Annotated in this window: 55 protein-coding genes (2 of these 55 cut by a window edge); 40 read left to right on the top strand and 15 right to left on the bottom strand. The window is 65.8% G+C overall.

All coding sequences use genetic code 11. The features are described 5' to 3' along the window. From HU230_RS01465 to HU230_RS01405, 13 genes are all read left to right on the top strand, one after another. On the top strand, positions 1-1,312 hold the end of the coding sequence (locus tag HU230_RS01465; protein ID WP_176533285.1) for a flotillin family protein. 1,574 nt of this gene lie to the left of the window's left edge; 1,312 of the gene's 2,886 nt are visible here — the last part of the coding sequence; its start codon lies beyond the left edge, outside the window; its stop codon occupies positions 1,310-1,312. 9 nt (positions 1,313-1,321) lie between these two features. After that, complete coding sequence (locus HU230_RS01460; protein ID WP_092124412.1) at positions 1,322-1,759, top strand: SRPBCC family protein; 438 nt, start codon at positions 1,322-1,324, stop codon at positions 1,757-1,759. A gap of 217 nt (positions 1,760-1,976) precedes the next feature. Then, positions 1,977-2,420 carry an SRPBCC family protein gene (locus HU230_RS01455; RefSeq protein ID WP_176533286.1) on the top strand — a complete coding sequence of 148 codons (444 nt, stop codon included), beginning with the start codon at positions 1,977-1,979 and terminating at the stop codon, positions 2,418-2,420. Positions 2,421-2,435: 15 nt separating this feature from the next. After that, positions 2,436-3,254 (top strand): FAD binding domain-containing protein, encoded by an 819-nt coding sequence (locus HU230_RS01450; RefSeq protein WP_176533287.1) that lies wholly within the window; start codon positions 2,436-2,438, stop codon positions 3,252-3,254. Between the two features lie 6 nt (positions 3,255-3,260). Further along, the gene (locus HU230_RS01445; protein WP_176533288.1) at positions 3,261-3,740 is read left to right on the top strand and encodes a (2Fe-2S)-binding protein; all 480 of its coding nucleotides are present in this window, start codon (positions 3,261-3,263) and stop codon (positions 3,738-3,740) included. A 12-nt stretch (positions 3,741-3,752) separates the two neighbouring features. Next, positions 3,753-5,342 carry a xanthine dehydrogenase family protein molybdopterin-binding subunit gene (locus HU230_RS01440; protein ID WP_176533289.1) on the top strand — a complete coding sequence of 530 codons (1,590 nt, stop codon included), beginning with the start codon at positions 3,753-3,755 and terminating at the stop codon, positions 5,340-5,342. A 2-nt stretch (positions 5,343-5,344) separates the two neighbouring features. Then, complete coding sequence (locus tag HU230_RS01435) at positions 5,345-6,367, top strand: xanthine dehydrogenase family protein molybdopterin-binding subunit (RefSeq protein ID WP_028333322.1); 1,023 nt, start codon at positions 5,345-5,347, stop codon at positions 6,365-6,367. A 9-nt stretch (positions 6,368-6,376) separates the two neighbouring features. Then, positions 6,377-7,258, top strand: coding sequence for an AAA family ATPase (locus HU230_RS01430; RefSeq protein WP_176533290.1), 882 nt, complete (start codon positions 6,377-6,379; stop codon positions 7,256-7,258). Further along, positions 7,255-8,373 (top strand): vWA domain-containing protein, encoded by a 1,119-nt coding sequence (locus tag HU230_RS01425; RefSeq protein ID WP_176533291.1) that lies wholly within the window; start codon positions 7,255-7,257, stop codon positions 8,371-8,373. The genes HU230_RS01430 and HU230_RS01425 overlap by 4 nt, the downstream gene beginning before the upstream one ends. Then, a complete protein-coding gene (locus HU230_RS01420) occupies positions 8,370-9,260 on the top strand; it encodes an amidohydrolase family protein (RefSeq protein WP_176533292.1) in 891 nt (296 codons plus the stop codon). The genes HU230_RS01425 and HU230_RS01420 overlap by 4 nt, the downstream gene beginning before the upstream one ends. A 49-nt stretch (positions 9,261-9,309) precedes the next feature. Next, a complete protein-coding gene (locus HU230_RS01415; protein ID WP_173641088.1) occupies positions 9,310-10,158 on the top strand; it encodes an MBL fold metallo-hydrolase in 849 nt (282 codons plus the stop codon). 17 nt (positions 10,159-10,175) lie between these two features. After that, positions 10,176-11,747, top strand: coding sequence for an isochorismatase family protein (locus HU230_RS01410; RefSeq protein WP_176533293.1), 1,572 nt, complete (start codon positions 10,176-10,178; stop codon positions 11,745-11,747). A gap of 9 nt (positions 11,748-11,756) precedes the next feature. Beyond that, the gene (locus HU230_RS01405; RefSeq protein ID WP_176533294.1) at positions 11,757-12,383 is read left to right on the top strand and encodes an FMN-dependent NADH-azoreductase; all 627 of its coding nucleotides are present in this window, start codon (positions 11,757-11,759) and stop codon (positions 12,381-12,383) included. Between the two features lie 212 nt (positions 12,384-12,595). On the opposite strand, the gene HU230_RS01400 is transcribed toward HU230_RS01405, so the two are convergent. From HU230_RS01400 to HU230_RS01390, 3 genes are all read right to left on the bottom strand, one after another. Beyond that, positions 12,596-13,963, bottom strand: a complete 1,368-nt coding sequence (locus tag HU230_RS01400) for a sensor histidine kinase (protein ID WP_176533295.1) — start codon at positions 13,961-13,963, stop codon at positions 12,596-12,598. Then, a complete protein-coding gene (locus HU230_RS01395) occupies positions 13,950-14,642 on the bottom strand; it encodes a response regulator transcription factor (RefSeq protein WP_176533296.1) in 693 nt (230 codons plus the stop codon). The genes HU230_RS01400 and HU230_RS01395 overlap by 14 nt, the downstream gene beginning before the upstream one ends. A 146-nt stretch (positions 14,643-14,788) precedes the next feature. Then, complete coding sequence (locus HU230_RS01390; protein ID WP_176533297.1) at positions 14,789-15,310, bottom strand: hypothetical protein; 522 nt, start codon at positions 15,308-15,310, stop codon at positions 14,789-14,791. Between the two features lie 434 nt (positions 15,311-15,744). Between HU230_RS01390 and HU230_RS01385 the strand changes: the two genes are divergently transcribed. Next, positions 15,745-17,208 carry a catalase gene (locus HU230_RS01385; RefSeq protein WP_176533298.1) on the top strand — a complete coding sequence of 488 codons (1,464 nt, stop codon included), beginning with the start codon at positions 15,745-15,747 and terminating at the stop codon, positions 17,206-17,208. A 238-nt stretch (positions 17,209-17,446) separates the two neighbouring features. Here HU230_RS01385 and HU230_RS01380 read toward each other — a convergent pair whose 3' ends face one another. From HU230_RS01380 to HU230_RS01365, 4 genes are all read right to left on the bottom strand, one after another. Next, a complete protein-coding gene (locus tag HU230_RS01380) occupies positions 17,447-19,786 on the bottom strand; it encodes a Tex family protein (RefSeq protein WP_176533299.1) in 2,340 nt (779 codons plus the stop codon). Between the two features lie 119 nt (positions 19,787-19,905). Continuing rightward, positions 19,906-20,760 carry an amidohydrolase family protein gene (locus HU230_RS01375; protein WP_176533300.1) on the bottom strand — a complete coding sequence of 285 codons (855 nt, stop codon included), beginning with the start codon at positions 20,758-20,760 and terminating at the stop codon, positions 19,906-19,908. Then, positions 20,757-21,806, bottom strand: coding sequence for an aldo/keto reductase (locus HU230_RS01370; protein ID WP_224942857.1), 1,050 nt, complete (start codon positions 21,804-21,806; stop codon positions 20,757-20,759). The genes HU230_RS01375 and HU230_RS01370 overlap by 4 nt, the downstream gene beginning before the upstream one ends. Before the next feature lie 133 nt (positions 21,807-21,939). After that, positions 21,940-22,257 (bottom strand): monooxygenase, encoded by a 318-nt coding sequence (locus HU230_RS01365; RefSeq protein ID WP_176533301.1) that lies wholly within the window; start codon positions 22,255-22,257, stop codon positions 21,940-21,942. An 81-nt stretch (positions 22,258-22,338) separates the two neighbouring features. Here HU230_RS01365 and HU230_RS01360 point away from each other — a divergent pair, with 81 nt between their 5' ends. Further along, on the top strand, positions 22,339-22,917 hold the full coding sequence (locus tag HU230_RS01360) for a TetR/AcrR family transcriptional regulator (RefSeq protein ID WP_176533302.1): 579 nt from the start codon (positions 22,339-22,341) through the stop codon (positions 22,915-22,917). A 9-nt stretch (positions 22,918-22,926) separates the two neighbouring features. Here the strand turns inward: HU230_RS01360 and HU230_RS01355 are convergent, their stop codons facing one another. The 6 genes from HU230_RS01355 to HU230_RS01330 all read right to left on the bottom strand — a co-directional run bounded on the left by HU230_RS01355 (position 22,927) and on the right by HU230_RS01330 (position 28,558). Continuing rightward, positions 22,927-23,766: a class I SAM-dependent methyltransferase gene (locus HU230_RS01355; RefSeq protein ID WP_176533303.1), complete on the bottom strand. Its 840-nt coding sequence runs from the start codon at positions 23,764-23,766 to the stop codon at positions 22,927-22,929. A gap of 27 nt (positions 23,767-23,793) precedes the next feature. After that, positions 23,794-24,678, bottom strand: coding sequence for an alpha/beta fold hydrolase (locus HU230_RS01350; RefSeq protein ID WP_176533304.1), 885 nt, complete (start codon positions 24,676-24,678; stop codon positions 23,794-23,796). A gap of 84 nt (positions 24,679-24,762) precedes the next feature. Continuing rightward, the gene (locus tag HU230_RS01345) at positions 24,763-25,053 is read right to left on the bottom strand and encodes a hypothetical protein (protein ID WP_176533305.1); all 291 of its coding nucleotides are present in this window, start codon (positions 25,051-25,053) and stop codon (positions 24,763-24,765) included. Next, a complete protein-coding gene (locus HU230_RS01340; protein WP_176533306.1) occupies positions 24,984-25,805 on the bottom strand; it encodes a hypothetical protein in 822 nt (273 codons plus the stop codon). The genes HU230_RS01345 and HU230_RS01340 overlap by 70 nt, the downstream gene beginning before the upstream one ends. Positions 25,806-26,031: 226 nt before the next feature. Next, positions 26,032-27,153, bottom strand: coding sequence for a branched-chain amino acid ABC transporter substrate-binding protein (locus HU230_RS01335; RefSeq protein WP_176533307.1), 1,122 nt, complete (start codon positions 27,151-27,153; stop codon positions 26,032-26,034). Between the two features lie 424 nt (positions 27,154-27,577). Next, complete coding sequence (locus HU230_RS01330; RefSeq protein ID WP_176533308.1) at positions 27,578-28,558, bottom strand: AraC family transcriptional regulator; 981 nt, start codon at positions 28,556-28,558, stop codon at positions 27,578-27,580. Positions 28,559-28,928: 370 nt separating this feature from the next. Between HU230_RS01330 and paaG the strand changes: the two genes are divergently transcribed. Both paaG and paaZ read left to right on the top strand, forming a co-directional pair. After that, on the top strand, positions 28,929-29,720 hold the full coding sequence (gene paaG / locus HU230_RS01325; protein WP_176533309.1) for a 2-(1,2-epoxy-1,2-dihydrophenyl)acetyl-CoA isomerase PaaG: 792 nt from the start codon (positions 28,929-28,931) through the stop codon (positions 29,718-29,720). A 115-nt stretch (positions 29,721-29,835) separates the two neighbouring features. Further along, a complete protein-coding gene (gene paaZ, locus HU230_RS01320; RefSeq protein WP_176533310.1) occupies positions 29,836-31,863 on the top strand; it encodes a phenylacetic acid degradation bifunctional protein PaaZ in 2,028 nt (675 codons plus the stop codon). Between the two features lie 8 nt (positions 31,864-31,871). Here paaZ and HU230_RS01315 read toward each other — a convergent pair whose 3' ends face one another. Next, the gene (locus tag HU230_RS01315) at positions 31,872-32,525 is read right to left on the bottom strand and encodes a TetR/AcrR family transcriptional regulator (protein ID WP_176533311.1); all 654 of its coding nucleotides are present in this window, start codon (positions 32,523-32,525) and stop codon (positions 31,872-31,874) included. A 175-nt stretch (positions 32,526-32,700) separates the two neighbouring features. Continuing rightward, the gene (locus HU230_RS01310; protein WP_176533312.1) at positions 32,701-33,621 is read right to left on the bottom strand and encodes a LysR substrate-binding domain-containing protein; all 921 of its coding nucleotides are present in this window, start codon (positions 33,619-33,621) and stop codon (positions 32,701-32,703) included. 100 nt (positions 33,622-33,721) lie between these two features. Between HU230_RS01310 and HU230_RS01305 the strand changes: the two genes are divergently transcribed. From HU230_RS01305 to HU230_RS01195, 23 genes are all read left to right on the top strand, one after another. Beyond that, positions 33,722-34,495, top strand: coding sequence for an ABC transporter ATP-binding protein (locus HU230_RS01305; RefSeq protein ID WP_176533313.1), 774 nt, complete (start codon positions 33,722-33,724; stop codon positions 34,493-34,495). Next, complete coding sequence (locus HU230_RS01300; protein WP_224942855.1) at positions 34,492-34,944, top strand: ABC transporter ATP-binding protein; 453 nt, start codon at positions 34,492-34,494, stop codon at positions 34,942-34,944. Before HU230_RS01305 ends, HU230_RS01300 begins: the two co-directional genes overlap by 4 nt. Next, positions 34,944-35,213 (top strand): ATP-binding cassette domain-containing protein, encoded by a 270-nt coding sequence (locus HU230_RS01295; protein WP_234633848.1) that lies wholly within the window; start codon positions 34,944-34,946, stop codon positions 35,211-35,213. Before HU230_RS01300 ends, HU230_RS01295 begins: the two co-directional genes overlap by 1 nt. Before the next feature lies 1 nt (position 35,214). Continuing rightward, entirely contained in the window at positions 35,215-36,129 is a 915-nt protein-coding gene (locus tag HU230_RS01290; RefSeq protein WP_176533314.1) for a branched-chain amino acid ABC transporter permease, read from the top strand. Between the two features lie 3 nt (positions 36,130-36,132). After that, positions 36,133-37,206, top strand: a complete 1,074-nt coding sequence (locus HU230_RS01285; protein ID WP_176533315.1) for a branched-chain amino acid ABC transporter permease — start codon at positions 36,133-36,135, stop codon at positions 37,204-37,206. A gap of 30 nt (positions 37,207-37,236) precedes the next feature. Next, entirely contained in the window at positions 37,237-38,424 is a 1,188-nt protein-coding gene (locus HU230_RS01280; protein ID WP_176533316.1) for an ABC transporter substrate-binding protein, read from the top strand. 89 nt (positions 38,425-38,513) lie between these two features. Next, positions 38,514-39,242 (top strand): LamB/YcsF family protein, encoded by a 729-nt coding sequence (locus tag HU230_RS01275; protein ID WP_092124377.1) that lies wholly within the window; start codon positions 38,514-38,516, stop codon positions 39,240-39,242. 38 nt (positions 39,243-39,280) lie between these two features. Then, complete coding sequence (locus HU230_RS01270; RefSeq protein ID WP_021082329.1) at positions 39,281-39,523, top strand: acetyl-CoA carboxylase; 243 nt, start codon at positions 39,281-39,283, stop codon at positions 39,521-39,523. Positions 39,524-39,537: 14 nt separating this feature from the next. Next, on the top strand, positions 39,538-40,938 hold the full coding sequence (locus HU230_RS01265; protein WP_176533317.1) for an acetyl-CoA carboxylase biotin carboxylase subunit: 1,401 nt from the start codon (positions 39,538-39,540) through the stop codon (positions 40,936-40,938). A 43-nt stretch (positions 40,939-40,981) separates the two neighbouring features. Beyond that, positions 40,982-41,857, top strand: coding sequence for a 5-oxoprolinase subunit B family protein (locus tag HU230_RS01260; RefSeq protein WP_092124374.1), 876 nt, complete (start codon positions 40,982-40,984; stop codon positions 41,855-41,857). Next, entirely contained in the window at positions 41,847-42,824 is a 978-nt protein-coding gene (locus HU230_RS01255; RefSeq protein ID WP_176533318.1) for a 5-oxoprolinase subunit C family protein, read from the top strand. Before HU230_RS01260 ends, HU230_RS01255 begins: the two co-directional genes overlap by 11 nt. A 211-nt stretch (positions 42,825-43,035) precedes the next feature. Further along, positions 43,036-44,001, top strand: coding sequence for a LysR family transcriptional regulator (locus HU230_RS01250; protein ID WP_176533319.1), 966 nt, complete (start codon positions 43,036-43,038; stop codon positions 43,999-44,001). Between the two features lie 106 nt (positions 44,002-44,107). Beyond that, positions 44,108-45,067, top strand: coding sequence for an AraC-like ligand-binding domain-containing protein (locus HU230_RS01245; RefSeq protein ID WP_176533320.1), 960 nt, complete (start codon positions 44,108-44,110; stop codon positions 45,065-45,067). A 193-nt stretch (positions 45,068-45,260) separates the two neighbouring features. Beyond that, positions 45,261-47,285: a hydantoinase/oxoprolinase family protein gene (locus HU230_RS01240; RefSeq protein ID WP_176533321.1), complete on the top strand. Its 2,025-nt coding sequence runs from the start codon at positions 45,261-45,263 to the stop codon at positions 47,283-47,285. A gap of 3 nt (positions 47,286-47,288) precedes the next feature. Beyond that, positions 47,289-49,250: a hydantoinase B/oxoprolinase family protein gene (locus HU230_RS01235; protein ID WP_176533322.1), complete on the top strand. Its 1,962-nt coding sequence runs from the start codon at positions 47,289-47,291 to the stop codon at positions 49,248-49,250. A 115-nt stretch (positions 49,251-49,365) separates the two neighbouring features. Then, on the top strand, positions 49,366-50,472 hold the full coding sequence (gene torT, locus HU230_RS01230) for a TMAO reductase system periplasmic protein TorT (RefSeq protein ID WP_176533323.1): 1,107 nt from the start codon (positions 49,366-49,368) through the stop codon (positions 50,470-50,472). 80 nt (positions 50,473-50,552) lie between these two features. Then, a complete protein-coding gene (locus HU230_RS01225; protein ID WP_176533324.1) occupies positions 50,553-52,091 on the top strand; it encodes a sugar ABC transporter ATP-binding protein in 1,539 nt (512 codons plus the stop codon). After that, positions 52,088-53,104 (top strand): ABC transporter permease, encoded by a 1,017-nt coding sequence (locus HU230_RS01220; protein ID WP_176533325.1) that lies wholly within the window; start codon positions 52,088-52,090, stop codon positions 53,102-53,104. Before HU230_RS01225 ends, HU230_RS01220 begins: the two co-directional genes overlap by 4 nt. Beyond that, positions 53,097-54,110, top strand: a complete 1,014-nt coding sequence (locus HU230_RS01215) for an ABC transporter permease (protein WP_176533326.1) — start codon at positions 53,097-53,099, stop codon at positions 54,108-54,110. Before HU230_RS01220 ends, HU230_RS01215 begins: the two co-directional genes overlap by 8 nt. Further along, positions 54,107-55,000, top strand: coding sequence for an FAD binding domain-containing protein (locus HU230_RS01210; protein WP_176533327.1), 894 nt, complete (start codon positions 54,107-54,109; stop codon positions 54,998-55,000). The genes HU230_RS01215 and HU230_RS01210 overlap by 4 nt, the downstream gene beginning before the upstream one ends. Before the next feature lie 15 nt (positions 55,001-55,015). Continuing rightward, the gene (locus HU230_RS01205) at positions 55,016-55,474 is read left to right on the top strand and encodes a (2Fe-2S)-binding protein (protein WP_176533328.1); all 459 of its coding nucleotides are present in this window, start codon (positions 55,016-55,018) and stop codon (positions 55,472-55,474) included. Positions 55,475-55,489: 15 nt separating this feature from the next. Further along, positions 55,490-55,687 (top strand): hypothetical protein, encoded by a 198-nt coding sequence (locus tag HU230_RS01200; protein WP_224942847.1) that lies wholly within the window; start codon positions 55,490-55,492, stop codon positions 55,685-55,687. Continuing rightward, positions 55,684-57,671, top strand: the 5' portion of a protein-coding gene (locus HU230_RS01195; protein ID WP_224942845.1) for a xanthine dehydrogenase family protein molybdopterin-binding subunit. Its footprint extends 184 nt past the window's final position; the window shows 1,988 of its 2,172 coding nt (coding positions 1-1,988); the start codon lies at positions 55,684-55,686; its stop codon lies beyond the right edge, outside the window. Before HU230_RS01200 ends, HU230_RS01195 begins: the two co-directional genes overlap by 4 nt.

The following is a 57,671-nucleotide window of genomic DNA, read 5'->3' as shown; positions in this document are numbered from 1 at the left end:
CGAGATCGCGCGCACCCGTGCGATTGAGGAAGCCGACATCGCCTCGCGCGAATCGATCGAGGCGGCGCGCATTTCGCAGGAAAAGTCGGTCGCCGCGCAGCGCATCCGTGCCGAGCGCGAGACCCGCGCGCTCGAGATCGAACGCACCGGAGCCATCGAGGCCGCCGAGCTGAAGCGCCGCGACGCGGTCGAGCGGCAGCGGATCGATGTCGAGCTGGCGCTGGAAAGCGAGCGGATCACCTCCTCCAGGACCCGCGAGGTGCTCAACATCGACCAGAAGCGAGCGATCGAGCTCGCCGACGAGGAGCGCGTGATCGCGCTCGCCGCCAAGCGTTCGGAGCGGATCGATGCCGACCGGCAGGTCAAGCAGGCCGAGATCACGGCCCTCAAGGAGGTCGAGACCACCGATGTGACTCGCGAGCAGGCGCTGGAGGCGGCGCGCATCGAACGGCGCCGTTCGATCGAGCAGCTCGAGGTCGCCCGCAATCAATCGCTGCAGGAGGCCGAGATCGCGGCGCGTGAAGAAGTGGAGCGCGCCCGCATCGCCTCCGACCGCGGCCTCGACGAGGCCCGGATCGGCCGCGAACGCGAGCTGCGCAAGCTCGAGGTAAACAGGGAGAAGGACGTCGAAACCGCCTTGATGGAGAAGGCGATCGCGCTGCACCAGAAGTCGCTGGAGGAATCCGCGGCGCGCGCTGCCGCCGAGGACGCAAGGGTCCATGCCACCGAGGCGGCCGAGCGCGTCGTTACCGCGCGCGAGAGCGAGATCGCCAAGCGGCGTAAGACCGTCGAGGTGCTGCTCGCCGAGAAGCAGGCCGAGGAAACCAGGATCGCGGCCGGGGCCGAACGGGTCCGTGCTACGGTCGAGGCCGAGGCCCAGCGCCTGCTCAACGAGGCCGAGAACGTGCTGACCGACCAGGCGCGCTACTCGCTGTTCCGCCGCAAGCTGCTCGACCGGATCGAGGGCATCGTGCGCGAGAGCGTCAAGCCGATGGAGAAGATCGAGGGCATCCGCATCCTCCAGGTCGACGGGCTCAACGGCAATGGCGGCGGTTCCGGCCGCAGCGCCACCGACGAGGTGATCGATTCGGCGCTGCGCTACCGCGTGCAGGCGCCGCTGATCGACTCGATCCTGTCGGATATCGGCGTCGAGGGCGGCAGCCTCGCGAAGATGCCCGGCCTGATCCGCGAGGCCCGGGACATGCAGGGCATCAAGGACTCCGCACGCAAGAGCGGCGCCGACGCCAAGCCGGCAGCGCCCGAGGGCGGCGGCGAGCCGCGCCCCGAACGCACGCCGCGCAAGAAGGACTGAGCTCGCAACATGGCACGGGTTTACGTCTCTACTGTCGTCAACGCCCGCAACGACCGGGTCTGGGCGCGCGTCCGTGATTTCAACGGGCTGCCGAACTGGCACCCTGCGATCGCCGAAAGCCGGATCGAGGGCGGCGAACCCTCGGACAAGATCGGCTGCGTCAGGGATTTCCGCCTGCGCAACGGCGATCGCATCCGCGAGAAGCTGCTCGGCCTGTCCGACTACGACATGTTCTGCACCTACTCGATCCTGGAATCGCCGATGGGCGTCGAGAACTATGTCGCGACGCTGCGGCTGACACCGGTCACCGATGGCGACCAGACGTTCATGGAGTGGACCGCCGAGTTCGACTGCGCGCCGGAGCGCGAGGCCGAGCTTGTCAACAATATCGGCGGCGGTGTGTTTCAGGGCGGGTTCGACGCACTGAAGCGGGCGTTTGGGGGGTAGCGAAAATGCGTAGGTCAACTTTTTCCACGCAGACGGTCCACCTCTCCCCCTGCGGGAGAGGTCGGATCGCATCGCGAGATGCGATCCGGGTGAGGGGTGGCAGTCTCTCGAGGGACCTGAGCCCCCTCACCCGCGCCTCCGGCGCGACCTCTCCCCGTTGGGGAGAGGTGATACGCGCGGCCGCATCGATGCAAACGCGAGATATTGGAAGCTGACCGTGCCGCACATCGTCAAGAGCACAATCCTGGATGCGCCGACCGACACCGTCTGGGCCGTGCTGCGCGATTTCAACGGCCATGACCGCTGGCACCCCGCGGTCGCGACCAGCGGGATCGAGCGGGCACAGCCGTCCGACAAGATCGGCTGTGTCAGGCGCTTCAAGCTGAAGGACGGCTCCGAGCTGCGCGAGCAGTTGCTCGCGCTATCCGACCTGGAGCAGAGCTTCAGCTACTGCCTGCTCGATACGCCGATCCCGATGTTCAATTACGTGGCGCATGTTCGCCTGCTGCCGGTCACCGACGGCGACCGCACCTTCTGGCACTGGGAGTCGCGCTTCACGACGCGGACCGAGGACAGGGACCGCATCACGCACATGGTTTCGGAAGACATCTACCAGGCCGGCTTCGACGCCATCCGCCGGCATCTGAAGGAGGCCGCGTAAGCGGGGAAGGACATCATGCCAGTCACGGTGAAGACCTTCACCAGCACCCATGACGCCGCGGCGGCGCTGTCGTCGGACCGCAGCGCCCGCTATCTCGGCGGCGGCACGCTGGTGATGCGGGCGCTGAACGAGGGCGACATCTCGATCTCGACCGTCGTGCGCGCCAGCGACCAGACGATGACGCGGATCGACGCGTCCGGCTCGCGCATCACGCTCGGCGCCGGCGTCACCTTCGCGCGGATCCTGGCCGAGCGCGATCTCGGCTTCCTGCACGGCCCCGCCCGCTCGATCGGCGGACCGGCGGTGCGCAACATGGGCACGGTCGGCGGCAATTTGTTCGCGCCGGTGCCGTATGGCGACTTCACGGTCGCGATGCTTGCGCTCGATGCCGTCGTGTCGGTGCAGGGCGGGCTTGGCGGCCGCGAGATCGCAATCGAGGAATTTTTGCAATCGCGCGACCGGCAGGCCGGCGTGCTGGTGCTCGCGATCTCCTTTGCCAAGCCGGGCAGCACTGAGGCCTTCCGCTACCGCAAGATCGCGCGGATCAAGCCCAAGGGCGGCGCGGTGATCACGCTCGCGGCGCATCTGCCGGTCAACGGCAGCCGCATCGTCGGCGCCCGCGTCGCGCTCGGCTCGATGGCGCCAACCCCGATCCGCGCCCGCGCCGCCGAGCGCGCGCTGGAAGGACGCTCGCTCGACACGTCCACGATCAATGCGGCTGCCGCGGCAGCCGTCGAAGGAACTTCCCCCGGCGACAATGCGCTCGCCAGCGCCTGGTATCGCCGCGAGATCGTCGGCGTCCATCTCAGGCGCCTGTTGTCCGGTCGGGAATAGATCGTCATGGCCAAGACCCCTCTGCAATTCAGCCACAACGGCCGCGACGTCGCGATCTTCGTCGACGGCGGCACCAATCTCCTGGTCGCGCTGCGTGAGCTGATCGGCGACATGACGCCGAAGTTCGGTTGCGGCCAGGGCGGCTGCGGCACCTGCAGCGTGCTGATCGACGGCGAGCTGCACCTCTCGTGCCTGACGCTGGCCGAAACGGTCGCCGGCCGCTCGGTCGAGACGCTCGACGGCATCAAGGACGGCCCCACCCTGCACCCGCTGCAACGCGCCTTCGCTGACAATTTCGCCGCGCAGTGCGGCTACTGCACGCCGGGCATGCTGATGGCCGCCAAAGCGCTGCTCGACCGCAATCCGCAACCGAGCCGTGCGGAGGTGGTCGAGGCGATCTCCGGCAATATCTGCCGCTGCACCGGCTATGAGCCGATCATCAACGCCGTGCTATCAGCCGCTTCCGGCGGCCGGGCCCGCGCGTAAGGGAACAATGCCATGCTGGAATTGCGCAAGGACCTCTTCGCCGACGAGCGCGACGACAATCTGAAGGAGATCGGCAAAGGCACGCAGCGCCAGGACATGCTCGGCCATGTCACCGGCACCTCGCCCTATTTCGACGACCACAAGCTGCAAGGCATGCTGCACCTGAAGGTGGTCCGCAGCGCCCATTCTCATGCGCGGCTGCGCCGCATCGACACTTCGGAGGCCGAGCGGTCGCAGGGGGTGCGACGCGTGATCCGCGCCTCCGACGTGCCGCGCAATTTGAACACGCTGCTCAGCCTGATCAATTTCGGCAAGGACGATGAGCCGTCGCTCGCGGTCGACAAGGTGCGCTACAAGGGCGAGCCGATCGTCGCCATCGTCGCCGACAGTCCGCGCGAGGCGTTTGAAGCCATTGCGAAGGTCAAGATCGACTATGAGCCGCTGCCGGCGGTGTTCGACGTTGAAGACGCGCTGAAGCCCGGCGCGCCCGTGGTCAACGAGGTCTATCCCAAGAACACCTTCACCTATCACGAGACCTATGATCGCCAGCAGTTGCGCTTCGGCGACGCCGACCGCGCCCTGGCCTCGGCCGACCATGTGCTGGAGCAGCGCTACCAGATGTCGCCGATCGAGCACGCGCCGACCGAGACCAACGGTTCGATTGCCGCACCCGACACCAACGGCCGCTACATCGTCTACACCTCGACACAGGCGCTGTTCTTCTCGGTCGACACCTGCGCCAAGATCCTCGATGTGCCCTCCAACACCTTCCACTTCATCGGCGGCACGGTCGGCGGCGGGTTCGGCGGCAAGGTCGATACCTTGACCGAGCCGCTGTGCATTCTCGGCGCGATGCTGACCGGGCGCCCGGTGCGCTACGTGTTCGGGCGCGAAGAGGAGATGCAATACGGCCCGCCGCGCGGTGCCGAGCGCATCTACATCAAGGACGGCGTGATGCGCGACGGCCGCGTCGTCGCCCGCAAGGTGCGCGCCTATTTCGACAGCGGCGCCTATACGCGGCTGTCGAGCTATGCGGCGGTGAAATGCGCCGCCCATCTGCCCGGCCCCTACACGATCCCGAACGTCCATGGCGACGTCTACTGCGTCTTCACCAACCGGACGCCCGCGACCGCGATGCGCGGCTTCGGTGTCACGGCGATGGATTTCGCCATCGAGTGCCAGATGGACAAGCTCGCGCATCTGGTCGGCATGGACCCGATGGAATTCCGGATCCTCAATGCGTATCGCGACGGCGACATGAAGGCGCACCGCCGCGAGGCCAAGAACACCGCGCTGATCGAATGCGTGCAGGTCGCCGCCGAGAAGGCCAAATGGCCGCTCCGCGAGGAGTTCAAGCGGATGTCGTCGCGCAAGGATGGTGGCGGGATCCGTGCCGCCGTGACGCTGACGCCGCGGGAACCGCACGCGTCGGCGGCCGCACCGGGCCAGCAGCGCACGACGTATGACCGCGCGCCGGCCGCGACCCGCGAGCCGCCACCGCCGCCCTCTTCAACGCCACCATCACCTCCGCCACCGCGGCAGGCCTCGCCGTCGCATGGCGCCACCCGCTTCTCTTCCGTCTTCGGCACCAGGAGGCGCTGACCATGACCCGGCATCGCGGACGCGGCATCGCGTCAGTCAACTATCCCATCGGGATGAATCTCGGCGGCGACCCGAGCCAGGCGCTGGTGCACTCCAACCCGAGCGGCAAGTTCACCGTGGCGCTGTCCTCGATCGATCTTGGCCAGGGCATGAAGTCAGTGACGCGGCAAATCTGCGCCGAAACGCTCGGCGTGCCGGTCGAGGACGTCTATGTCGACACCGCGGATTCGGACACCGGGCCGCATTGCATGGGCTCGTTCGCCTCGCGCGGCACCCACCGCGTCGGCAACGCGGTGATGGCGGCGGCGCGGGAAGCCCGTGGCGTGATGATGGAGGCGGCCGCCGAGGAGCTCGAGGTGAACGCCGCAGATCTCGAGACCGACGGCCGCGGCAACATCCACGTCAAGGGTGCGCCGCACCGCTCGATCTCGACCAAGGACGTCGCGATTGCCGCGCAGTTCAAGCAGGGCAAGACGATCTCCGGCCGCGGTATCTTCCTGGTGCCGCTGTCCGACGTCGACCCCGAAACCGGCGAGATGTCGCCGGCGACCTGTTATGCGCATGCCTGTCTCGTCGCGGAGGTCGAGGTCGACGACGAGACCGGCGAGGTCGACATGGTCAGGATGGATTCTGCCTATGAGCTCGGCCGCGCGCTCAATCCGCGGCTGGTCGAGCAGCAGCTGGTGGGCGGCGCCTGGATGGGTGTCAGCCACGCGCTCTACGAGACGCCGGAGCCCTATTATCCGGAGCCGGTGCATGGCCCGCGCGATTTCGTCGAATACCTGATGCCGGGCCCCGGCGATATCTGCCCGCACGACATTGCGGTGCTGGAACGCCCGGCGCCCGACGGCCCGTTCGGCGCCAAGGGACCCGGCGAGATGTGCGCCAATCCGGTGTTGCCCGCGGTCGCGAACGCGATCTTCAATGCAGTCGGCGTGCGTATCGACGACCTGCCGATCACGCCGGAGAAAGTGCTGCGCGCGATCAAGGCGCAAGGCGGCGCACGGCCGCAACCGCGGCGCTGAGGTCTCTTCATGCCGGTCCGCAGCAACATTGTCGGTATCGACAGCCCCGAGGCGCTGGAGAAGGCGCTGCGCGCGGCCTATTACCTCGCCGACGACGGCATCGCGACCGCCTCCTATCTCTCGCTCGCGCTCGGCAAGCCGCTGCTGCTCGAGGGCGCGCCGGGTGTCGGCAAGACCGAGGCCGCGAAAGCGATCGCCGCCGTGCTCGGCCGCAGGCTGATCCGCCTGCAATGCTATGAGGGCATCGACGCATCCGCCGCGCTCTATGAGTGGAACTATCCGCGCCAGATGCTGGCGATCCGGCAGGCGGGCGAAGAGAGCATCGACATCTATGGCGAGTCCTTCCTGATCGAGCGGCCGATGCTGGCCGCGTTGCGCGCGCCGGATGCGACCGTTCTTCTGATCGATGAAATCGACCGTGCCGATCAGGAGTTCGAGGCCTTCCTACTCGAATTCCTCTCCGACTTCCAGATCTCGATCCCCGAGCGCGGCACCGTGCGCGCCACCGAGCATCCCGTCGTGGTGCTGACCTCGAACCGGACGCGCGATCTGCACGAGGCGCTGCGGCGGCGCTGCGTCTATCACTGGATCGATTATCCGAATGCCGAGCGCGAGGCGCGGATCGTGATGATGCGGGCCTCCAGTGTCGCCGAGGCGACTGCCCGCGCCGTGGTCGCCGCGGTCGGCCGGCTGCGCCGCGAGCCGCTGAGCAAGGCGCCGGGGGTTGCCGAGGCGGTCGACTGGGCGGAGGCCGCAACCCTGCTGCACAAGGGGGGCGCGCGCTGGCCTGATGCGTTCAAGCGCTCGATCGGCGTTGCGCTGAAGGACGAAGAGGACCTGCATTTCATCTCGCCCCGGCTTGATGCGATCATAGCGGAGGCGGCCGCGTGAGCGACGACCTCAAGCTGCCGCACGCCGCGCAAATCTTCGTCACCTTTGTTGCGCTGCTGCGCGCCAACGGCTTCTCGGTCGCACCGGAACAGACGGCGAGTTTTCTCGCGGCGATCGAACTGCTCGGACCGCGCAGCCTGGAGCACATCCGTCAGGCCGGGCTTGCGACGCTGGCGCCGCCGCCGGAGCGCCGTGCAACGTATGACCGGCTGTTCGACATCCATTTCCGCGGCACTGATGCGATCGAGCAGGCCGAGGGCGAGGACGAGGAGACCGTTCGCCTGCAGGAGGAAGGCCGCGGCGAGGACGAGCCGCCGCTTGCCGATGAGGCCAACGAATCCGGCCTCGCCGCGGCGCGCGCCGAGGCGCTGGTCGAGCGACGATTTGCCCAGACCGCGACCAGCGATCCGCTGCGCCGGCTGGCGCGCGAGGCGGCACAGCGGCTGCCGCGTCGCCGCGGCCACCGGCGACGGCGTGCGAGGAGCGGCCCGTTCGCCGACCTCCGCCGCACTCTACGTGAAAGCGTGCGCAATGACGGCGAGGTGCTGCGGCTCGGACGGATGCGCCGCCGCCACCGCCCGCGCAAGATCCTGTTCCTGATCGACGTCTCCGGCTCGATGAAGGCGCGCACCGAGGAGAACATGCGGCTGGCGCACGTGCTGGTGCAGGCGGCCGGCAATGTCGAGGTGTTCACCTTCGGCACGCGGCTGACCCGCGTCACGCCGGCGCTGCGGCTGAAGCGGCGCGAGCAGGCGCTGAATGCGGCCTCCTTCCTGGTCAGCGACTGGGACGGCGGCACAAGGATCGGCGACGCGCTGCAGGCCTTCCTCGCCGTGCCGCGGTTCGGCGGATATGCCCGCGGCGCCGCGGTGGTGATCGTCTCCGACGGTCTCGAACGCGGCGATCCGGCCGCGCTGCGCGATGCCGTCGCAAAGCTGTCGCGCCGGGCCTGGCGCGTGAGCTGGCTGACGCCGCTGGCGACATCGCCCGGATTCAAGCCGCAAACCGAGGCACTGATCGCGATCCAGCGCTTTGTCGATGATCTCGTGGACGGCGGATCGAGCGCGGCAGTGGTCGCGCATCTGCTGTCGCTTGGAACAAGGAGAGCTGCGTGACCGGCATTGTCGACGCACATCATCACATCTGGCGCCAGGCCGATCTCGCCTGGCTGTCCGGCCCGATGCGGCCGCGCATCTTCGGCCCCTACGAGCCGATCCGCCGCGACTATCCGATCGAGGAATATCTCGACGACCTCAAGGGCGCCGGCGTCACCCGCTCGGTCTATGTCCAGACCAACTGGCCGAACGGCCAGTTCGAGGACGAGGCGGCCTGGGTGCAGCAGACCGCCGATCAGCACGGCTGGCCGCACGCGCTCGTCGCCTATGCCGATTTCACCGTCGACGACGTCCGTCCGCAGCTCGATCGGTTGAAGCGTTATCCTCTGGTGCGCGGGGTACGCATGCAGCTACACTGGCACGAAAACCCGCTCTACCGCTTCGCGGCCCGTCCCGATCTCTGCACCGATCCGGTGATCCGGCGCAATGTCGGCCATCTCGCCGACTATGGCTGGAGCTTCGACCTGCAGGTGTTCGCGCCGCAGATGGCCGATGCGGCCGGCCTCGCCGAGGCCTGCCCCGACGTGACGTTCATCCTGCAGCATGCCGGCATGCTGGAGGATCTGTCGCCGCAGGGCCGCGCCGCCTGGCGCGCCGGCATGGCCCGGCTCGCACAATGTCCCAACGTGGTGTCGAAGCTGTCGGGGCTCGGCACCTTCATCCATCGCAACGATGCCGCGCATATCACCGGCGTCATGATCGACACGGTCGCGATCTTCGGCGCGGACCGCTGCCTGTTCGGCTCGAACTTTCCGATCGAGAAGCTGTGGAGCAGCTACCGCGATCTCATCGACGCCTTCAAGGCGGCCGCCGAACGGCTCAGCCGCGAGCAGCGCGAGGCGATCTTCAGCACAACGGCGGCGCGGGTCTATCGGCTGGGGCCATAGGCGCGCTGCGGACGAACATAACAACGAACACGAATTGGGAGGGAGAAAGATGCCGTTGGAGATCAAGATCCTGGACTATGGCGATATCGAGCTGGAATCGAGCTTCCTCGTGCTCGGGCACAATTGCGGCCGCACCCGCCGAGTGCTGACGCTCGGCTTCCTGATCCTCGGCGGCCCCTACCCCGTGCTGGTCGATACCGGCTATCGCTCCAACCAGATCATGGAGACGCTCGGCATGCGCGGCCTCCAGTTCCACGAGAACATGATCGAGAACCAGCTCGCCCGCCACGGCGTGCGGATGGGCGACGTCCGTTTCGTCTGCCACACCCATCTGCACATCGATCATGCCGGCAAGGACGATCTGTTCCCGATGAACACGACCGTCGTCGTCAACCGCAAGGAGCTGGAATATTCCGTCTCCGGCCTGATGCACCCGCAATATCCCGCGCCCGACATCAAGCACCTGATCGACCGCCTGCACACCAAGAGCGCGCTGCGCTTCCTCGACCTCGAGATCACCGGCCCGGTCGAATTGATGCCGGGCGTCTATTGCGACGCCGCCAACGCCCATACCGAAGGCTCGATGAACATCCACGTCCACACCGCCGACGGCATCGCGACGATCTGCGGCGACGTGATCTATGATTTCAACGACCAGATCGTCACGCCGTTCAACGAAATCCAGGACGCCGAGCCGCGCACCACCGGCAATCACGGCACCAGCAAGCGCGCCGAGAAGGCCGCGATCAAGAAGCTGCTCTCCAGCTCGCGCTATCTGCTGCCGGTGCACGATCGCCCGGCGAAGATCGAGGGCGGCATGGTGGTCGGCCGGCTGCATGACCAGGTGCCCGGGCCCGTCGTCCAGAGCCTGCCGCAACGCAACTGGTTTCCGGCGTAACAGCGAGGACGAACGCGATGACGCATGTCACGCTGCGCGCGGAGTTCGAAGACCTGATCGACCCCTACGCGCCGGTCGGTCAGGTCGGCACGGGCTTCGATTTCACGGAAGGACCGATCTGGCATCCGCTCGATCATTTCCTGCTGTTCTCCGACATGCCCGGTGACGTGCGCCGGCGCTGGGATGCACGGCGCGGCGTGGTCGAGGTCAAGCGTCCGTCGAACAAGTGCAACGGCATGACCTATGATGCCGACCTCAATCTGATCGTCTGCGAGCACGCGACCTCCTCGCTGATCCGTGAGCGGCCCGACGGGCGGCGCGAGGTGCTGGCCTCGCATTACGAGAACCAGGAGCTCAACAGTCCGAACGACGTCTGCGTGCATTCCTCCGGTGCGATCTATTTCTCCGATCCCTGGTACGGCCGGATGCCGGTCTATGGCGTCGAGCGGCCGCGCCAGCTCGGCTTCCAGGGCGTCTACCGCGTGCCGCCCGGCGGCGGCGGACCGAAACTGCTGGTCGACCGTTATCTGTTCGAGCAGCCGAACGGACTGTGCTTCTCGCCCGACGAGCGCATCCTCTATGTCAACGACACCGTGCAGGCGCTGATCCGCGCCTTCGATGTCGGCGCCGACGGCTCGCTCGCCAATCCGCGCGTGTTCGCCTCCGGCATCCGCTCCGAGCTCGAGCCCGGCCTGCCCGACGGCATGAAGTGCGACCAGCGCGGCAATGTCTGGGTCACCGCACCCGGCGGCGTCTGGGTCTATTCGCCCGCCGGCGACCTGCTTGGCAAGGTCCGCCTGCCCGAGCTCGTCGCCAACCTCGCCTGGGGCGGCGCCGATTTCCGCACGCTCTATCTGACCGCGACCCATTCGGTGTACGCGATCCCGACCAAGGTCGGGCCGCGCCATGAGCCCTATATGAGCGGCAAGCGCGGCGCGGCGAGTGCCGCATCATCCGCACCTGCGCCTAACCTGACTGCCGGCGAGATGCAGATCGATCCGCATCGCTGCGCGATGATCATCCAGGACATGCAGAACGACGTCATCATGGATGGCGGCGCGTTCGCCTCTTCCGGCGCGCCGGCCCATGCCCGCCAGCAGCACGTCGTCGAGAATGTCCGCCGCGTCGCGGAGGCCGCCCGTGCCCGCGGCGTCGCCATCATCCACGTCTGGTTCGTGGTCGAGCCGGGCGCGCCCGGCGTGACGCTGAATGCGCCGTTGTTCGAGGGACTGGTCGACAGCAAGGCGATGGTGCGCGGCAGCTGGGGCGCGGCGCCGGTCTCCGGGCTCGAGCCGCGCCCGGGCGATTTCGTGGTCGAGAAGATGCGGATGAGCGCCTGGGAAGGTACCCGGCTCGAGACCATCCTGAAAGCCACCGGCCGCGACATGATCATCAACACTGGGGCCTGGACCAACATGTCGGTCGAGCACACCGCGCGCACCGGCGCCGACAAGGGCTATTTCATGATCGTGCCGGAGGATTGCTGCTCGACCATGAATGCCGACTGGCACAACGCCGCGATCAACTTCGCGCTGCAGAACGTCTCTGTCGTGACCAACGCCGACACCGTCATCAAGGCGCTCGGCTGAGGAGGCGCAGTGCCGAAGCTGCTTCACGTCGCCTGCTCTCCCCGCGCCGATTCGGAATCGGCAGCCGGAGCGCGCGTCTTTCTCGATCGCTTCCGCGAAGTGCGGCCGGACTGGGAGATCGACGCGATGAACCTGTGGCGCGAGCCATTGCCGGAGTTCGAGGGGTATCTGCTCGAGGCGAAATACGCCCGGATCGGCGGCAAGACGTTCACCAATTCGCAACACGACGCCTTTGCCGTCGCCGAGCGCCTGGCGCTGCGGCTGTCGCTGGCCGACCGCGTGCTGATCTCGACGCCGATGTGGAATTTTTCCATCCCCTACAAGCTCAAGCAGTGGCTCGATGTCATCATCCAGCCCGGCCTGACCTTCCGCTTCGATCCGGCGTTAGGTTATCTTCCGCTGCTCAAGGACCGCCCGACGGTCGTGATCATCGCCAGCGGCAGCGACTTCGTCACCGGCATGAACCGCCGCCGCATCGACATGGCGACGCCCTATCTGCGTGAGGCGCTGCGCTTCATCGGCGTCAGCGACGTCCGCTTCGTGCCGATCGGCCCGACCACCGGGCCTGCGGAGCCGATCCGCGCGGCGCGCGAGGCCGCGCACCGCCGGCTCGCGGAGATGGCGGGGCGGTTTTGAGCTACTCTCACCGCATCGTCGTCCCTGCGAGAGCAGGGACCCATAACCACAGGGTCGTGTTGTTGAAGCGAGCTGCGGCCCCAGCTCAGCAAGAGCAATTCGCATTTGTGGTTATGGGTCCCGGGTCGCGCTTCGCTTGCCCGGGACGACACCAAGTTTGTTGCACGGCCGGCGGACATACATCCGCATTCTCGCGACAGCGCCAACACTCGCTACGTTTCCGTCGGCGAAAACACGAGCCTGCACAACAGTCCCGGTGCGTTGTCGCGCAATTCGATGCGCGCGCCGTGCAGACTGGCGACCGCCGCGACCAGGCTGAGGCCGAGGCCGTTGCCTGGCGTATAGCGGCTTTGCTCGAGCCGATAGAAGCGCTTGAAGACGCGATCGTGCTGCTCGGCTGGGATGCCGGGGCCGTCGTCGGCGACCGAAATCACCGGCCCGCCCTCGTCGTTGTCGCAGGTCACGGTCACCCGTCCGCCCGGACGGCCATGCTTGATGGCGTTGTCGACGAGATTTGCGATGGCGTCGAACAGGAGGTCGCGATCGCCGGTGACCAATACTGCCGGATCGCCCGCTAGGTCGAGATGGGTGGTGACCTCTTCGGCGGCGGCATCGTAGAGCTCGACCACCTCGCCTGCGATCTCGACGAGATTGACGGTGCGGAACGCGCCCTTGCGCGCCCGCGTCTCGATCTCGGAAATCCGCGTGATCGACGCGAACATCCCGAGCACCGCGTCGAGATCGGCGATGGTGTCGCCGATCAGCGCCGCATCGCCCTCCCCGTTGCGCGGGGCGTGATAGGCCTTCTCGAGCCGGCCGCGCATGCGGGTCAGCGGCGTGCGCAGGTCGTGGGCGATATTCTCGCTGACCTGCTTGACGTCGCCCATCAGGGTCTGGATGCGATCCAGCATCAGATTGAGGTTCTCCGCGACGCGATCCCATTCGTCATGACTGCCATGGAGCGGGATGCGCTGGTCGAGGCCGGAGAGCATGATGGCGCGGCTGGTCGCATTGATCGACTCGATCCGGCCGACCGTTCGCCGCGTGACCCCGATGCTGGCGGCGGCCGCAAGGCCGATGATCAGCACGACGACCGCGATCCCCGCGGCCCTGATCTGCGCCATGAAGCCGTCGAGATCGCTGATGTCGCGGCCGACCAGCAACCGATCACCGCCTGGCAAGGTCTTCGTCACGGCGCGCACGAGCGCGGTTCCCGAAGGCAGCCCTGGCAGCGAGGTCCGAAATTCCGTCCATCCGTCCCCAGCGGTGTCGGCCGGCCATTGCTTGAGATTTCCCGCGAGCACCACGGAGCCGGTGCCAACCAGCAGATAAACCTGATCGCCCTTGTTTGCGATGCGTTGCGCGATCAACGCGGTCAGGCCATCGCGGCCGGACCGCGCATAGGCATCATCCAGGCTTGCCTGCTCGGTCATGATGGCGCGGTCGGACCTGTCGCGCACATAGGACAGCGTCGACCAGTAGACATAGGCGAAGATCGCGGACACGATGAGGCCGAACGTACCGATCGCGATCAACGCCAGGCGGAACGTCGACGATCTGAGGGTCTTAGCCAGGAGCACGGAGGCAGTACCCGATGCCGCGGATCGTGTGGATCAGCGGATAGGCTTGCTGGTCGTCGACCTTGCGGCGCACCCGGCCGACATAGACGTCGATGATGTTGGTGGAAGGATCGAAGTGCAGGTCCCACACGTGCTGCAGCAGCATGGCGCGCGACACCACGCGGCCTTCGTTGCGCGCGAGATATTCGAGCAGCTGAAATTCCTTCGGCAGCAGCGGAATCTTGCGGCCGCGGCGGCTTGCCGTCCGCGCGATCAGATCAACCGCGAGATCGCCGACCCGCAGGATGGTCTCCTTGGCAACGGTCTCGCTGCGGCGGCCAAGCGCCTCCAGCCGCGCCAGCAGTTCGACAAAGGAAAACGGCTTGACCAGATAGTCGTCGCCGCCGGCGCGCAAGCCGCGTACACGATCATCGACCTCGCCGAGCGCACTGATGATCAGGAACGGCACCGCGATGCCGTCGTCGCGCATCTGGCGCATCACCGTGATGCCGTCGATGTCGGGCAGCATGCGATCGATCGTGATCACGGCATAGTCGCGTGCCGCCCCCTGGCTCAGCGCCTCGCGGCCGTTCGCCGCCAGATCCACGTCATAACCGCTGCTGGTAAGCTCCTCGACGAGCTGTCCCGCGGTTTCCGGATCGTCCTCGACGACGAGAATGCGGCGGTGAGCTCCGGTCATGGTCTTGAACTCTCCGAGTTGTCCTGAACTCCCCGAGTTCTCAAACTCTCCGAGCGCCCCGCAACGGTCGCCGCCAGACTATCCCATTCCGGGGCTGGATGGAACGCCTGGCGACGGCCGCGACAACGGTGCGGTTCGTTGGGCGATCACCAATAGTCCCCGCACACATTGACCCATTGCAGACCGTACGACGTCCATACCCTGCGGTAGCAGCCGTCATAGTAATCGGCATAGATGGCGGGCCCGCCGAAGAAGGCGAAGCGATGGAAGCGGTGGTGGTGGAAGAAGCCGCCGTGATGGAAGAAGTGCGAGCCGTGGAATCCGGCGCCGGCGAATCGCGGGCCGAACGCGGGAGAACCTGCGAAGCGCGCGCCGCCAAAATGCCCACCGGCAAAATGCCCAACGCCGCCCATCGCGGCGAATGCCGCGCCGCCACCACGCATACCTCCACCGAAGCCACCGCCATGCATTCCGCCGCCAAAGCCGCCACCATGCATGCCGCCACCCATGGCGCCACCGAAGCCACCGCCGTGGCCGCCACCGAAGCCACCGCCGCCGCCATGTCCGCCGCCGCCACCACCGCCGCCCCTGGCGAGGGCTGCAGGTGCCAGCGCAACGCTGACGGCGAGCGTCGCTGCCGTGAGAAGCGTGAAGAGCCTGTTCGTCATGAAATCCTCCCTGATTGGGACCGCGGCGAACCTCGTGCCGCCGCATGCAGAGGATGACCAGAAGACGCAAGCGTGAGGCCGACTTCAACTGACAAATGCGCCAGATTCTGACGCCGGATTTAGGATTGGCGAACGCGCCGGCACGCGCGGCAAATGGCTGGATCACGGCCACGACTGCGTTGGCCGAGATCGACGGATATTTGGCTGAAATCAGCGGATAGCGCGCGTTGAATCGATCCGCCGGGTTTCTTAATCCTCGACCCGTCCGAGAACAACGATGTCGTCGAGAGCGCGTAGGCCCGGTTCACAATCTGTCGATCACCGGGGTCTCGCCTCCTCGCCGGCCATAACCCGATCCGCGATGCAATCGCCCCTCGCCCGGCCTCTCCGCGGTGGCGGGACGACGCGTGCCGACTTTCAACAAGGAGCTTTCGATGAGCGACGAGATCAAGAAGCCATTCCTGACCCACGCCTCCGGCGCACCCGTTGCCGACAATGTGAACATCATGACGGCGGGACCGCGCGGGCCGGCGCTTTTGCAGGATGTCTGGCTGATCGAGAAGCTGGCGCACTTTCACCGCGAAGTGATCCCGGAGCGTCGAATGCACGCCAAGGGCGCCGGCGCGCACGGCACCTTCACCGTCACCCACGACATCACGCGCTACACCAAGGCTAGCATCTTCTCGGAGATCGGCAAGCAGACGCCGATGTTCGCGCGGTTCTCCACCGTTGCCGGCGAGCGCGGCGCGGCGGACGCGGAGCGCGACATCCGCGGCTTCGCGCTGAAATTCTACACCGACGAAGGCAATTGGGACGTGGTGGGCAACAACACGCCGGTGTTCTTCTTCCGCGATCCCCTGCGCTTCATCGACCTCAACCACGCGATCAAGCGGCATCCGCGCACGGGCGTGCGCGAGCCCGACATGAACTGGGACTTCTGGACGCTGCTGCCGGAAGCGCTGCACCAGGTCACCATCGTCATGAGCGAGCGCGGCATTCCGAAGAGCTTCCGCCACCAGCACGGCTTCGGCAGCCACGCCTACAGCATGATCAATGCCAACAACGAGCGCGTCTGGGTGAAATACCATTTCCGCACCCGGCAGGGTGTCCAGAACCTGACCGACGCCGAGGCCGAAGCACTGATCGGCAAGGACCGCGAGAGCCACCAGCGCGATCTGTTCAATAACATCGAGCGCGGCGACTTCCCGCGCTGGACGCTGTTCATCCAGGTGATGACGGACGCGCAGGCCAGGGCCTTCCCGTTCAACCCGTTCGACCTGACCAAGGTGTGGCCGAAGGCGGATTATCCCCTGATCGAGGTCGGCCATTTCGAGCTCAACCGCAACCCGGAGAACGTCTTCGCCGAGGTCGAGCAGGCGGCGTTCACGCCGGCCAATGTCGTGCCCGGCATCGGCTATTCGCCGGACAAGATGCTGCAGGCCCGCCTGTTCTCCTATGGCGACGCGCAACGCTACCGGCTCGGCGTCAACCACCACCAGATCCCGGTCAACGCGCCGAAATGTCCGTTCCACAGCTATCACCGCGATGGCGCGATGCGCACCGACGGCAATCTGGGCGCCACGCTGACCTACTGGCCGAACAGCCACGGCGAATGGACCGACCAGCCGCAACTGAACGAGCCGCCGCTCGAAATTGTCGGCGCGGCGGCACATTGGGATCACCGCATGGACGACGACCACTGGCAGCAGCCGGGCGATCTGTTCCGCAAGATGAATGCCGCACAAAAGCAGGCGCTGTTCGACAACACCGCCCGCCAGGTCGGCCAGGCGTCGAAGCACATCCAGGAACGGCACGTTGCGAATTGTAGCAAGGCCGATCCCGCCTACGGCAAGGGCGTGGCGGACGCGCTCGCGCGGTATGCCAAGGGAGAGCTGTAGCCGGGACAGCCCATCCGCCCCGTCATCCCGCGCAATGGCGTAGCCATTGTCGCTGGAGGTGCGAGCTCTTGCGAGCCTCGAAGGATGCACGGCCCCGTCTCCGGCCGATTCATCCTTCGAGGCCCGCGCCGCGGGCACCTCAGGATGACGGGGACGGCTTAGGCGCCTCGGTCAGACGCGTCACGTGGTCGATTTTCGAACGGGGCCGGCAGCCTTGGCTGCCGCCCTCGTCTGCGGCTCAGGTCGGCTTGCCGCGCCCGCTCTTCTCGGCCGCGCGGCGCAGCGCCTCGGCGAGCGCGCCGCCGCCGGACTGCTCCTGCGGACGGCGCGGAGCCGACGACGTCATCTTGGCCGAGCCGCGCGAGAAATCGCGCGACGGGCCAGCGTTGTCCTTCTTCGGACCGATCTCGTCGTCGAGCCGCAGCGTCAGCGCGATGCGCTTGCGCGCGACCTCGACGTCCAGAACCTTGACCTTGACGATGTCGCCCGGCTTCACCACCTCGCGCGGGTCCTTGATGAAATTCCTCGACATGGCGGAGATGTGCACCAGGCCATCCTGGTGCACGCCGATATCGACGAAAGCGCCGAAGGCGGCGACGTTGGTCACGGTGCCTTCGAGGATCATGCCCTTCTTGAGATCCTTGACCTCTTCGACGCCATCCTTGAACACCGCCGCCTTGAACGCCGGACGCGGGTCGCGGCCGGGCTTTTCCAGCTCGCGCAGAATGTCGGTGACGGTCGGCAGACCGAAGGTGTCGTCGACGAAGGATTGCGGCCTGAGCCCGCGCACCACATCGGCATTGCCGATCAGCGCCTTGATATCGCTCTTGGTGGCCTCGAGGATACGGCGCACGACAGGATAGGCTTCCGGGTGCACGCCGGATGAATCGAGCGGGTCCTCGCCATTGCTGATGCGCAGGAAGCCGGCGCATTGCTCGAACGCCTTCGGCCCGAGCCGCGGCACCTCCTTCAGTGCCTTGCGCGACTTGAACGGGCCGTTGGCGTCGCGATGCTGCACGATGCTCTGCGCCAGCCCCTGTCCGATACCCGACACCCGCGAGAGCAGCGGCACCGAGGCGGTATTGGCATCGACGCCGACCGCGTTCACGCAGTCTTCCACCACGGCATCGAGCGAGCGCGCCAGCTTGGCCTCGCCGAGATCGTGCTGGTACTGGCCGACGCCGATCGCCTTCGGATCGATCTTGACGAGCTCGGCCAGCGGATCCTGCAGGCGCCGCGCGATCGAGACCGCGCCGCGAATGGTGACGTCGAGGTCGGGCAATTCGTTCGAGGCGAAGGCGGAGGCCGAGTAGACCGATGCGCCGGCTTCGGAGACCACGATCTTGGTCATCTTTCGCTCGGGCAGCCGCTTCACGAGCTCGGCGGCGAGCTTGTCGGTCTCGCGCGAGGCGGTGCCGTTGCCGATCGCGATCAGCTCGACGCCATGCTCGATCGCGAGCTTGCCGAGAATGGCCAGCGCCTCGTCCCAGCGCCGCTGCGGCTCGTGCGGAAAGATCGCCGTATGCGCCACCACCTTGCCGGTGGCATCGATCACCGCGACCTTGACGCCGGTGCGATAGCCGGGGTCGAGCCCCATGGTGGCGCGCGGGCCGGCCGGCGCCGCCAGCAGCAGATCGCGCAAATTCGAGGCGAACACGCGCACCGCCTCGGTCTCGGCCGCGGTCCACAGCCGCATCCGCAGGTCGATGTTGAGATGGATCTGGATCTTGGTACGCCAGGCCCAGCGCACCGTCTCCGTCAGCCACTTGTCGCCCTTGCGGCCCTGGTTGGAGATCGCAAAGCGGTTCATGATCCGGAGTTCGTAGAGGCCGGGCACACCCGCCACAGGCTCCTGCGCCTCCGGCTTGATTGCGAGGTCGAGGATCTCTTCCTTCTCGCCGCGGAACAGCGCCAGGATGCGATGCGACGGCAGCTTCGGCAGCGGCTCGGAGAAATCGAAATAGTCCTTGAACTTCTCGCCTTCGGTCTTCTTGCCGGTGCGGACGGTCGAGGCCATGATGCCGTTCGACCACATCTCCTCGCGCAGCGCCCCGATCAGGTCGGCATCCTCGGCGAAGCGCTCGACCAGGATCGCGCGCGCGCCGTCCAGCGCGGCGGCGACGTCGGCGACCTGCTTTTCGGCATTGACGAAGGGCGAAGCGGCCTCGTTCGGATCGTTCTGCGGCTGGGTCAAAAGGAGATCGGCGAGCGGCTCCAGCCCGGCCTCCTTGGCGATCTCGGCCTTGGTGCGGCGCTTCGGCTTGTACGGCAGATAGATGTCTTCCAGGCGGCCCTTGCTGTCGGCCGCCATGATCTGAGCTTCGAGCGCGGCATCGAGCTTGCCCTGCTCGCGAATCGAATTGAGCACCGCGGTGCGCCGTTCCTCGAGCTCGCGCAGATAGGTCAGCCGCTCTTCCAGTGTGCGCAGCTGGGCGTCATCGAGCGCGCCGGTGAGCTCCTTGCGGTATCGCGCGATGAACGGCACCGTGGCGCCGCCGTCGAGCAGCGTCACCGCCGCCTCGACCTGCTCGTCGCGAACTCCCAGCTCCTGCGCAATCTGATGATGGATCTTTGCCACGCCTGTCTCTCTCACCCCGTTGCGCCGCCAAATCACCGATGGCGCGGACGCCGCTTATGGACCATCCCGGAATGATTCATCAAGGCGCGCTGTGGATCAAATTTGGCGCCTTGCGCGCGCTATTTCCGGGATGTTGGCCGTCCGCGACTTGACAAATAGACCCGCGCCGCATTGCCGCCGAAAATCGCAGCTCTTGCTTCACTTGACAAATCAGCAAGCAAGGTCTCTGCCGCCGCGAACCATTGCGCATAGCCGCCGGCAAGATTGACGACCGGCCAGTCGCTGCCCCACAGCATCCGCTGCGGCCCGAAACATGCCAGTCCATGATCCACGGCCTCGCGCAAATCGGCGACCTGCCAGTTCGGCGCCGCCTCCGTCGCGAGGCCCGACAGCTTGCAGACGACGTTGGACCGTAACGCAAGGCTTGCGATGTCAGTCTTCCAGGCCGCGATGTCGCCGGTCGCGAGTTGCGGCTTGCCGAGATGGTCGAGCACGAATTGCAGGTCCGGATGGCGATCAACCACCTGAACAAGCCGTGGCAAATGGCGCGGCAGCGCCAGCGCGTCGAAGACCAGATCATGCCGCACCATGGCCTCGAGCGGCGCCGCCAGTTCCGGCCGCAGCAGCCAGTCATCATCGGCGATGTCCTGCACCATCGGCCGCAGACCGACCAGCAGTTCGCGATCGGCGATCGCATCGATCCGCGCCGCGGCATCGGCGGCATCGAAATCGATCCAGCCGACCACGCCGCGTACCAGCTCCGAGCCCTTGGCGACGTCGAGCATGAACGCAGTCTCCGCCTCGGTCGGCGCCGCCTGCACCAGGATCGTACCCTCGATGGCGGCCGCGGCGAGATGCGGCATCAGGTCGGCCAGGCCGAAGTCGCGGTAGATCGGCCCGCGTTCGGGCGTCAGCCAGCCGTAATCGGCGCGCGCCAAGGTCCACACATGGTGATGGGCATCGATCCGCATCATGCCGGCACCGGCGCGTGCTGATCGAGCAGCCGCTCGGCTTTCAGGTCACGCCAAAGCGCGGCGGGGACGGACGACGACAAGGCGGCGGCGTTGCGCTCGACCTCCTGCGGAGTTTGTGCGCCGAGCACGACGCTCGCGACCGCCGGATGGCCCAGCGCGAAATGCAGCGCGGCGGTCGCGAGCGCCACGCCGTTGATACGGCAGACGCGTTCGATTGCCGCCACCTTCCGCATCACGTCGGGCGGCGCGTCCTTGTAATTGTACTTGGCGCCGGCAACCGCGCCGGTCGCCAGGATGCCGGAGTTGAACACGCCGCCGAGCATCACGCCGATGCCCTGCGCCTGCGCCAGCGGCAGGAATTCGGCAAGCGCGGGCTGCTCGAGCAGCGAATAGCGGCCGGCAAGCAGCATGGTGTCGAACCTGCCGGCCCTGGCAAAGCGCACGCACATCTCGGCCTCGTTAACGCCGATCCCGATGCCCCTCACCACGCGCTCGGCGCGCAACTTGTCGAGCGCGACATAGGCGCCCTCCATCGCCTCGCGGAATCTGGCTTCGATCGCATCGGCGCCATGGGTCCAGACGTCGACGTCGTGGATCAACAGCAAGTCGATATGATCGGTGCCGAGCCGCAGCAATGACTGCTCGACGGAGCGCATGGTGCCGTCATAGGAATAATCGACCACCGCGCGATGCGGCTGGCCGCCGACGAAGTTCGAGCCGTCGCCGCGGCCATGGAACGCGTCCATCCAGCGCCCGACCTTGGTGCAGACGACGATATCGTCACGCGCCACGCGGCGCAACGCGGTGCCGCAGCGATGCTCGGCGAGACCATGCCCGTAGAGCGGTGAGGAATCGAGCAGGTTCACGCCCAGCGCAAACGCCCGTTCCGCGGCTGCGATCGCTGTGGCGTCGTCGAGCCTCGTGAAGAGGTCGCCGAGCGGCGCGGTGCCGAAGCCGAGGATGGAAACGTCGAGCCCGGTGCGGCCGAGCCTGCGGCGCGGCAGTGCCGACGCAGGCGCCGGATGTGAGGATGGAGATTGGTTCACCGTGACGGCTCCCTTGCAGTTTTCTTGCTTGCAGGGAGAGTAGCCTCGCAGGCGATCCGAGCACAAGCGGACACGCCGTCAAGCGACAGTCGAAAGTTCCGTGCCACCGTGGATCCGACGTGAGAACGCGATCCTATTCGTCGCCGGAGTTGATCTCCTTGGCCACATTGTCGACCACCACGGGACTTTCGAAGTATGTAACCGTCGGATCGGCGCCGTATTTGTCCCGGGCGCGGGCGCGCCACGCAGCGGTGTACAGCGCTTCCGCCTCACCCCTCGAGTTCCAGAAATAGATGCCTCCGGCCGTCATGCCGTCCTCGGACAGCACGTAGGTCTTGCGAAACAGCCCCGGTACGTCGCGATAGAGCGATGCGGTGCTCAGGAAGATGCTGCGCGCTTCCTCGCGCGTGACCGGCTTTGGCAATTTGAACGTCGTGACGGCGGTGATCATCAGAACCTCCCGAGGGACCATTCTTGACATGATCATCAAACTTGACAATTATGTCAATAATGATCCGGTGGAGCGAATCGCATGGTAGGTGTGCGTCAGTTTGACGAGGACGCGGTGATCGCGACCGCACTCGACGTGTTCTGGCGCAGGGGCCTGCACGACGCGACCATGCAGGACCTCGCGGAGGCGACCGGCGTACAGCGCGGCAGCCTCTACAACGCCTATGGCGACAAGGAAGCGATCTTCCTGCGCGCTTTCGATCGGTATGCCGGGCAATTCCTGGATGCGGCCGGCAACGCGCTGTCCCACGACGACGCCGCGGCGGGGCTGGGGCACTTCTTCGACATGATCATCGTCAACATGACCGACGGCTCGCCGACGCGCGGCTGCCTGACCACGCGCACGGCGCTCGACGCGGCCATTTCAAGCGCGGATGTGCGGCAGCGCGTGCGGGATGTGCTCACGCGGCTCGAGCAGCTGATCGGCAAGGCCCTCGGCAAGGCGCTGGGCAAGCGCAGCGCGGCCGATGCGAACCGGCTGGCGCGCGTCATCGTGACGTACACGCGCGGGCTGGCGGTGATGGAGCGTGCCGGATACAGTCGCAAGCAGTTGAGGGATTTGGCCGCGACGTTCATCGACGCGGTCGTTGGCCATGCCTGAGGTCACGGTTCAGCCCGGCTGCCTGCGCGACCATGCGCCGACGAAGGTCGGCAGCGCAAAAACGCCCTGCGTGGCGACCACCTCGCTGCGCAGGCGCTCGGCAAAACTGTCCAGCGCCAGATCCGCTTCCGTGGCAACGCCGAGCTTGACGATATGCGGCAGATTGCTGCGCAGGCCGCTCGCCATGTAGTCGTAACCGTCGAAATCCGTCCCGCCTCCGGCCGGGGCAAACAGGCTCATGCGCGGCGCGGGAAGCCCGGCCGCCACGAAGGCGCCGTGCAACGACAATCCCATGCGGTTGTTCAGACCCGCCCGGTGGAACATCTCCTTCACAATGCCCCACGCCTGCGACAGCAGCGGCGATGGCGGATTGGCGATCGGCCCCTCGCCCCAGTCGAGATCCTGGAACGCCACGAGGCCATCGGGCTTGACGTGCCCGAGCAAGTGTCGAATCAGCGCCGCGGGATCCTTCACATAAATCAGCACGAGCCGGCCGACGACCGCATCGAAATCCCGGTCGAGCTCGATCGTGCTGATATCGCCGACCCGGAACGAGACCTGGCTCAGGCCGAGCGAGCGCGCCGTGCCCGCGGCTTCCTCGACGATGGCGGGGTTGCTGTCGACCCCGACGACCGCCCCGCTTTCGCCAACCAGGCCAGCGGCAATGAAGGACACGTTGCCGGCTCCGCTTCCGACGTCGAGCACCTTCATGCCCCGCGAGAGCCCGGCCTCCTTCAGGAGTTGCCATGTGGACGCATCGTAGAGCTGCGACTGGCGCTTGAGCCTGTCGGTCTCCGCGGTCGAACGCCCCATCACATAGTTCGGATCGTAGCCGGACGTCTCTTGCATGGATCTACCCGCTTCGGTTCGTGAATATCAGGTGCCGGATTGCCGTTCGCCCGTGCTCGCCGGATGCAGGCTCGACAAGAAAGCTTGCAGATCCGACGCGAAGCGCTGCTCGAACGCGATGGCGCGGTGGGGTGAATGCCCGCATCCCTCATAGCGAACGATGTCGGCATGCGGATTGTCGTGCGCGAAGCGCGCATCGTGGTGCTCCAGCAAGGCCGCCCCACATCCAGGATCGGCCTGAATGATCCTGACGGGACAGAGGAATTCCCGCCCGGTCGGAATCGCCGCAAGAACGGAGGTCGCAACGTTTCCGTCTGCCCAGCACCGCCCGTCTTGCCGCTGCAGCGCTGACGCATGGCTCAACAGATGTCGGGAGCCGTAATGATCGCTACCGATCCCGCCCATGGGTGTCGGAGAGTCTGCGAGGAACGCCAGGTAGGTGCCGAGTGGCGCGCGCGCCTGCTGCCACGCCGCCTGACGCGCGCTGACGATCGAAAACAGTTTTGGGAATGCCGATTTCTCCCACTCGCCCGGCTGCCCAAGATACCATGGCGGATCCTCGAGGAAGGCGGCGCGCACATTGGCATCACCGCGCTGTGCCAGCACACCGGCAACGCAGCCGCCGAGTGAGTGCCCGACAATCACCGCCGGACGTCCGATTGCGGCCAATGCGGTCGCCGCGTCCGAAACATAGTCGGCGAGCGCGTAGCTCGGGGCCCGATCCGAGTGCCCGTGTCCCCGGAAATCCAGTGTCCAGACCCGGTATTGATCCTTCAGCCGGCCGCCGGTTTCCTGCCATGTGTCTCGGCTGAGCGACAGGCCGTGCAGAAACAGGATCGGTTCACCGTCCGGCGGGCCATCGACCGAAGCCGCAAGCCTGACGCCGTCATTGTCGAGCGTAATATCGGTCACCGAACATCTCCGTTGCGAAATACCATGAGCATCCGGCATCGGTCCGCCGGCTTGCAGTTCGGCATGACCTGCCGTCCGCCGGTCTCAGCGTCCGATCTGCCGGAACTTGTGTGTGAGGCCGTCGAGATAACCGACCCAGGTCGAATTGATCGGCTGGTTCTCGATCAGCGCGTGAAAGCGGATCATCATGCAGATCAAAAATAGCGGCTGGATGAATGCCGCGCGCACCGTCACCGCCAACAGGGCCGCGATGAAGACGGTGACCATGGCGCCATATTCCCCGACAGCCTCCGGCAACCAGACCGTCACCACGCCGGCGGGGACCAGCAGCAGCAGGCAAAGCAGGATGCTGAGGATGCGCTCGACGATGACCATCCAGACCGACGTCGCCAGGATCGGCTTGGCGTTCTGGCAATAGTAGACCAGTCCATCCTGGATGTTGCGCCTCGGATCGTCGCCGCCGCGCGCCAGATCGTAGGACAGCACCACCTTGTCCAGATAGCGCGTCGCGGCCGACAGATGGTGTTGAGCAGACCGACGATCGCCTTCATGCCGGGCGCCGGCAGCCAATCGCCAAGCGTATCGAGCGCATTGTGAAACGCGCGGAGCACGGCGCGGATCAGCGCACCAAGTCCGAACAGGATCGCGACCTCGCCGAACCGGTCCATCACGATCCGGCGGCCGTAGGCGAACTGCCCTTCGCTGCCGTTGCCGATGCGGCCATGCGTGATCAGCTCGGTCAGCACGGCGACATGGCCGCAGGCGATCATATTGAGCGTGTAGCGCAGGATGGCGCCCCAGATCCATCCGCCGAGCAGCAGGATGCCAAGCAGCCAGCAATAGCCGAACACGCTGGCGACATGGGTGCCGAGCCAGACCGCGCCGCCCACGGCGACGATGGCCCAGACCACGCACGCGGCGGCAAAGCCCAGCAACACGCCCCATCGCGCCAGCGCATAAGGCAGGGTCTCGAGCAACAGTTTCAGCGCGGCGCCAAGACCGTGATCGCGCACCAGCAGCGGGTAGGAGTGGGACGGTCCTTGAGACGGTCCTTGGGATTGTCCCGCAGCGTGCCAATCGGCTGAACCGCTGCGGCCGCCGCCATTGCTCAGGCTTATGTCAGACACGTGTCGCCTCTTGGGTTGTCGTGATCGACCTAAATTGGATTCAAAGGGATCGTTGTTGCGGGATCAGTTCGATGACCCATGCGGCATCCTGCCTTGTCCGCCGCGGACCAGGCGTCACAGCGCCAACACCTCGGGGCTGGCAGAGGGTTGGTCCGTTGGCGCTGTGAGCCGGCGCTCAGGCCGCGACATCGATCAGGGAGGAGCGCCGATGTCGCGGCCAGCGATCTCATTGACCGGCTGCTGGCAGCTCGGCGTAGTTGCCGTCCTTGTCGCGGCGGTACACGACGTAGTCGATCAGGGTGATGTCACCCTTCGGCGTGTAGCTGATGTTGCCGAGCACGGTGTCCCAGTTTCCACTCTTGATGGTCGCTGCGATCTTCTTGGCGTCCGTGGTCTGGGCGCGGGTGACGGCCTGGCTCCAGATCTGGAAGGCGGCATAGCTGTAGAGCGTGTAGCCGTCCGGATCGATGCCCTTGTCCTTGAACTTCTTCAAGGTCGCGGCCGCGGTCACCTTCTTGCGCGGATCGGGCGAGAAGGTGAACAGCGAGCCCTCGGCAAGCGGACCCGCGATCGCGGCGAACTGCTTGTCGACCAAGGCGTCGCCGCCCATCAGCACGGCATTGACGCCCTGCTCGCGCATCTGGCGCAGGATCAAGGCCGCCTCGGCGTAGTAGCCACCGACATAGACGAAATCGATCGATTCCTTCTTGAAGCGGGACACCAGCGCGGCAAAATCCTTGTCGCCCTTGGTGTAGGCTTCATAGAGCTTTTCCTTCACGCCCGCCGCGTTGATGGCGCTCTTCGTTTCGTCGGCAAGGCCTTTGCCGTAGGTCGTCTTGTCGTGGATGATCGCGACGTTCTTGGTCTTGTAGTTCTTGATGATATAGGCGGCCGCGACCATGCCCTGCTGGTCATCGCGGCCGCAGACGCGGAACGTGTTCCACAGCCCGCGCTCGGTGAAGAGCGGGTTGGTCGAGCCCGGCGTGATCTGCAGCACATTACCTTCGGCATAGGCGTCCGAGGCCGGAATCGAGGTCGACGAGCAGAAGTGCCCGACCACGAACGGAATCTTCGCGCCTGCCATCTTCTCGGCAACCGAGACCGCCTGCTTCGGATCGCAGGCGTCGTCGCCGACTTCCAGCTTCAGCTTCTTGCCGAGCACGCCGCCCGCCGCATTGATGTCGGCGATGGCGAGGTCAGCACCGTTCTTGAACTGCTGACCGAAGCTCGCCTCCGAGCCGGTCATCGGCCCAACCACGGCAACACTGATATCCTGGGCCACGGCCGCGCTGGACAATGCCAGGCTCGTGCCAAGCGCAAGAAAGTATCCTCGAAGTGCAAACTTCATCATATTCTCCTCGATGGTCTCAAGTCGCCTCAATGCATCGCAATCGACTGGTGTCGCCGGCCGCAACGATCACCGGGGGCTGCCTTGTATGCGCGCGATGAGCAGCAGGCTCGGACTGAGGCGACGGGGGATTGGACATATGCGACATTAGGCAACAATGTGAAACACGTTGCCGTGCATTGGCGCCTGGAATCGCCCTGTGTGCGCGTCAGCACATGGCTGATGGCTTGTCCGATCACGGCCGCACCAATGGCTCGGGCTCTGCCGGCTTGACGCCGGCTCCGACCGGTGCTGCCGCCTCAACGTGTGGCGCTTGTGCGCGCCTCCACCGGCCGCTAATGATCACCGCCTCGCACGGGCCGTGATCGGTTGCGGAGAGCCGTAAGGAACGGTCGGGCCGCATCAGGGGAATTCAGACGGTCGGTCAGGAACGCCGCGGCGCCGCGCGAATATCCGACGGCGTCACGCCGTAGTGCCGGCGGAAGGTGCGGTTGAAGTAGGACAGATCGCCGAACCCGACTTCGAAGGCAATCGTGCCAATGGTGGTGCGGCTGTGGCGCGGATCGGTCAGCAGATGATGCGCGCGCGCCAGGCGCTGGCCGAGCACGAATTCCGAGAATGTCGAACCCGCGCTCTCGAACAGCCTCTGGATATGGCGCGGCGTGAGCTTCAGCCGCGCAGCCACCGCGGGCAGCGTGAGGTCGCCATAGCTGAGATTGTCGCTGATATCGGCCTTGACCGCGGCAAGCCGGGCAGCCGCCAATCCGCCGTCCTCCGCGGCAACCGCCGCATCCCGGTTGGCGCCGATGATCAGCGCACCGAGATCGAGCAGGTGCTTGACGACGGCGCCGCGCAACTCGGGAGTCGAAAGCTGGTAGCTATCGTCGAGTTCCCTGATGTAAAGCGCCAAGAGGCGCATCGCCTCCGTGTTCGCGGGCAGGGGGCGGATCAGCATGTCTTCGGGATCGTTGACCAGCGAGGCCAGCGCCTTGCGCGGCAGCCGGAGGCCGACGAAGCGGCTCGGCGACACGGGCGCCACCATGGTGCCGGCTTCCGCGCTCGACTGCAGCACGGCCTGGCCCGGGCCGAGCTCGATATCGCGGCCGCGCTGCGAGGCACGGGTGTTGCCGCTCGTGATGATCGTCAGCACCAGGTCGTCGGTGCCGTCGAGCAGTTCGCGCGGTCTAGCGATCTTGAGATTGCTGCACGCCCACGATCCGATGCCGAGCCCGAACAATTCGCGCACATTCGCTTCGGCATGAAACGCGCCGTCGTCGAGCGGCTCCGGATCGAGCTTGACGATCATCCGCCCGATCTGCTCGCGAAAAATCGGCAAGCGGTCCCGCTCGCCGAAATGCGCGGTCGAGAATCGAAACCCTGTGATATCGCCCGACTGCATTGTCATCGGCTCGCCCCATGGTGGCGGAAGTCGCCGCTCATATACGGCTGTTTTGTGGCTGCGCACAGCGCAGCATGGGCGCCATGCAGCGCGGCTGCAAACGTGAACCTTTCGCGGGTTCCGCCGATGGCTCGATCTGACAAGTGTCAAGCATCGCGCATAAGCTTCGCAAATGCGCAGCGCAGCGCGCGCGACGCTCATCTGACGTCGTGCGCGAGATCGCGACCGGGGATAGAATCGTCCTCGATCGATAAACCGGAAGACGCCGTCCATGTCGGAGTGTGGACAATTATAATTGACTGACCGGACGGTCAATAGTAATCCAGACGCAGGTCACGCGACCTTCGGTCATCAGAAGCCGCAACGGGAGGTAATCATGGTCAGCGATTTGGTGTTGACCGATATCCGCGACGGATATCGCGTCCTGACGCTCAACAGGCCCGATCGCCTGAATTCATTCAGCGCCGAACTGCACACCGCCTTGCTCACCGCGTTGACGGACGCCGAGCAGGACAGATCCTGCCGCGCGCTGATCCTGACCGGAGCCGGACGCGGATTCTGCGCCGGCCAGGATCTTTCGGACGGCGTCTTCACGCCGGGCGAGACGCCGGATCTCTCCGTGCGAATTGAAAAATTCTACAACCCGCTGGTGCGCAAGCTGCGCAGCATCCCGATGCCAGTCGTGTGCGCGGTCAACGGCGTCGCGGCCGGCGCCGGCGCCAACGTCGCCTTTGCCTGCGACATCGTGATCGCCGCACGGTCGGCCAAGTTCATTCAGGCCTTCGCCAAGCTCGGCCTGGTCCCGGATTCCGGTGGCACCTGGTTCCTGCCGCGGCTGGTCGGACCTGCCCGGGGGCGCGCCTTGACCCTGCTGGCCGAGCCTGTCTCCGCAGAACAGGCACAGTCATGGGGCATGATCTGGAAGATGGTTGAGGATGCGGATCTGTTGACCGAGGCTCACGCCCTCGCCGCCAACCTCGCGACGCAACCCACGGATGGCCTCGCGCTGATCAAGCGGGCGCTCGATGCGTCCGAGACCAACACGCTCGACGCGCAGCTCGACCTCGAGCGCGATTTCCAGGGCCGCGCCGGGCGGACGTCGGATTTCGCCGAGGGCGTGACCGCGTTCCTCGAGAAACGCGCGCCGCGGTTCGTCGGACGCGCCTAGGCGCAGAATTGAACATTCCGCCGCCACGGCAAGACGCAACATAGATCACAGGTCAAAGGGTTCGATTTCAATGACACAGCCTCAATCCGGCGCCGCGCGAGCGGCAGAGCCTGTCATGAAGCTCAACAGCTTCGTCCGTGGACATTGGACCGGTTCCGGCGAACCGGCTGTAGCGATTCACAGTGCCGTGACCGGCGATGTCGTGGCGCTCGCGACCAGGAGCGATCTCGACATGCGCGAGATCCTCGCCTATGGCCGCGCGGTCGGCGGCAAGAATCTCCGCAAGCTATCGTTCCACCAGCGGGCGGGCCTGCTGAAGACGCTGGCCGACCATCTCAGCCAGCACAAGGACCGGCTTTACAAACTGTCGCTCCATGCGGGCGCAACCCGCACCGACGCCATGATCGACGTCGATGGCGGCATCGGCACGCTGTTCGCCTATGCCAGCAAGGGACGCCGCGAACTTCCGAACACCAGGTACCTGCTCGACGGCAACGTCGAGGGGCTCTCCAAGGGCGGCGCATTCGCCGGTCAGCACATCGCCACGCCATTGCACGGCGTTGCCGTGCATATCAACGCGTTCAACTTCCCATGCTGGGGCATGCTGGAGAAGCTGGCACCCGCGCTGCTCGCCGGCGTTCCCGTCATCACCAAGCCCGCAACCGTCACCTCCTATGTCGCCTACGAGCTGGTGCGGATGATCACGGAATCGGGAGCACTGCCGGAAGGCACCCTGCAATTCATTGTCGGATCGACCGGCGACCTGTTCGACCATCTCACCTGCCAAGATGTGGTATCCTTTACGGGCTCGGCCGACACCTCGCAAAAGCTGCAACGGCATCCGGTCATCGCGCGCGAGGCCGTCAGGTTCATCGCCGAGCGGGATTCGCTCAACGCCGCGATCCTGGCGCCGGACGCCGTGCCGGGAAGTCCGGAGTTCGACCTCTTCATCAAGGAGGTGGCGAAGGAGATGACGGTCAAGGCCGGGCAGAAATGCACCGCGATCCGCCGCGCATTGGCGCCATCAACGCAGATCGACGCCGTCATCACGGCGCTGCGCGAGCGTCTCGCTAAGGTCACGATCGGCAATCCCGAGAACGAGAAGGTCAGGATGGGACCGCTGGTCGGCCTTGCCCAGCGCAGCGATGTGCTTGCTCACGTGGCGAGGCTTCGCACCGAAGCCGAACTGGTGGCCGGCGATCCCGACCACTTCGAGCTGGTCGACGCCGACGCCAAACGCGGCGCCTTCGTCCCGCCGCTGCTGCTGCATTGCCCCAAGCCGCTCACAGCAACCGCGGTCCACGAGATCGAGGCGTTCGGGCCGGTCTGCACCGTGATGGGCTATGACGATCTGGACCAGGCCATCGCGCTGACCAATCGCGGCGGCGGCAGCCTGGTCGCATCCGTCTACACCCACGACATTCCGACCGCGACCGAGCTCGCGTTCGGCATCGGCAGCTTTCACGGCCGTGTCGCGATCATCGATCGCGACTGCGCGGCCGAGCACACCGGACACGGCTCGCCAATGCCGCAGATGGTTCACGGCGGTCCCGGCCGCGCCGGCGGCGGCGAGGAACTGGGCGGCGTCCGCAGTCTCCAGCACTACATGCAGCGCACCGCGTTGCAGGGCTCGCCTCGCATGCTGAGCGGCGTCACCGGCCGCTGGTTCAAGGGCAGCCCGATGCTCGAAGGTGATCTGCACCCGTTCCGCTATCACTACGACGATCTCGATATTGGCCGCACGCTGGTCTCGAAGGCGCGGCAGATCACGCTCGACGACATCGAGCACTTCGCGCATTTCACGGGCGACACCTTCTACGCTCATATGGACGAAGAAGCGACCAAGGGACATCCGTTCTTCCCGGGCCGCGTCGCGCATGGCTACCTGCTGCTGTCGTTTGCGGCCGGCCTGTTCGTCGATCCCGACTACGGGCCGGTGCTGGCGAATTACGGCCTCGATAGCCTGCGCTTCGTGAAGCCGGTCCAACCGGGCGAACAGATCCAGGTGCGGCTGACCGCGAAGGAGAAGACGCCGCGCAACAAGCAGTATGGCGAGGTGCGCTGGGACGTCGAGATCACGACCGGGACCGGCGAGACCGCAGCGACATATGAACTTCTGACGATGAATGCGATGCGGACGTAACGCGCAGCTCAGAGCAACTCGGCCTGCCGGCTTCGGCCGGCGGGCTTTGCCTTGCTGCGCGGCCGGCTGGCGGCGGCATCCGCGGCACCCGCCAACACCAGTTGCGCGACGAAGTCGGCGTATTCGGCGCGGGTCATCGGCCCGCCCTCGCGAAACCACATATAATGCCAGTTCAGCATGCCGAACACGCTCATCGTCAGCGGCTTGAGGACGCGCTTCTGCTTCGCCGCCGGCACGGCCGCGGCGAGCGCATCCGACATGATCCCGACCAGGATCCGCTCGCTCGCAAGCAGCGGCTGCTGCTTGTCCTTCGGCAACAGCTTGAGACTAGCAATCTGGACCTGATGCTCGGCGTCGGCATGCCGGTAGAGCTCGAGCAGGGTCGCCACGATCGTTCGGAAGCGCTCGACCGGATCGCCGGCCTGCGCGCTCGCCTTCCGGACCGCCGCCACCAGCTTCTCGAGATGCGACGACAGTATATCGAACAGGATCGCTTTCTTGTCCGGATAATAGTGATAGAGCAGCGCCTTCGAGACACCGCACGCATCCGCGATCGTGTTCATCGACGTGCCGACATAGCCCGATGCGGCAAACAGCTCGGCCGAGCGATGCAGCATCGAGAGGCGCTTGTCGTCGTAGTCCTTGGCGCGCGATCGGGCCATGTCTTTCCGTTCTATTCGGCCGGGTATTCGGCTCTCGTCTTGAGGTGTGAATCAAATGACGGCAAAATTTCGGGACCACCGCCCTGCTTGCGCCGAGCCGCGTCCGAGCCAGCATTTATTGACCATCCGGTCGAATAATTCCATGCCTGAGTTGGAATGGCGCCTCTCCGGGACCTCAGTCGAGCTTGAACGGCTCCGATCCGGGATAGGAATGGGCGACGAACTCGCAGAAGGCGCGGGCCGCCGGTGAAAGCGTGGCGTTGCCCTTCCAGGCAAGCCCGACATCCATGGTATGAACGTCGTCATCAAGCGTCTTGAGCTCGATGCGATGTCCCTCGAGCGACCAGGGACGGTAGACCATGTCCGACAGGATGGTGATCCCCATCCCGGTCGCGACCATGCTGCGGACGGCCTCCACCGACAGGGTGCGGAAGATGACGTTGGGCACGTGCGCCGTATGTTGCCAGTAGCGCATTGCGGAGCGCTCGGCCTCATCGACGGTCAACATGAGATAAGGCTCGCTCGCCAGGTCGGTCAGCTTGATGTTGTCCTTGCGCAGCAGCGGATGATTGACGCATGTCCACAACCGACGCGCCGAGCGCAACAGCAGCCGCGAGCGAATGGAGTGGCGGTCATGCAGGTTCGCAATCAGCATGATGGCCGCATCGACGCTGCCGCTGATCAGGCTCTGCTCGATCGCATCACGCTGAAACTCGTGCAGCCGGACCGTGATGCCGGGAAAAGACCGCCAGAACCGCGTTAGCAACGGCGGCAGGAAATATCCGGCAACGGTATAGCTCACGGCCACGTCCACGGTGCCGTCGACCTGTGTCCCCCAGCGATGCGGCCCCCGCGTCGCATCTGACACGCTCGCCTCGATCGCGCGGGCGCGCTGCAAGAACTCGTGGCCGTCAAAAGTCAGCGTCACGCCGTTGGAATGGCGGTCGAACAATTTGCGGCCAAGCTCAGCCTCGAGGGCCTTGATCGACGACGTGACCGCCGATTGCGTCACGTTCAGAGCTGCCGCGGCTGCGGAAACGCGTCCGCTCTCCGCCGTCGCGATGAAGTGCCGAACCTGACGGAACGTCAGAGACATAAAAATTTCCGATATCAGCGAACGATATTTCGAATTTTACAATCCCGCGACGGAACGGAAAGATCAATCCGTCGGTTCCGGGTGAGAAGGCGTTGGGATGATGTCCGAAGGTTTGGAATTGGTCGCGCGCGGTGTCAGCGTCCAATTCGAAGGCCTGAAAGCGCTGTCCGACGTCACACTGGCCGTGCCGCGGGGACATATCGCCGGACTGATTGGCCCCAATGGAGCCGGCAAAACCACCCTTATCAATGTATTGACCGGTTTCCAGCCGGTCGGCGCGGGCACTGTGGAGCTGGAAGGCGAGCCACTCAACGGCATTGCAGCGCACATGCTGCGACGCAAAGGCGTGGCGCGGACCTTCCAGTCAGGCCGGCTTTTCCGCGATCTGCCTGTCATGGACAACCTGGAAGTGACCGGCGTCGGCCTCGGCCAAGGCCGTCCCGACGCGATCAGCGAGGCCGAGCGGGTGATGGCCTGGCTCGGCATTTCGCATCTCGCCAACAGCATTGCCGGCGCGCTGCCCTATACGGATGAGCGCCGCGTTGCCATCGGTCGCGCCATCATGGGCACGCCGCGATATCTGCTGCTCGACGAACCGGCGGCAGGCATGTCGGAGCATGAGAGCCACGAGCTCGCCGCCATCATCCGCAGGATCGCATCCGAGCTCAATGTCGGCGTGCTGCTGATCGAGCACAATATCGGCCTCGTGCTGGAGCTGTGCGAGCGCATCTTCGTGCTCGATTCCGGCGAGATCATCGAAGTCGGCCCGCCCGCCCAGATCCGCAACAGCGATGCCGTGCGGCATGCCTATATGGGCACGCAGCGCGACGAATTGATTCCACCGGTCGCAGCCGAAGCGGCCGTGGCGTCATGACCGCACTCGTCGTCGACGACATCACGGTCAGCTACGGGCGCCTCACGGCACTCCGCGGCGTGACATTGACGGTCGACGAAGGCGAAATCCTGTTCGTGACCGGCCCGAACGGCGCCGGCAAGTCGACGCTGCTCAACGCCATCGCAGGCGTCGTGCCGCCGGGCTCCGGCTCCATCATGATCGACGGCGCAAGGATCACGGGTGCCGCGCCCGAAGACATCGCGCGGCGCGGGTTTTCGCTGGTGCCGGAAGGACGCAATGTCTTCGGCGCGCTGACGATCGAGGAGAACCTGAAGGTCGGCACCGGCATGCGCGCCGATCGCAAGACAATCGCCGGCGACCTGGATCGGGTCTACCAGGAATTCCCGATGCTGGCCGAGCGCCGCCACAGCCCTGCGGGCATGCTCTCCGGCGGCCAGCAGCAGTGCTGGTCATTGGCCGCGCGCTGATGGCCGCGCCCCGCATCATGGCGATCGACGAGCCCTCGCTGGGCCTCGCGCCGAAGATCATCGACCAGGTCTACGAGATCCTGCTGCGGCTGCGGGCCCAGCGCAAGCTCACGCTGCTGATCGTCGAGCAGAGCTCGACGCGCGCCATGATGACGGGCGGGCGGATGGTCCTGATCCGCGGCGGGCGCATCGTGCTCGAGGGCCCCGCGGCCGACATGGTCAGGGATGATCGCCTGAAGCAGACCTATTTCGGCTTCGGAGATCACTGAGATGCGCGAGCTGCTCCAGATCATCTTCGATGCGCTGAGCCTCGGCAGCCTCTATGCGCTGGGCGCGCTCGGCATCGCCCTGATCTTCGGCGTCATGCGGCTCGTCAACTTCGCCCACGGCGATTTCATCGCCTTCTGCGTCTTCGCCATGCTGTGGCCGTCGATCGATGCGGCGGCGATCGTGTTTGCCGGCCAGCTGCCGTTCTATCTTTTGATTCCGCTGCTGCTGCTGATCGGCGCCGCGCTGTCGATCCTGTCGGAGGTCGTCGTCTTCCGCCGCTTCCGCAACGCCAACCCGGCGACAATGATGATCGCGTCCTTCGCGCTCGGCTTCGTCATCCGCCATCTCCTGCTGATGCTGTTTTCCAGCCGGCCGAAGTCGATCACGCTGTGGCCGAGCCTCGGCCTGCCGGTCGAAGTCTTCGGCGCGCACATCCCGATGCTTCAGGTGGTGACCATCATCATCACGCTGGCCGTGCTTGTGATCCTCGTCCTGTTCCTGAAGCGCACGCGCTACGGGCTCGAGATGCGCGCAGCGGCCGATAATTTCACCATGGCGCGCATGCTCGGGGTCCGCGCCAACGGCGTGATCCTGCTGGCCTTTGCCATCAGCGGCATGCTGGCGGCGGCGATCGGCCTGATCCTGGCGACCAATTCCGGCACCGCCGACATCGGCATGGGCGCCAACGTGATGCTGATCGCGTTCATCGCGACCGTGATCGGCGGCCTCGGCAGCATTCCCGGCGCCGTTGCCGCCGGCTTCCTGATCGGTGCCGCCAGCGTCGTGTTCCAGGCGACCTTGCCGCACGACGCCCGCGTGTTCCGGGACGCGTTCGTCTACGGCGCCGTCATCGTCGTCCTTCTGGTGCGGCCGCAGGGCCTGTTCGCACCGAAATCCGCCAAGCAGAGGGTCTGATCGATGTCGCAGCGGCCGTCCGTCATCCGGCAAACGATCATCACGCCGATCGTGCTGATCGTGGCGCTGCTCATCATGGCCGCCCTCTCCTATCAGTTCGGCAGCCGGGCCTTCAACCGCACCGTGGTCGAGATGTTCATCAACATCATGGTGGTGGTCGGCCTCTACGTCTTCGTCGGCAATTCGGGCCTGCTGTCGTTCGGCCATATCAGCTTCATGTGCCTCGGTGCCTACATGACCGCCTGGCTCACCATTCCGCCTGTCATGAAGTCGATCACGCTCAAGGGCCTGCCGGCGTGGCTGCTTCATGCGCAACTGCCGATGTGGGTGGCGACGCCGATTTCCGGCCTGTTTGCCGCATTGTTCGCGCTGATCGTCGGGCGCGTCATCATGCGCCTGTCGGGCATTGCCGCCTCGATTGCGACCTTCGGCCTGCTCGGCGTCATCAACAATGTCTATTCGAACTGGGATTCGGTGACGGGCGGACAAGGTTCGATCGTCGGCATTCCGCCCACCATGAATGTCTGGACCGCATGGATCGGCGGCGCCGTGGCCATCGCGATCGCCTATCTCTATTCGATCTCGCGCTCGGGGCTCGCGCTGCGCGCCACGCGCGACGAAGCGGTCGCCGCCAGCGCCTCGGGCATCGACATCGTCCGCGAGCGGTTGATCGCCTTCGTCGTCAGCGCCTTCATCATCGGGCTCGCCGGCGCGCTGTACGCGCATTTCCTGAGCATCGTCAATCCCGGCGCATTCTATCTGCGGACCACCTTCATCACGCTGTCGATGCTGGTGGTCGGCGGCATGTACAGCCTCAGCGGCGCGGTCTCGGGCGTGGTCGCGATATCGGTGCTGATCGAGCTGTTCCGTGATCTCGAAAAGGGCGTCAGCCTGGGCGGGCACACCGTCGGCCTGCCGAACGGCGTCCAGGAGATAGCGATCGGCATCATCACCATCGTGATCCTGATGTACCTGCCGACGGGATTGACCCGCAACCGGGAGTTCTCCTGGCGCCGATGGCCGTTGCAGCGGCGCCTGACCCGGCCGGTCCAGACCGCACTGAAGGAACTGCACTGACGCTCGTTTGTAAAATTGGAGGAGTGGCATATGCGCTTTACGACATTACTCGGCATTCTGGCCGGAGCATCCGCGCTCTGGTTCACGCCGGCCCAGGCGGCCGACGAGATCGTCGTTGGTTTTGCGACCGCGGCATCCGGATTCATGCAGGCCTACGACAAGCCGGCGCAGGACGCGGCGCTGATCCGGATCGATGAGATCAACAAGGCCGGCGGCCTGCTCGGCAAGAAAATCAAGCCGGTGTTTGCCGACACCAAGACCGATCAGGCCGAGGGCGCCAAAGCCGGTCTTGCGGTGCTCGACCAGGGCGCCGACCTCGTGATCGTCTCCTGCGACTACGATTATGGTGCGCCCGCGGCGCTGCAGGCACAGGCCGCCGGCAAGGTTTCCTTCTTCCTCTGCGCCGAATCGATCAAGGCCGGCATCCCCGGCGTCGGCCCGTTCTCGTTCTCGGCCTCGGTGCTGGCACCGGTGCAGGGCGCAACCATGTCGGAATGGGCGTACACCAAGAAGAACGCGCGCAGCTTCTATCGGCTGCTCGACAGCTGGACCGTCTACAACAAGGGCATTTGCGACGGCTTCGACTGGATGCTGCCGCGCCTGAAGGAGGCCAAGCTGGTCGGCAGCGACACCTTCAAGAACGACGATGCCTCGATCGCTTCGCAGATCACGCGGATCAAGAGCTTGCCGAAGGAACCTGACGCCATCATGCTCTGCACGATGATGCCGGGCGCCGTGTCCGCCATCAAGCAGATCCGCGCCGCCGGCATCAAGTCGATGATCCTCAACGGCTCGGGCGTCGACGGCAGCTACTGGTTGAACGCCGTTCCGGACCTGTCGAACTTCTATGTTCCCGTGCAAGGCTCGGTCTACGGCGACGATCCGAACCCGAAGGTCAACGAGTTCAACAAGAAGTACAAGGAAGTCACCGGCGGCGACCCGTCCAGCCAGTACGTCTATCCGGGCTACGTCCTGATCGATGTCTGGGCCAAGGCGGTCGAACGCGCCAAATCGACCGATGCGGCGCCCGTCGTCGCCGAGCTCGAGAAGATGAAGGACGAGTCCACGCTGTTCGGGCCGCGCACCTTCACCAAGGACATCCACCACCAGAACCAGGGCCGTTACCTGATCGTCGACACCGAGGCCGGCAAGCCGAAGGTGGTCGACCAGTGGACGATCTCGGAAAAGATCCCGCTCGATTATCTGGTGTCCAAGTAACCCGGCAACGCGCCGCCCCGGGTGCGTCAGACGCACCCCGGGGCGGCCGCGACGGTCGTATGCAAAGCCAGTTGGAAGGAAATCAGGAGATGGTCGTGATCAACTGCGACATGGGCGAGGCCTACGGCCTCTACAAGATGGGCGACGACAAGGCATTGATGCCCCATATCGACGTCGCCAACGTCGCCTGCGGCTTTCATGCCTCCGACTTCAACCACATGCGCAAGACCGTGCAGCTCGCCAAGCAATTCGGCGTCAAGGTCGGCGCGCATCCCTCGTTGCCGGATCTGCAGGGATTTGGCCGCCGGGAGATGAAGATCGGCCGCGAGGAGCTGACCAACTGCCTGCTCTACCAGATCGGCGCCCTCAAGGCGTTCCTGGATGCCGAAGGCATGGCGCTCAATCATATCAAGCCGCACGGCGCACTCTATGGCATGGCGTCGCGCAACGAGGACATCGCCGAAGCCGTGGCTGATGCCGCCGATGTCTACAAGGTGCCGCTGCTCGGCATGAAGGGAACGCTGCACCAGCAGGTCTACGAGCGCCGCGGCCACGCCTTCGTCGCCGAGTACTATGCCGACCTCGACTACAATGCCGACGGCAGCCTGATCATCACGCGCGAGCACGAGGCGAAGGATCCGGCCGACGCCGCCACCCGATGCGCGAGAGCCGTCAACGAGGGCAAGACGCGCACGGTGGCGGGAAACGACATCGTGGTCGGCGCCGATTCGATCTGCATTCACTCCGACACGCCGAACGCCGTCGCCATCGCGGAGGCCGTCCGCGAAGCGGTTCGTCCCTATCTCACCGCGCGCTGAGCCGTCGCGGCAAAAAACCAGCTACTTACGAGGAAACCATGGCAACGCAGCAGATCTTCTCGCCGCTCCCGGGCATCTTTTACCGCAAGCCCGCCCCCGACAAGCCGGTCTACAAGAACGACGGCGACGTCGTCGCGGAGAGCGACACGATCGGGCTCATCGAGGTGATGAAATCGTTCAATGAGGTGAAGGCCGGCGCCGCCGGCAAGATCGTTCGCTTCCTGGCCGAGAACGAGGATGCCGTGATGGCCGGCCAGCCGATCGCCGAAATCGACGTTTGAGCCTCCGACCAGCCATGGCGATCAAGAAGCTCCTCATAGCCAACCGTGGCGAGATCGCAGTGCGCGTCATCCGCGCAGCGCGCGATCTCGGCATTGCGACGGTCCAGGTCTACAGCAAGGCCGACAAGGATTCGCTCGCGGTCCGGCACGCCGACGAAGCGGTCGACATCGGTCCGCCGCAGGCGTCAAAATCCTATCTCAACCAGGCGGCCATCCTCGCTGCGGCGCAGAGCACCGGTGCCGACGCCATTCATCCCGGCTACGGCTTCCTGGCCGAGAATGCCGAGTTCGCGGCCGCGGTGGAAGCAGCCGGATTGATCTTCGTCGGCCCGACTGCGCAATCGATCCGGCTGATGGGCGATAAGGTCGCGGCGCGCGAGGCCGCCGCCTCGGCCGGTGTGCCGACCGTGCCCGGCAGCCAGGGGCGGCTGGAGTCGGCGGATGCGGCTTTCGCGCTGGTCGAGAAAACCGGTTTCCCGGTGATGATCAAGGCCGCTGCGGGCGGCGGCGGGCGCGGCATTCGCATCGCACGGTCCGCCGAGGAATTTCATCATCTGATGCCGCAGGCGCAGGCCGAGGCGCTCGCGGCCTTCGGCGACGGCGGGCTCTACGTCGAGAAGCTGATCGAAGGCGCGCGGCACATCGAGGTCCAGGTGCTCGGCGATGGACGCGACGTGATCCATTGCTTCGAGCGCGAATGCTCGTTGCAGCGGCGGCGCCAGAAGGTCTGGGAAGAAGCCCCCTCGCCCTCGCTCACCCAGGCCGTACGTGAAAAGCTCTGCACGTCGGCCGTGGCGCTGGCCAAGGCGGTCAACTACCGTGGCGCCGGGACGCTCGAATATCTCTACGACGACAGGACCGGCGAATTCTACTTCCTCGAGATGAACACCCGCATCCAGGTCGAGCATCCCGTCACCGAAATGGTCACCGGCATCGACCTCGTGCGCGAGATGATCCGGATCGCCGGCGGTGAGCCCTTGCGCATTCGCCAGAACGAAGTGCGGGTCAGCGGTCATTCGATCGAGGTCCGCATCAACGCCGAAGACCCCGCCAGGAACTTCCTGCCCAATCCGGGTACGGTGAGCGCGCTCAACGTACCCGGCGGCGACGGTGTGCGCTTCGACAGCATGCTCTATGCGGGCTACACCGTGCCTCCGTTCTACGACAGCCTGCTCGGCAAGCTGATCGTGCACGACAAGGATCGGCCGAGCGCGATCAGACGACTCGAGCGCGCGCTTGCCGAGCTCAGCGTCGAGGGCATTTCCACGACAAAGCCCCTGCATCAGGCGCTAGCGCGCGACGCCGACGTCAAGGCCGGGCGCTTCCATACGGCTTGGCTCGAACCGTGGCTGGAGTCCCATGCCGCCGGCCTTGCCACCGCTCAGCCGCCATCAGCCGTGAAGGTCGCGCCATGATGGCAAGAGAATCCGCCCCGTCAGCAACAGGAGGCCGCTAGTCATGCAAACTCGATTTTCCTTCGGCGGCGACGAGCACATTTTCGCCGAGGTCGGCGAAGCGATGTCGCTCGAGGCCTTTTTCAAGAGCCTCTTCATCACCAATGCGGTGCGCGACGCCAAGATCAAGGGCGTCACGGAGATCTGCCCGGCAAACGCGTCCTATCAGGTCAAGTTCGATCCGGATCAGATCAAGCCCGACGATCTGCTGGCCGAACTGAAGCGGCTGGATTCCGCATCCGAGAAATCGGAACCGGTGATCAAGACGCGGATCATCGAGATTCCCGTACTCTATAACGACCCCTGGACGCATGAGACGTTGATGCGCTTCCGCGAGCGTCACCAGGACCCGAACGGGACCGACCTCGAATACGCCGCGCGTATCAACGGCCTCGATAGCGTCGATGCCTTCATCAAGGCGCATTCCAGCGCGCCCTGGTTCGTCTCGATGGTCGGCTTCGTCGCCGGACTGCCCTTCCTCTACCAGATGGTCGAGCGCAAGCGACAGCTTCAGGCCCCGAAATATCTGCGCCCGCGCACCGACACACCGAAGCTCACTGTGGGACATGGCGGCTGCTTCAGCTGCATCTACTCGGTACGCGGCGCCGGCGGCTATCAGATGTTCGGCATCACGCCGATGCCGATCTATGATCCGAACCAGAACATCAGCTATTTGCGCGACTTCATGTGCCTGTTCAAACCAGGCGACATCGTGAAGTGGAAGCCGATCGACCGGGCGGCCTACGACGCAGCGGTCGCCGACGTCGACGCCGGCCGTTTTGCGCCAGTGATCCGCGACGTCTCGTTCTCGCTGACCGAGTTCAACCGCGACGTTGATGCCTACAACGCCAAGCTCGATGGAGTTCTCCATGGCCGTTAGGGTTTTGAAGCCGGGTCTTGCGACCACCGTCCAGGATCTCGGACGTCCGGGCTATTATCACATCGGCATCCCGCTCTCCGGCGCCATGGACCGTCATGCGCTGGTCGCGGCCAATTTGCTGGTCGGCAACGAGGCAGGCGCTGCCGTGCTCGAAGCCGTGTTCATGGGACCCGAGCTCGAATTCACCGAGGGCGCAACCGTCGCGGTCACCGGCGCGGAGCTGCCGCCGAAACTCGACGGCGAGCCGCGCGAAACCTGGACCAGCTTCAGGGTGAAGCGCGGCCAGATCCTCTCCTTCGACTTCCTCAAGCAGGGTGCGCGCGGCTACATCGCGGTCGCCGGCGGCATCGACGTGCCCGTCGTCCTCGGCTCGCGCTCGACCTACGCGCTCGGCGCGCTCGGCGGCTTCAAGGGCCGCAAGCTCGAGGCCGGCGACGAGCTGCCAATCGGCAGTGCTGCCGCGACGGGCAAGGATGGACGCACCGTTGCCAGGGATTTGCGCGGGCAGCCGGCAGGAATGCCGACGGAACTGCGCGCCATGCCCGGTCTCTACTGGCACCGCATCACCGAGGCGGCCGGCAACGGCTTCTTCTCCGACACCTGGAAGGTGGCGCCGGAAGCCGACCGGATCGGCTACCGCTTCAAGGGCGGCAAGCCGCTCGAATTCGTTCCGCGCGAACCGCCGTTCGGCGCCGGCTCCGACCCGTCCAACATCACCGATGCCTGCTATCCCTACGGCTCGATCCAGGTTCCCGGCGGCACCGAACCGATCGTGCTGCATCGTGACGCAGTCTCCGGCGGCGGCTACTTCATGGTCGGGACCGTCATCGCCGCGGATATGGACCTGATCGGCCAGCTGCAGCCCAACACGCCGGTGAAGTTCGTCAAGGTCGACATGAACCAGGCGCTTGCGGCCCGCAAGAGCCGGTCGGAATTGCTGGGCAAGCTGCACAACGCGCTGGCGTAGCCGCCGACAGCCGCTGCCCCTATCCGCCAAAGACCGCGGCCACCGATCGGGGTGGCCGCGCGTATTCCAGGCTTCAGGCCGTCGGTTGCGGCCTCTCGCGCCTGATATTGACGTCACCGCGAGCTCTGCACCTGTCGGCACGAGAGTTGCAGCGAATGCAGCCGGGCTGAGAAACACCGCTCATGAGTTAGGCAACATCGGAACAACCGCGATGTCCGTTTCTCTGAAACAGATCCGCTACTTCGTCGCCGCCGCCGAAACCGGGCGCATCAGCCAGGCGGCCATCGACCTCAACGTCTCGCAATCAGCGGTCACCGCGGCCATTCAACAGCTCGAAGCGACCGTCTGCGCCCGCCTCCTGGAGCGCGCGCCGAACGGCGTGACCGTCACCATGGAGGGCAGCCGCTTCCTGTCCCAGGGCCGTCAGATCCTCGCCGCCGTCGCCGAAGCGGTGCGGAACACGCAGATATCAGCGGGACCGCTGTTCGGGACGGTCCGCATCGGCGTCACCTACACCGTGTCGGGCTATTTCCTGCCGCGCCACCAGAAGCGCTTCCAGGCAAGCTTTCCCGGCATCACGATCGAGCTGTTCGAGGCGCCGCGTGACGTGCTCGAACGCGCGCTCGTCGACGGCGCGCTCGATCTCGCGGTGATGCTGGTTTCGAACCTGCGCGACAACGCTAAGCTCACCAGCGAGACGCTGCTGCGATCGCCGCGCCGCCTTTGGCTTGCGCCCGAGCATCCGCTGACTCGCGCCGAGCGGGTCCATCTCGCTGAGATCGCCACCTATCCTTACGTCATGCTCACCGTCGACGAGGCCAAGCACACCTCGATGCGCTACTGGAGCAACGCTTCGCTCGAACCGAACACGATCTTCCGCACCTCCTCGGTCGAAGCCGTGCGCTCCATGGTCGCGGGCGGCATGGGGATCGCCATTCTCTCCGACCTGATCTACCGGCCCTGGTCGCTGGAGGGACAGCGGATCGAGACCCGGGTCATCGAGGACGAGGTGCCGAGCATGGATATCGGTCTAGCCTGGCGGCGCGACACCAGGCCGTCGGAAGCCGCGATGGCGTTCCGCGATTTCATGCGCTTTGCGGTTGCGGGCGTGGGGCCGGCCCGGCCTCCTCTCAGCATGGATCACCGGCACCCGGCCGAGGAGGCGATCGAAATCTAGAATATCCGTTTCCGTTTTATTCGACTTGACGCCGTCCGGCAGTCCTCGCCAAACTTTGGCCGGGGACACGACGACCGGAGGCACAGCCGGCGGCGGGGAGTGAGACATGCAAGTCACCTACACGACCAACGACATCCCGTTGCAGACCCGCCGCCAGTACTGGCAGGAGGTCGTCTCGAAGACCTATTACTCGCTCGACCTGCGCTTCCCGAGCACGCGCGACTTCAATGCGCGCCTCGGCGCCTGGTCGATGGGTCCCCTCTCGGTCTCGCGAAACATCGCCAACGGCCTGCTGTACAAGCGCCATGAGCGGCACCTCCTGAACGAGCGCGAGGAATCCTTCCTGATCACGGTGCCCGAACTTGCCGAAATCCGTTTCGAGCAGGACGGTAAGGTCGTGCATTGCCGGCCGGGCGCGTTCCTGATCGAGCGCAGCCACCTCCCCTACGAGTTCAGCCATCGGGAACCGACGGCGCTGTGGTGTTTGAAGATCCCGAGCGCGGTGCTGCGCGCCCGCATCAACCGCCCCGAACGTCTCGCCACATTGCAATTCGACGCCAGCCGCAGCGTCGGCGCGCTGTTCGTCGACACGCTGCGCCTCTCCGGTGAGCGGATCGAGGAAATGGACGAGACGGCGCGCGCGATGATGGGCAAGCACCTCATCGAGCTGCTTGCGATGGCCATCGAATCCGACGACCGCGTGCTGACCGGCCACTCGTCCTCGGTGCGCAATGGCCATCTGCTGCGTTGCGAGCAGTTCATCCGTGCCCGCCTCGACGACATGCGGCTCACGCCGCAGATGGTCGCCGACGGCTGCGGCATTTCGCTGCGCTATCTGCACCAGATCTTCGAGGGCGAGGGTCTGACCGTCTGCGCCTACATTCGCAACCAGCGGCTATCGATGTGCGACGCCCTGCTGCGCGACGCGAGCTGCCGCAAGAGCATCTCCGAAATCGCCTACCAATGGGGCTTTGCCGACCAGGCGCAATTCAGCCGCAACTATCGCGGCCGGTTCGGCTGCACCCCGAGCGAGGCGCGCGCCACCTCTCGCGGCGGCAACGCCTGAACACGGCTTCGGTACTGCACCCATCTGACCGTTTAGCTGACCGCTTCCTGGGCAACCCGCCGCCGGTCCGGGCATGCATGGCCCGTCATGCGGTTCGCTCTCTCGCACAAGTCTTCCTGCGCTCAGCGTCAAGAACCGGGGCCGCCGCTCTGCCTAAGATCGGCGAAACGCTTGTTCGAAAGGAAGACGCATGGTGCACGACCTTCGTGTGGCTGTCGACGTCGGGGGCACGTTCACCGACATCTGCATTATGGACGAGACGACCGGCCTCATCCGCATCGAGAAGACCTCCTCCACGCGCGATCCGATCGAAGGCATCATGGGCGGCGTGTCCAAGGCCGGAATCGATCTCTCCAGGGTGGCGCTGTTCTCGCACGGCACGACAGTTGCCACCAACGCCCTGATCACGCGCCGCCTGCCCCGCACCGCCGTGGTCACGACCAAGGGGTTCCGCGACGTCATCGAGATCAGGCGCGCCAACAAGGAAGACCTCTGGGACACTTACAAGGACGTTGTCCCGCCCTACGTGCCGCGGCGCGATCGCCTGACCGTGCCCGAGCGCGTCGATGCCGGCGGCAAGGTGATCGAACCGCTCGACGTCGAAGCCGCGCACGACGTCGCCCGCATCCTCAAGCGTCGCGGCGTCGCCGCGGTCGCGGTCTGCTTCATGAACGCCTATCTCAACGGTGCCAATGAGCGCATGATGCGCGACATCCTGCTGGCGGAGATGCCCGACATTCCGGTGTCGATCTCCTCGCAGGTGCTTCCCGAGATCTTCGAGCACGAGCGGTTCTCGACCACGGTTGCCAACGCCGTCGTGAGCCCGGTGGTCGTCAACTATACGAGCCGGCTCGGCGAACGCCTGGCGCACGAGGGCTACACCCGCGATCTTCTGCTGCTGCACACCGGCGGCGGGGTGATGACGCCGGCAAGTGTCAAGGACTTCGCGGCGCGCCTCGCCGGCTCCGGCATCGCCGCCGGCGCCATCGCCAGCCGCTATATCGCCGGCCTTTGCGGCTTTCCCAATTCGATCGGCCTCGACATGGGCGGCACGTCCACCGACGTGTCGCTTGCCTATGAGGGCCGCTCGCGCGTCACCAAGGACTGGCACATCGAATTCGGCTATCCGATCCGCTTCGCTTCGATCGAGGTGCTCACCATCGGCGCCGGCGGCGGCTCGCTGGCCTGGACCGATCCGGCCGGCTCCCTGCGCAACGGCCCGCAATCGGCCGGGGCCTATCCGGGACCGGCCTGCTACGGCAACGGCAACACCCAGCCGACCAACACCGACGCCAACGTGACGCTGGGTCGGCTCGGCACCGACCTCGCCGGCGGCAAGGTGAAGCTCGACCCCGAACTCGCGCGGAAAGCCGTCGAGAGCGGCGTCGCCAAGCCGTTCGGCCTCGGCCTGCACGAGGCCGCAGACGCGATCGTCAAGGTCGCCAATGCCAACATGTCGGATGCGGTGCGGCTGATCTCGATCAGTCGCGGCTACGACCCGCGCGACTTTGCGCTGGTGGCGTTCGGCGGCGCCGGCGCCCTGCATGGCGTCGACGTCGCGCGCGAGTTGTCGATTCCCGTCGTGATCGTGCCGCCCAATCCCGGCGTGACCTCCGCGCTCGGATGCCTGCTCGTCGACATGCAGCACGATTTCTCGCAGAGCTGCATGGTCGACGCGGCCGATGCAGACGCCAGCGAGATCGAGGCGCAGTTCGCCGAGCTTGAGAAGGCCGCGCTCGCGCGGCTGACCCATGAGGGCGTCACGCAGAAGGATATCGTGCTGCAGCGGTCGATCGACATGATGTACCGCGGCCAGTGGCGTTCGCTCGCAGTGAACGCGCCGCAGCCGATCGGCGCGATCGCCGACCTGGTGCAAAGCTTCCACGCCGAGCACCAGCGCGAATACAATTTTCGCCGCGACAGCGCGCCGGTCAGCTTCTTCCGCCTCAATCTGAAGGCGGTCGGAGTGGTTCCCAAGGCCGAATTTGCCGTTCACAAGCCGACCGGCGCTAGCCCCGAGCCGGTTGGCCGCCGCAGGGTCTGGTTCGAGGGCAGCGGGCTCGATACGCCCGTCTATCAGCGCGACGACCTGCCCTGCGGCTTCTCCTTTCAAGGCCCCGCGATCATCGAGCAGCTCGATGCGACGACCGTGGTGCCGCCCGGCGCCGCCGCCGAGGTCGACAAATATCTCAACATCATCATCCGCGTGAAGGAGTGAACCATGGCCGGAGCTCTCCCGCTCGACCCCGTAACCTTCGAGGTTCTGAAGAACTCCTTCATCACCAGCGTCGACCAGATGGGCGAGCAGGTGCTGCGGACCTGCTACTCCTTCGTCATCTACAACCGCGACTTCTCGAGCGCGCTGCACGACGCCAACGGCGAATGCGCGGCGCAAGGCAACCAGGATATCGCCGTCCACGTCGGCACGCTGCATTTCACCTGCAAGGACGTGATGCGCCATTTCGAAGGCGACATGCATGAGGGCGACGTCTTCGCGATCAACGACCCCTATGCCGGCGGCACGCATTTTTCCGACGTGCGGCTGATCCGTCCGATCTTCGCCGACGGCAAGATCATCGCCTTCAGCCAGTCCAACGGGCACTGGTCGGACGTCGGCGGCAGCGTGCCGGGGTCGTTCGACGTCGCCGCCCGCGAGATGTTCCGCGAGGGCCTGCGCATCACGCCGGTCCGCCTATTCGACAAGAACGGCTTGCGCAAGGACGTCGCGCATCTGATCGCCTCCAACACGCGCGACCCGGCCTCGATCATCGGCGATATCCAGGCACAGGCCGAAGCAACCGCGGTCTGCGAACGCGAGATCCTGCGTCTGGTCGGCAAGTACGGCCGCGAGACCGTCGAGACCGGGCTGGCCGCCGTGCAGGATTATGTCGAGCGCTCGGCACGCCAGCGCATCGCAGCGCTGCCCGACGGCGAATGGGAAACGGTCGACTACATCGACCGCGATCCGGCTGGCGGCGAAGGCATGATCCCGATCCGCATCAAGATGACGATCAAGGGCGACCGTGCGATCTACGATTTCACCGGCAGCCATCCGACCATCGGCTCGATCTACAACTCGGCGTTCGGCGCGACCTTTTCCGCTGTCGCCGCCGGCATGAAGACCTTCTTCCCCGATCTGCCGCTCAATTCCGGCTTCTACCGCTGCTTCGACATCATCGCCCCCGAAGGTTCGATCGTCGATGCCAAATGGCCGATCGCGGTCACCGGCTTCCTGATGCCGTTCGAGAAGATCATGAACTCGATCTACGAAATGTGGTCGAAGCTGATGCCGGAGCGCGCGCTCGCCTGCGCCTTCAATCTCGAATACCTGCTCACCGGCGGTCTCGACGCCCGCAGCGCCGACAAGCCGATCTTCATGTTCTACGACTGGCTGCCCGGCGGCTGGGGCGGACGCAACGGCAAGGACGGCAGCAATGTCACGACCGCCTGCTTCGGCACCGGCCTGATGTCGCAGCCGGTCGAAGGCCAGGAGCGCGCCAACCCGATCCTGACCACCGAATGCGAGATCCTCAAGGACTCGCCCGGCCCCGGCAAATGGCGCGGCGGCGCCGGCGTGGTGAAGACGTCGCGGATGTTGCAGGCCGAGAAGACCGTGATCTCCTATATCTGCGACCGCGAGCGCGCCATCGTGTGGGGCATCGAGGGTGGTCTGCCGTCGATGCCGCACGGACTGACCTTGAAGCGCGCCGGCAGCGCGGCCGAGGAGCGATTGGGCTCGATCTTCTCGGACGTGCCGATCGGCGAAGGCGACGTCTTTTCGCGTCCGACCGCCGGCGGCGGCGGGTTCGGCGATCCGCTGGAGCGCGATCCGAACCTCGTGATCGAGGACATCAAGGACGACTATGTCTCGGTCGATCGTGCCGCCAAGGATTATGGCGTCGTGGTGCACACCATCGACGCCGAGCTCTGCAACTACGAAATCGACAAGGTCGCGACCGCGGCGCTCCGCGCCAAGATCCGCTCCGAGCGCGTCGCCAATGCCCGTCTCGATCCGGAGAAGGTGGCACAGCGCTACCGGAACGGAGAGATCAACGCGTTCGATGTGATCCGCAGCCACGCGGTGATCCTCGACTGGGGCACCGGTGCGCTGCTTCCCGAATCCACCCGCCAGTTCCGCGAAGCGTTCGAGCGGCGCTCGGTCGCGATGTGGAAAGCGGGCTGATTGTCACCGGCAGCCGCGCCGCTGGCAGACGGCGCAGTCCATGCACCAAAGAGGATTCGAGCCGTCGCCTCCCCCGCATCGCCTGCACTTTCATTCAAACCATGAGGATAGCGCTATGACGATCACGACGTGCCTTTCTTCCAACCGACTGTGGCCGATCCGCTCCGTGCTCGGCATCGCCGCGGCCCTCGCTCTTGCCAGCGCCGCCACGCCGGCGGCGGCCGGGACCGAGACACCGTGGTTTCCAATGAAGGTCTACGACGCGTCATCCTACACGCCGAAGCCGGCGGACTACACGCCGCTGGCGAAGGCCGAGAAGCCCTACAGGCTGTGCGTGCTGTTTCCGCACATGAAGGACAGTTTCTGGGTCGCCGTCGCGTACGGCATCGTGAAACAGGCCGAGGCGATGAACGTCAACATGAACCTCTACGAGGCCGGCGGTTACGAAAATCTGCCCAAGCAGCTTTCGCAATTCGATGACTGCATGGCGAGCGGACCGGACGCGATCATCGTCGGCGCGATCTCCGGCGCGGGGCTCAGCAAGAAGTTCGAGGAGGCCAAGGCCAAGGGCGTGCCGGTGGTCGGCGTCACCAATCCGCTGCCGCCGAACGCACTGCCCGCAGCCAACTATGTCGATTTCGTCGCCATGGGCGAGGTCACCGGCGACGGCCTGCTGGCGCAGACCAAGCCCGGCGACAAGCTCAACATCGTGACGTTCCCCGGTCCGGCCGGCTCGGGCTGGGCGGAATCGTTCAATGAAGGGTTCAAGAAGGCCATCGCCAAGAACTCGAACGCGAAGATTCTGGCCGAGAAGTTCGGCGACTCCGGCGTTGCTGTGCAACTCCAGTTGATCCAGGACGCATTGCAGGCTTATCCCAGCATGAACGTGATCTGGGGCACCGCCCCCACCGCCGAAGCTGCCATCGGCGCCGTCGCGGAGGCCGGCCGAAGCGACCTGAAGATCGTGTCGTCCTACGAAAACCAGGCCATGCTCGACGCGCTAAACCGCGGCGATATCCTCGCCTTCGCAACCCAATATCCCGTCGGCGAAGGCGCGATCGCGATCGACCAGGCGGTGCGTCTGATCGAGAAGAAGCCGGTTATGAGCCTGGTGCAGCCGGTGGCCACGGTGATCGACAAGACCTCCGCACCGAAATTGCAGATGGATCTCGTGCTGGCGCCCGCAAGCTGGACGCCGGTCTATTCGGTCAAGGCCAAGTAAGCATGGCCGAGTAAGCCGACCCGAACGGTCGAGGCGGGAGCATGCTCCCGCCTGCTTGCTCACGGCTCACGGAGAAGCGGATGAACGTCGAGATCGACCCGAGGCCGGCCCAGCCCTTGCTTCAGTTGCGGGGGATATCGAAGCGATTCACCGGCGTCCGTGCACTCGACCGCGTCGACCTCGATGTGCGTGCCGGCGAACTTCACGTCCTGTTCGGCGAGAACGGCGCCGGCAAGTCGACCCTGATCAACGTCGTATCCGGTACGTTTCCACCCGACGAAGGCACGTTCCAGTTCGGCGGCGAGGAGATCCAACATCTGACGCCGCAGCGGGCGCGCGAGATCGGCATCAGTCCGGTGTTCCAGGAGTTCTCGCTGATCCCGAGCCTCACAGTGGGAGAGAACCTGTTCCTTGGCCGCGAAGTCACCCGCGGCGGCGTATTGCGCGCACGCGAGATGCGCAAGCGGGCCAGGGCGTTGATCGACGAGCTCGGCTTCGACCTCGATCCCGCGCAACGGATCGACGATCTGTCCCGCGCGCATCAGCAGATGGCCGAGATCGCCAAAGCACTTCTCGGCCGCGTCCGTCTTCTGATCCTCGACGAGCCAACCGCGTCGTTGACCGAACGCGAGACCGGGCGGCTGTTCGAGCTGATCGCACGCCTGAAGAGCCAGGATGTCGGACTGATCTACGTCTCGCACCGCATGCGCGAAATCCGCGCCCTTGCCGACCGTGTGACAGTGCTGCGCGACGGCCGCCACATCCGGACCCTCGATGCCGCGAACTCGACGGACGGCGAGCTCGTGGAACTGATGACCGGCCGCACGATCGACCTGCTGTTTCCCGTCATCGCCCATCAGCCGGACAAGGTGATGGTCGACGTCGAGAACCTGACGCTCGCCGACGGCAGCGTCCGTGAGGTCAATTTCCATGCCCGGGCCGGCGAGATCACCGGCATCGCGGGCCTCGTCGGCTGCGGCAAGTCGGAGCTGATCCGTGCAATCTACGGCATCGAGCGCGCGTCAGCGGGCGCGATCCGGATCGACGGCGCGCCTTACGAATTTCCAACCCCAAGACAAAGCCTCAAGCGCGGCGTCGCTTACTTCCCCGCCAACCGGATCGCCGAAGGGCTCGCGCTGTCCCGTCCGATCCGCGAGAACGCGTCGATCACCGGGCTCGCCCTGCCCGCGTTCGCCCGCTTCGGCGTCTTACGGCAGGCCGCCGAACGCGTGACGATCGCGGGCATCATGGAGCAGCTGCAGCTGAGGCCGCCGAACATCGAGCGGAGCGCCGGCGCCCTGTCGGGCGGCAACCGTCAGAAGGTGATGCTGGGACGCGCGCTGACGCGCGAGCTGACCGTGTTCCTGTTCGACGAGCCGAGCGTCGGCATCGACGTCGGCGCCAAGCTCGAGGTCTACGAGTTCATGAAGCGCCTCGTTGAGGCCGGCGCCGCCGTGATCGTGGTGTCGTCCGAGTTGCCCGAGGTGCTGGCGCTGTCGAACCGGCTCTACGTCATGCATCAGGGCCGCATTGCCGCCGAGCTGACAGGCACCGCGAAGACCGAGCAGAATGTGCTTTCGAGCTTCTTCCGTGATCATCTCGCCGCGGAGGTCGCATGAACACAGCCCTGGTCGCCGCAGCGCCACGGGGCTCGATCAGCCTCCGGTCGATCGCAGGCCGAATCGGGTTGCTGCCGGCCCTGCTTGTGGTGCTCGTGGCCGGCATGTCGGCGGTCGATGCGCAGTTCTACGGCATCATCAACGTCCTCAACATCCTGCGTAACGCCTCGCTGCTGGCGATCGTCGCCTGCGGCCAGGCGCTGGTCATCATCGCAGGCGGCTTCGATCTTTCGGTTGGCGCAGTGGTCGCCCTGGCGAGCGTCGCCACGGCCAAGACCATGGCGGCCACCGCGGCTGCATTTCCCGGCTCCAACATCCTGATCATCGCAAGCGGGGTCGCGGCCGGGCTCGGTTGCGGCGTCGCGGTCGGGCTTGTCAACGGCTTCTGCGTGGCAAAGCTCAAGGTCTCCGGCTTCGTGGTGACCCTGGGCACGATGTCCGCGACCGCCGGTGTCGGCCTCATGATCACCAACGGCATTCCCGTTTACGGCATGCCCGAAATATTCGTGAAAGGCTTCGGACGCGCCCAGGCATTCGGTCTGCCGACCGCCGCCCACGTCGCGCTGATCGTGATCCTGGTGATGGTGTTTGCACAGCGGCGCACGCTGTTCGGCCGCTACGTTTACGCGATCGGCGGCAATGTCGACGCCGCCGTGGTGTCGGGCGTGACGATCCAGCGCCATATCGTTGGCACCTACGTGGTCTCGAGCGTCCTTGCGGCATTGACCGGCATTCTGCTGACGGCACAGGTCGGCTCCGGCCAGGCAAGCTTTGGCGGCGACCGGATGATGCTGCAGTCGATCGCCGCCGCCGTGATCGGCGGCGTCAGCTTGCGCGGTGGCGTCGGGCGCATCGAGATTGTCGCCATCAGCGCACTGTTCCTCACCATCCTTGGCAACGCACTCAACCTCCTGCACGTCGACTCGCGGCTCCAGCCGGTCTTCCTCGGCGTCATCATGGTCGCAGCCGTGGCGCTCGACGAACTCAGCCGACGGAGCAAGCCGCGTGTCTGATCTCGAATTGACCGTTGCCGCCAAGGACACCGACCGCCCGAAGCTGACGCTGGGCCGCCGGCTCTGGAGCGCGGTGCTGCCGGTCGCATTGGCAGTGCTGTTGCTCGGCTTCACCGCGGTCGACCGCGGGGTGCTGTCGCCGGCCAATCTGCTCAACATCGCACAGCAGACCAGCTATCTGGCGCTGTTTGCGATGGCGCAGACCGTGGTCATCCTGACGCGCGGCTTCGACCTTGCACTTGGCCCGACGGTGTCGATGGTCAGCGTTGGCAGCGCGCTCGCGATGGCCGGCGCCACGGCGTCTGGTCACGGCGCGGGCGCCGTGCTGCTCGCCGGGCTCGGCGCCGGCTTCGCCCTCGGCATCGCGTGCGGTCTCTTCAACGGCGGGGTCGTCGCACTGCTCGGGGTCAATCCCTTCGTCGCGACCCTCGGCAGCTACAATATCGCGATCGGGATTGCGACCACCCTTTCGGCCGGACGGCCGGTACAGGGCGTGCCGGCACCGTTCTCGCAGATATTCTACAGCGGCAGCATCCTCGGCGTGCCGGCGGCAATTGTGATCACCCTCGCGGTCGGCATCGCGCTTCATTTGCTGTTGGCGCGCACCGTGTTCGGCCGGTCGCTCTATCTGATCGGCACCAACCCGCGTGCCGCGGCGGTCGCCGGCCTGCCGGTCAAGCGCATCCTGGTCGCGACCTATGTGCTGTGCTCGGGGCTTGCCGCGCTCGGCGCGATCATGATGACGGCGCGGACCGGATCGGGTGAACCGAACCTTGGCGGCGCGCTGTCGCTGCAGGCGATTGCCGGCGCCGTGGTCGGCGGAACGAGCCTGGCAGGCGGCCGCGGCGGCGTCGGCACCGCCGTGCTCGGCGCCCTGTTCATCACCATTCTCTCCAACGGCATGAACCTCACCCGGATCGACGGATACGTCCAGATGGTCGTGCTCGGTGCGATCGTCATCATCGGCGTGCTGCTCGATCGCCTGCGGCAGGAGCGGCGCCAATGATATCAGGCTCTCCCATCCAGAACATCCCGGTCTCGGCGCGCGATGCGCCGGCATCGATCTATGTCGCGCCTTCGCTCGCCGCCGCACTCGATGCACTGAACGAATACGGTCCGGCGGGCGCTCCCTTGGCCGGCGGCACGTGGATCATGAGATCGCCGATCCGGCACGAACCGCTCAGGAGCCACTATGTGGCCATCGGAAGGATCGCCGAGCTGACCGCGGTCCGGATCGGCAGCGATGCCATCGAGATCGGCGCGGCGGTCACGCACGCGGCGCTTGCGGCAGCTTTGGCCGGCCTTCCGGAATTTGCCGGCCTCGCAGCCGCCGCCGGAGGCTCCGCCAACTCCGCGATCCGCGCGATGGCGACGATCGGCGGCAATCTCGCGGCGTCGGAATTCGCCGCGGCGGATTGCGTGCCGGCGCTGCTCTGTCTCGATGCCGATGTCGAGATCTCGGGCCGCGACGGTCGCGACCGCATCGGCCTCGCGGATTTCCTCGCGGTCCGATCAGCGCTCGCACCCGGCCGCCTGGTGACACGGATCATCGTGCCTCGGGCGGAGCGCAAGACGGCCCATGCCCGCCTGCCACTGCGCCGATCGGGCGATTATCCGGTCGCCATCGTCAGCCTATCGCTCAGCGTCGATGCGGCGAACCGCGTCCAGGCGGCACGGATTGCGGTCGGGTCGGTCGAACCGAGCGCGCGGCGATGGCCACGGCTTGAAGCGGCGCTTCTCGGACGTCCGCTCGACGCCGCAGCGGCGGCACGAACCGCGGCCGAACTGACCGACGAGTTCGTCGGCCGCGACAGCGTCGATGCGCCGGGCTGGTATCGTGTCAGCGTGCTACCCGGCCTCGTCCGCCGCGCCGCGATCGCTGCACTTGGTTCATGAACGCGCGGAGATGACATGGGATTCAGCCTGACCGTCAACGGCGATCGCCTCTCCTCCGCGGCCGATCCTGCCACCCCGCTGGTCGATATCTTGCGCGAAGAGATGCATCTGACCGGCGCGAAACCTGTCTGTCGCGAGGGCTTTTGCGGCGCCTGCATGGTGCTGGTCGACGGCGAGCCTACGCCGTCGTGCCTGCTGCCCGCTGCGCTGGCCGATGGCCGCGAGATTCACACCGTCGAAGGCCTTGCACCTCTGGGAATGCTGAACCGCATCCAGGCCGCGCTCGAGGCCAGCGATGCCGTCCAGTGCGGCATGTGTTTTCCCGGCATGGTGGTGAGCCTGACGCATCTCCTGACGACCCGGCCGGATGCCACCCGTGACGACATCCGGGCGGCGCTGACCGGAAATATCTGCCGCTGCACGGGCTATGAACGCATCGTCGAGGCGACACTGCTCGCCTTGGCCACGGCATGATCGGGAGGCGCAAGGATGTCAGACGTTTCCGCAACGATGGATTTGCACCGGCGTGACGCTGCCGACAAGCTGCGTGGCCGCACCCGCTACACTATCGACCGGTATCTGCCGGGCATGCTGCATGCCGCGGTGCTGCGCGCCGGCGTGCCGGCGGGGCGGATCGTTCGTCTCGATACGTCCAGAGCCGCCCGCATGCCGGGCGTGCGATCGTGACGGCGGCCGATGCGCCCGGCATGATCGGGATCGGCATCGCCGATCACCCGCTCTTCGCCCGCGACGTCATCCGCTACGACGGCGAGCCGATCGCCGCGGTCGCAGCCGCCACATTGGCGCAGGCGCAGGCCGCACTCGCGGCGATCGACGTGGAGATCGAGCCGTTCCCCGCAGTCTTGACCATGGCGGATGCGCTGGCATCGGATGCACCGCTGGTTCATCCGGACTGGCGCAGCTATGAGGTCTTGCTCGAAGGCAGCGCGCGCGGCGGCAACGTCGCCTGGGAGGCCACCGTCGTTCGCGGCGACGTCGATGCCGCCTTTGCCCGGCCCGACGTCGAGATCGTCGAAAGCTGCTTTCGCGTCGGCCGGCAGAACCACGTGGCCTTCGAGCCGCGCGCGGTCGTCGCGAGCTACGAGGATGGGCGCTTCCACATCGAGACGTCAACGCAGGTTCCCTGGAGCGTCCGCAATGCGACCGCGCGCCTGCTCGGCGTGCCGGCGTCGCAGGTCCGCGTCACGGTGCCGCCGGTCGGCGGCGGCTTCGGTCTGAAGTTCGATCTGGCCGTTGAGCCCTTCGCCGCCCTGCTGGCCCGCGCCAGCGGCCGGCCGGTGCGCCTCGTCAATTCACGCGAGGAGGAGATGCTGACCTGCCTGTTCCGCGAGAACGCCGATATCCGCATCCGCTCGGCGGTGACGCGCGAGGGAGATATCGTGGGGCGCGAGGCGGTCGTCCTGATGGACTGCGGCGCCTATGGCGGCGAACAGATCTTCCTGACCACCATGACCGCACACACGCTCGGCGGAAACTACCGGCTCGGAAGCGTGCGCATGGTCTCGCGCGCGGTCTATACCAACACGGCGCCGAACGGCGCGTTCCGCTGCTGCAACGGGGTCTACAACACCTTTGCGCTCGAGCGCCACACCGACGAGATCGCGGCGACGATCGGAATGGATCCGCTTGCCTTCCGCCGCCGCAATGTGCTCGGCGACAAGGATCTCGGCGCCACCGGCCAGGTCTTCGAAGGCAGTGTGCTCGGCCCGATGCTCGAGCGGATGGATACGCTGCGCGATGCGACGGCGCCGCCGCCGGCGCGCACCGACGGCCGGCTCTATGGACGCGCGACCACCGTCGGCACCTGGTTCGTCTTCGTCGGCCCATCGGCCGCGACGGTGAACATGAACGCCGACGGCACGGCGACGCTGGTCACGTCGGGTGTGGAGATTGGATCCGGCTCGATGATGCAGAGCCTGCCGCAGATCGTCGCCAGCACGCTCGGCATTGCACCCGAGCATGTGATCGTCCGCGCGGCCGATACCGATGCGGCCGGTTATGATGTCGGCGTCGGCGGCGGCCGCACCACCGTTTCGCTCGGCGCGGCCAGCCTGTCGGCAGCGCAGGAGGTGCGCACGAAACTCTTAAAGGTCGCCTCCGAGATGATCGAGGCCGCGCCCGATGATCTCGTGATGCACGACGGACGGATCGAAATTGCCGGCGCGCCGGGCTCCGGCCGTACGGTCGCGGAGGTCGCGACCCGTGCCCAGGCACTGGCTGGCCCGGTGTCCGGCACCGGCGCGTTCACGGGCGCCGGCGTACCGGCGATGCCGGGCTGCGTGGCCGGACATTTCATCGACGCGATCGACATTCCCGTCTTCGCCGTCCACGACTGCGAGGTCGCCGTCGATCCGGAAACCGGACATGTCGAGGTGCTCAGGTATCGCGTGGTGCAGGACGTCGGCCGCGCGCTGAACCCGCGCGCCATCCATGGCCAGATCCAGGGCGGTGTCGTGCAGGGGCTGGGTTATGCGTTGCACGAGGAAGTCACGATCGGCAGCAACGGTCGCGTCTGCCAGAGCGGTTTCGAGACCTATCGCGTGCCGCTGGCGCTCGATGTCGTGCCGGTGGAGATCAGTCTTTACGAGGGTGCGCCGTCGATCGGACCGCTCGGGACCAAGGGTGCCGGCGAGGTGCCCATCCTGAATGT

The sequence above is a fragment of the Bradyrhizobium quebecense genome (assembly GCF_013373795.3).
In the GTDB taxonomy this organism is placed as follows: Bacteria; Pseudomonadota; Alphaproteobacteria; order Rhizobiales; family Xanthobacteraceae; genus Bradyrhizobium; species Bradyrhizobium quebecense.
Note: the sequence above shows the minus strand (reverse complement) of the source record. Positions and strands in the feature narration are given on the sequence as shown.

Excerpts from the sequence above, each read along its gene's own strand:
- HU230_RS01460 (WP_092124412.1), top strand. The coding sequence starts at position 1,322 with ATGGCACGGGTTTACGTCTCTACTGTCGTCAACGCCCGCAACGACCGG.
- HU230_RS01450 (WP_176533287.1), top strand. The coding sequence starts at position 2,436 with ATGCCAGTCACGGTGAAGACCTTCACCAGCACCCATGACGCCGCGGCG.
- HU230_RS01445 (WP_176533288.1), top strand. The coding sequence starts at position 3,261 with ATGGCCAAGACCCCTCTGCAATTCAGCCACAACGGCCGCGACGTCGCG.
- HU230_RS01440 (WP_176533289.1), top strand. The coding sequence starts at position 3,753 with ATGCTGGAATTGCGCAAGGACCTCTTCGCCGACGAGCGCGACGACAAT.
- HU230_RS01435 (WP_028333322.1), top strand. The coding sequence starts at position 5,345 with ATGACCCGGCATCGCGGACGCGGCATCGCGTCAGTCAACTATCCCATC.
- HU230_RS01430 (WP_176533290.1), top strand. The coding sequence starts at position 6,377 with ATGCCGGTCCGCAGCAACATTGTCGGTATCGACAGCCCCGAGGCGCTG.
- HU230_RS01415 (WP_173641088.1), top strand. The coding sequence starts at position 9,310 with ATGCCGTTGGAGATCAAGATCCTGGACTATGGCGATATCGAGCTGGAA.
- HU230_RS01410 (WP_176533293.1), top strand. The coding sequence starts at position 10,176 with ATGACGCATGTCACGCTGCGCGCGGAGTTCGAAGACCTGATCGACCCC.
- HU230_RS01395 (WP_176533296.1), bottom strand. The coding sequence starts at position 14,642 with ATGACCGGAGCTCACCGCCGCATTCTCGTCGTCGAGGACGATCCGGAA.
- HU230_RS01390 (WP_176533297.1), bottom strand. The coding sequence starts at position 15,310 with ATGACGAACAGGCTCTTCACGCTTCTCACGGCAGCGACGCTCGCCGTC.
- HU230_RS01385 (WP_176533298.1), top strand. The coding sequence starts at position 15,745 with ATGAGCGACGAGATCAAGAAGCCATTCCTGACCCACGCCTCCGGCGCA.
- HU230_RS01375 (WP_176533300.1), bottom strand. The coding sequence starts at position 20,760 with ATGATGCGGATCGATGCCCATCACCATGTGTGGACCTTGGCGCGCGCC.
- HU230_RS01365 (WP_176533301.1), bottom strand. The coding sequence starts at position 22,257 with ATGATCACCGCCGTCACGACGTTCAAATTGCCAAAGCCGGTCACGCGC.
- HU230_RS01360 (WP_176533302.1), top strand. The coding sequence starts at position 22,339 with ATGGTAGGTGTGCGTCAGTTTGACGAGGACGCGGTGATCGCGACCGCA.
- HU230_RS01355 (WP_176533303.1), bottom strand. The coding sequence starts at position 23,766 with ATGCAAGAGACGTCCGGCTACGATCCGAACTATGTGATGGGGCGTTCG.
- HU230_RS01345 (WP_176533305.1), bottom strand. The coding sequence starts at position 25,053 with ATGGTCATCGTCGAGCGCATCCTCAGCATCCTGCTTTGCCTGCTGCTG.
- HU230_RS01335 (WP_176533307.1), bottom strand. The coding sequence starts at position 27,153 with ATGAAGTTTGCACTTCGAGGATACTTTCTTGCGCTTGGCACGAGCCTG.
- HU230_RS01330 (WP_176533308.1), bottom strand. The coding sequence starts at position 28,558 with ATGACAATGCAGTCGGGCGATATCACAGGGTTTCGATTCTCGACCGCG.
- paaG (WP_176533309.1), top strand. The coding sequence starts at position 28,929 with ATGGTCAGCGATTTGGTGTTGACCGATATCCGCGACGGATATCGCGTC.
- paaZ (WP_176533310.1), top strand. The coding sequence starts at position 29,836 with ATGAAGCTCAACAGCTTCGTCCGTGGACATTGGACCGGTTCCGGCGAA.
- HU230_RS01315 (WP_176533311.1), bottom strand. The coding sequence starts at position 32,525 with ATGGCCCGATCGCGCGCCAAGGACTACGACGACAAGCGCCTCTCGATG.
- HU230_RS01310 (WP_176533312.1), bottom strand. The coding sequence starts at position 33,621 with ATGTCTCTGACGTTCCGTCAGGTTCGGCACTTCATCGCGACGGCGGAG.
- HU230_RS01305 (WP_176533313.1), top strand. The coding sequence starts at position 33,722 with ATGTCCGAAGGTTTGGAATTGGTCGCGCGCGGTGTCAGCGTCCAATTC.
- HU230_RS01300 (WP_224942855.1), top strand. The coding sequence starts at position 34,492 with ATGACCGCACTCGTCGTCGACGACATCACGGTCAGCTACGGGCGCCTC.
- HU230_RS01295 (WP_234633848.1), top strand. The coding sequence starts at position 34,944 with ATGGCCGCGCCCCGCATCATGGCGATCGACGAGCCCTCGCTGGGCCTC.
- HU230_RS01290 (WP_176533314.1), top strand. The coding sequence starts at position 35,215 with ATGCGCGAGCTGCTCCAGATCATCTTCGATGCGCTGAGCCTCGGCAGC.
- HU230_RS01285 (WP_176533315.1), top strand. The coding sequence starts at position 36,133 with ATGTCGCAGCGGCCGTCCGTCATCCGGCAAACGATCATCACGCCGATC.
- HU230_RS01280 (WP_176533316.1), top strand. The coding sequence starts at position 37,237 with ATGCGCTTTACGACATTACTCGGCATTCTGGCCGGAGCATCCGCGCTC.
- HU230_RS01275 (WP_092124377.1), top strand. The coding sequence starts at position 38,514 with ATGGTCGTGATCAACTGCGACATGGGCGAGGCCTACGGCCTCTACAAG.
- HU230_RS01270 (WP_021082329.1), top strand. The coding sequence starts at position 39,281 with ATGGCAACGCAGCAGATCTTCTCGCCGCTCCCGGGCATCTTTTACCGC.
- HU230_RS01265 (WP_176533317.1), top strand. The coding sequence starts at position 39,538 with ATGGCGATCAAGAAGCTCCTCATAGCCAACCGTGGCGAGATCGCAGTG.
- HU230_RS01260 (WP_092124374.1), top strand. The coding sequence starts at position 40,982 with ATGCAAACTCGATTTTCCTTCGGCGGCGACGAGCACATTTTCGCCGAG.
- HU230_RS01255 (WP_176533318.1), top strand. The coding sequence starts at position 41,847 with ATGGCCGTTAGGGTTTTGAAGCCGGGTCTTGCGACCACCGTCCAGGAT.
- HU230_RS01250 (WP_176533319.1), top strand. The coding sequence starts at position 43,036 with ATGTCCGTTTCTCTGAAACAGATCCGCTACTTCGTCGCCGCCGCCGAA.
- HU230_RS01245 (WP_176533320.1), top strand. The coding sequence starts at position 44,108 with ATGCAAGTCACCTACACGACCAACGACATCCCGTTGCAGACCCGCCGC.
- HU230_RS01235 (WP_176533322.1), top strand. The coding sequence starts at position 47,289 with ATGGCCGGAGCTCTCCCGCTCGACCCCGTAACCTTCGAGGTTCTGAAG.
- torT (WP_176533323.1), top strand. The coding sequence starts at position 49,366 with ATGACGATCACGACGTGCCTTTCTTCCAACCGACTGTGGCCGATCCGC.
- HU230_RS01225 (WP_176533324.1), top strand. The coding sequence starts at position 50,553 with ATGAACGTCGAGATCGACCCGAGGCCGGCCCAGCCCTTGCTTCAGTTG.
- HU230_RS01220 (WP_176533325.1), top strand. The coding sequence starts at position 52,088 with ATGAACACAGCCCTGGTCGCCGCAGCGCCACGGGGCTCGATCAGCCTC.
- HU230_RS01210 (WP_176533327.1), top strand. The coding sequence starts at position 54,107 with ATGATATCAGGCTCTCCCATCCAGAACATCCCGGTCTCGGCGCGCGAT.
- HU230_RS01205 (WP_176533328.1), top strand. The coding sequence starts at position 55,016 with ATGGGATTCAGCCTGACCGTCAACGGCGATCGCCTCTCCTCCGCGGCC.
- HU230_RS01200 (WP_224942847.1), top strand. The coding sequence starts at position 55,490 with ATGTCAGACGTTTCCGCAACGATGGATTTGCACCGGCGTGACGCTGCC.